The organism is Streptomyces phaeofaciens (assembly GCF_014648915.1).
In the GTDB taxonomy this organism is placed as follows: Bacteria; Actinomycetota; Actinomycetes; order Streptomycetales; family Streptomycetaceae; genus Streptomyces; species Streptomyces phaeofaciens.
The window spans coordinates 56444-100600 of sequence record NZ_BMSA01000033.1 but is presented as its reverse complement, the minus strand read 5'-3'; the positions used below and the strand labels follow the sequence as shown (position 1 = coordinate 100600).

The following is a 44157-nucleotide window of genomic DNA, read 5'->3' as shown; positions in this document are numbered from 1 at the left end:
GAACGGGGCCAACGCCCGCGCACACGCCTCCACCGACTCGGCGAACACGGTTGAGGTGTCCAGGAGTTCGGCCGCCATCCCCACCCACTGCGCCCCCTGCCCGGGGAACACGAACACCACACCCGTGTCGGACTCGCCCGCGACCGTTCCGCTCACCACAGAGCCGGCGGGCTCGCCCGAGGCGATCGCCTCCAGCCCGGCCAGGAACTCGTCCCGGTCCCCGGCCACCAACACCGCCCTGTGCTCCAGCGCGGCCCGTCGTGTGGCCAGCGACCAGCCGATCGCGGCCGACGGGGTCTCCCCCTCGGCCAGGGCACGCAGTCGTGCGGCCTGGGCCCGCAGCCCCGCAGCCGAGCGGGCCGACACCACCCACGGCACGACCCCGTCGGCCCGCACCACGGGGTCGCCCAGGGGACCGGCCTCGGCGGGAACACCGGCCGGCGGGGCCTCCTCGACGATCACGTGGGCGTTGGTCCCGCTGATCCCGAAGGACGACACCGCCGCCCGCCGCGCCCGGCCCGCCTCCGGCCAGGCCGTCGACTCGGTCACCAACTCCACCGCGCCCGCGGTCCAGTTCACGCGTGGCGACGGCTCGTCGACATGGAGGGTGGCGGGCACCACGCCGTGCCGCATGGCCATCACGGTCTTGATCACCCCGGCCACACCGGCGGCCGCCTGGGTGTGACCGATGTTGGACTTCACCGACCCCAGCAGCACGGGCCGCCCGTCCGGACGGTCCTGCCCGTACGTGGCCAGCAACGCCTGCGCCTCGATCGGATCACCCAGCGAGGTCCCCGTACCGTGCGCCTCCACCACGTCCACCTCGGACGCCGTCAGCCCAGCACCCGCCAGCGCCTGCCGGATCACCTGCCGCTGGGAGACGCCACTGGGTGCGGTGAGGCCGTTGGACGCGCCGTCCTGGTTGACGGCCGAACCCCGGACGACCGCCAGCACCTGATGACCGTTGCGCAGGGCGTCGGACAGCCGCTCCACCAGCAGCATGCCCACACCCTCGGCCATGCCCGTGCCGTCGGCGGCCGCGGCGAACGCCTTGCAACGGCCGTCGTGGGAGAGTCCGCCCTGGCGGCTGAACTCGGTGAAGATCCCTGGTGTGCTGAGGACGGTCACTCCGCCGGCCAGCGCGAGCGTGGACTCCCCGCTTCGCAGCGACTGCACCGCGAGATGCAGGGCGACGAGGGAGGACGAGCACGCCGTGTCCAGGGTGATGGCGGGGCCGGTCAGCCCCAGCGTGTAGGCGATACGGCCGGAGGCGACGCTCGTGGTCTTGCCGGTGAGCAGGTATCCGTCGAGAGCTTCGGGCGCCTCGTGCAGGCGGGGTCCGTACTCCTGGTCCATGGTGCCGATGAAGACGCCGGTCGGGGTGGAGCGCAGGGCGGCCGGTTCGATGCCGGCGCGTTCCAGCAGTTCCCAGGAGGTCTCCAGCAACAGCCGTTGCTGGGGGTCCATCGCCAGGGCCTCGCGCGGGGAGAGGCCGAAGAAGCGGGCGTCGAACTCGGCCGCGCGGTCGAGGAATCCACCGCCCCCGGCGACCGTACGGCCGGGGCCCTGCGTGGCCCGCAGGCGTGCCAGGTCCCAGCCGCGGTCCTCGGGGAACGCGCTGATCGCGTCCTGCCCGTCGGCGACCAGGCGCCACAGGTCCTCCGGGGACTCGACGCCGCCGGGCAGCCGGCAGCTCATCGCGATGATGGCGACGGCTTCGTCGTCCGCGTCCGGGGCCCGGCGGGCGGCCGGGGCCGTGGTGTCGTCAGGGCCGGCGGTCAGATGGCCGGCGAGCCTGGCGGGTGTGGGATGGTCGAAGAGCGTGGAGGTGGTCAGCCGGGTGCCGAGTGCGGTGGTGAGCCGGTTGCCCAGGTCGCCGAGCATGATCGAGTCGAACCCGAGGTCCTTGAACGTGCGCCACGGGTCGATGTCGTCGGCGGTCGCGTGGCCGAGTACGGCGGCGGCGTGGGCGCGGATCTGACGGGAGACGTCGACGTCCCGCGCGGCGGACGGGGCGTCCGCCCCGACCGGTGAGACCTCTGCCGGGGCCGGCGAGGCGGCCGGCGGGGCCGAGGCGGCGGGTGCGCCGGCGCCGTGCTCCGTGGCGGCGGACGTCGTGAACCAGTGTCGGCGGCGCTGGAACGCGTAGGTCGGCAGGTCGGTCCGGCGCGCGCCCGTGCCGGCGAACACCGCGGCCCAGTCGACAGTGGCGCCGTGGGTCCACAAGTGACCCAGGGAGAGCTGGAGTTGCCGGTCGCCGCCCTGGTCCCGGCGCAGGGTTCCGGTGGTGGTCACCGTGGTGCCGGCGGCGTGGCCGGTCTCCTGCACCGCGTTGGTCAGCACCGGGTGCGGGCTGACCTCCAGGAAGAGGGTGTGGCCCGCCTCGACGAGGGCCTCGACGGTGTCGTGGAAGCGGACCTGCTCCCGGAGGTTGCGGTACCAGTAGCCCGCGTCCAGTGACTCGCCCGCGACGGGTCCCGCGGTCACGGTCGAGTACATCGGCACGTCGGCGGCGCGCGGGGCGATGGACGCCACCTGGCGGAGGAAGTCGTCGCGGATCTGCTCGACGTGCGGGGTGTGCGAGGCGTAGGCGCTCTCGACGGTCCGGGTGCGGTGGCCGGCCGCCCGCGCGCGGGCGACGACCTCGGCGAGTCCTGCCGGGCTGCCCGCGACGACGGTGGCGGCGGGGCTGTTGACCGCGGCGACCCATACGTCGTCCCGGTCCCCGAGCAGAACGGCCGCCCGCTCCGCGGAGGCGTCCAGCACGGCCATGCCGCCCCGGTCCGTCAGGTGCCCGGTGATCCGGCTGCGCAGGGCCACCAGGCGGGCGCCGTCGTCGAGCGACAGCGCACCGGACGCGCAGGCGGCGGCGATCTCGCCCTGCGAGTGCCCGATGACCGCGGCGGGCGTCACGCCGAGGGAGCGCCACACCCGGGCCAGCGAGACCATCACGGCCCACAGGGCGGGCTGGAGGACGTCGACGCGGGTCAGCGCGGCGCCGTCCGTGGTGTCGCGGAGTACGGCGAGGAGATCCCAGTCGGTGTGCGGGGCCAGCGCCCGGGCGCACTCCTCGACGGAGGCGGCGAACACCTCTGAGGTGTCCAGGAGTTCGGCGGCCATCCCGACCCACTGCGCCCCTTGACCGGGGAACACGAACACCACGCCGGTGCCGGTGCCGGCCGCGCCGGGGACCGTGCCCTCGACGACGTGCCCGGCGGGTTCACCGGCGGCGATCGCCGTCAGTCCGGTCAGGAAGCCCTCGCGGTCCCCGGCGACCACGACCGCGCGGTGCTCCAGGGCGGCCCGGTGCGTGGCGAGGGACCAGCCGACGTCGGTGAGGGAGGCGGCGTCGTCGGCGGCGAGGTCGCGCAGCCGGGCGGCCTGTCCGCGCAGTCCGTCCGGGGAGCGGGCGGAGACGACCCAGGGCAGCGCCGCGGGAACCCGGGGCGAGGCCTCGGCGGGAGCCAGGGGCCCGGGGCCTTCGGTGTGCTCGGGCGTGGGTGCCTCGGCGACGATCACATGGGCGTTGGTCCCGCCGACGCCGAACGCCGAGACCCCGGCGATCAGCGGCGCGGCGGGGCTCGGCCAGTCCGAGAGCTCGGTCTGCACCCGTAGGTGCCAGTCGTCCAGCGGGATCGCGGGGTGGGGGGTGCGGAAGTTGAGGCTGGGCGGCAGCCGGCGGGCCCGCAGGGCGAGCAGGACCTTGATGAGTCCGGTGATGCCGGCCGCGCCCTCCAGGTGTCCGACGTTCGTCTTCACGGACCCCACGTGCAGCGGGAGGTCCCCGGTGTGCGCCGAGCCGACGGCCTCGGCGAGTGCGGCCGCCTCGACGGGATCGCCGACCGCCGTGCCGGTGCCGTGGAGTTCGACGTACTGCACCTCGGCGGGGGCGACGCCGGCCGCGGCGCAGGCGCGGCGCAGCACGTCCGTCTGGGCGCCCCGGGTCGGGGTGGTCAGGGTGTCGCCGCCGCCGTCGTTGTTGACGGCGCTGCCGCGCAGGACGCCGTGGATCCGGTCGCCGTCGGCGAGCGCGCGGGCGAGGGGCTTGAGGAGGACGAGTCCGCCGCCCTCGCCGCGGACGAACCCGTTGGCGCGGGCGTCGAAGGTGAAACAGCGGCCGTCCGGGGAGAGTCCGCCGAAGCGGGCCGCGCTCAGGGTGCCGTCGAAGGCGAGGTTGAGGTGGACGCCGCCGGCGACGGCGGTGTCGCACTCGCCGGTGCGCAGGCTCTGGCAGGCCGCGTGCACGGCGACGAGCGAGGAGGACTGGCCGGAGTCGATCACCATGCTGGGTCCCTGGGCGCCCAGCAGGTAGGAGAGCCGGTTGGCGATCATGCCGCGGTGGAGGCCGGTGAGCGTGTGGTGGGTCACGGCCTGGGTGCCGTGCCGTCGCAGCAGGGTGGCGTAGTCGTCGCCGATGGCGCCGACGAAGACCCCGGTGCGCTGTCCGGTCAGGTCGCCGGGGGTCAGCCCCGCGTCCTCGAGGACCTCCCAGCCGATTTCGAGGACCAGCCGCTGCTGGGGGTCCATGGCCGCGGCCTCGCGGGGGGAGACACCGAAGAATCCGGCGTCGAACAGGTCCGTTCCGTCGAGAAAGGCGCCGTGGTCAAAGCCGTGGTCGAGTGCGGTGTCCCGGCCGGTGTCGGAGGTGCGTTCCCAGCGGCCGGGCGGTACCGATGTGACGGAATTACCACCCTCGCTCAGCAGACGCCAGAATTCTCCTGGAGTGCGTGCTCCGGGTAACCGGCAGGCGATGCCGATCACCGCTATCGAGCCGTCGACGGCATGCTCCCGCGACGCGGCCGATCCACTGAACAATTGAGGCACCTTCCCCCGACGCCTTGAACTCACTCCCTCCGACTCTCACCGCGCAGAGAACCGGAGTCGCACGAGCAGAAAGTCGGCCGCACTCAGCGCCGACTCGATAAGCGCACACAAAGGTCCGAATGGTGTGCGCATAACCTGATCTCCACCTGTTCCGGACGGATGGCCGCAGCCCGGAAAAGTTGATCAACTCAGCCGAACGTACCTCAGCGGGCAGCGGGGTGCAACCATGTTTATGGCACCCCGCCCGCCGGTAAGCGGCCGGTAAGAGACGGGGTGCGGGACCGCTGTCGGACGCCCGCCGGTCGAGGGATCTCTTCCGATTCTCTGGATCATGTGCCTAGACTGGCGCCGCACCACAGAGGATTGGCCGGACTCGGACGGGGGAAAGTCGAGTGGCAGCTGGAAGACTCTTGCGGGCACACAACTGCGCTTACCGCGTTGTGCTGCGAAGAGGTATGACCTGACGATAGTCGGCGGCCGGCGCCTTTAGCGCGCCCTCCGGCAGAGAGTTCCCAGGAACTCTTCTCCCGAGATGCCCCGCCCGTCCCATTTCACAATATTGAGCCGGTCTTGGCGACACCGCGCCGAGCCGTGCACGGTCATGCCCATTCTTAGCTCCCGGTGGATACCGGAAGCGTCCTCCGCGATTCTGCGGAAATTCCTGAGAAGGCCCTTCCCGAAAAGCGACATCATGCCGAAGAAGGGGAATTCAGTCCTATGTCCACGCCCTTAGCCAGTCTGGACGTCCTGGAACCGGAGGCGATTCGCCGGTCGGTGGACGCGGCACTCGACGACTTTCTCACGGAGAAGGAGGAGGCCGCGGCCGCGCCGCAGCTCCCGTATCTCTCCGGGCTGGTCCGCGACTTCCTGTCGGGCGGCAAACGCATCCGCCCGCTGCTCTGCGTGACCGGCTGGCGGGCCGCCGGCGGCAGCGGCGACGACGCCGGGTCGGTGTTCCGTATCGCCGCCTGTCTGGAGATGTTCCACGCCTTCGCGCTGATCCACGACGACGTCATGGATCTCAGCGACACCCGCCGCGGCCGCCCCACCCTGCACCGCACACTGGCCGCGCACCACGCCGCCTGCCGGGGACCGGACGAGGTCGAGTGGTTCGGGATGAGCGCGGCGGTCCTGCTCGGTGACCTCGCGCTCACCTGGTCCGACGAACTCCTGCACTCCGCCGGGCTCGCGCCGGTCCAGCGCGACACCGTCCTGCCACTCGTCTCGCAGATGCGCACCGAGCTGATGCTGGGCCAGTACCTGGACCTGCACGCCACCGGCGGTCTGACCGACGACGTCGACGCCACGCTGAACGTCTACCGGTACAAGACGGCGAAGTACACCATCGAGCGCCCGCTGCACGTCGGCGCGGCCGTCGCGGGCGCCGGCCCCGAGGCCATGGCGGCCTGCACGGCGTACGCGCTGCCGCTCGGCGAGGCCTTCCAGCTCCGTGACGATCTGCTCGGGGTGTACGGCGATCCGGCGGTGACCGGCAAGTCCCGGCTCGACGACCTGCGGGCCGGGAAGAACACCACGCTCACCGCGCTCGCGCTGCGCGGGGCCGACGCCGGCCAGACGGCACTGCTGCGCCGGCTGCTCGGTGATCCGCTGCTCGACGAGGAGGGCGCGGCCGTCGTCCGCGGGCTGTTCGAGACCACCGGTGCCCGGGAGACCGTCGAGCGGATGATCGACGACCGGCAGCGGCAGGCCCTGCACGCGCTCGACCACGCACCGTTCGGCGCGGACGCCGTCGGCGCCCTGAAGCGAATCGCCCGTATGGCCACTGCGAGGAACTCATGACCACGGACATCTCCACGCCCGGCACCACCACGCTGCCCGGCGCCGCCGCGCTGCCCGGCATGATGCGTCACTGGAAGGCGGCCACCGCCCGGTTCGCCGAGGTGTTCGAGCGGCACATCGTGGACGCCCCGCGGATGGTCCCGATGACGGACGCCGAACTGCGGGAGGTCATCGACGCCTGCAACACGGCGGTGGCGCCCTTCGGGAAGTCGGTCTCCGACGAACGCTGGATCTCCTACATGGACGTCGTCCGGTGGTCGCAGAGCGCCCGCCACATCCAGGACATGGAGGCCTTCAAGGCCGTCTGCATCCTGAACTGCGTCACCTTCGTGTGGGACGACATGGATCCGGCGCTCCACGACTTCGACGTCTTCCTGCCCGAACTCCGCGCGATCTGCGCGAAGTACTACAGCGAGGAGGACGCCTGGTTCGCCTACGAGGGCGCCCGCGCGTTCGTCACCAGCGACCACATGTTCCGTGACTCCCCCATCAAGGAGGTGCTCTGCACCACCTCCCCGGAGCAGTACTTCCGGTTCCGGGTCACCGACGTGGGCGTGGACTTCTGGATGAAGATGTCCTACCCGATCTACCGGAACGCCCAGTTCACGGAGCACGCCAAGTCGGGCCTGGCCGCCCGGATGACCACCCGTGGCCTGGCCATCGTCAACGACTTCTACTCCTACGACCGTGAGGTGTCGCTGGGGCAGATCACCAACTGCTTCCGGCTGTGCGACGTGTCGGACCAGGCCGCCTTCGAGGAGTTCTTCCAGCGGCGGCTGGACGACATCGTCGAGGACGTGGAGTGCGTGAAGTCCTTCGACGCCGTCACCCGGGACGTCCTGATGGACCTGATCTACGGCAACTTCGTCTGGACCACCAGCAACAAGCGGTACCGGGCGGCCGTGAACGACGTCAACTCGCGTATTCAGTAAGGAAGCGGGACCGTGAATCCGGCGAAGGTATCCGACACACCGGCCCGTTCCTGGTCGCTGGGCTCCGCCCCGGGAGCGGTCCCCCTCCTGGGGCACGCGCTCGCGCTCTGGCGCCGCCCGCTGGAGTTCCTGGCCTCCCTGCCCGCCCACGGGGACGTGGTGGAGTTCCGGCTCGGCCCCAGCCGGGCCTATCTCGCCTGCCACCCGGAGCTGGTCCACCATGTCCTGGTCAATCCCCGGGTCTTCGACAAGGGGGGTGTCTTCGACAAGGCCCGGCAGCTGCTGGGGAACAGCCTGTCGGTGTCGCGCGGCGACGACCACCGGTTCCAGCGACGGCTGATCCAGCCGGCGTTCCACTCCACCCGGATCGCCGCCTACACGGCGGGCGTCGGCGACGACACCCGCAGGGCGATCCGCTCCTGGCGGGCGGGACGGACCCAGGACATCGGCGAGGCGATGCACGCCCTCCTCATGCAGGTCGCGGCCCGGACCCTGTTCTCCACCAGCGCCGACGAGGAGACCGTCGAGGAGGCCCGGCAGTGTCTGCGGACCGTCTCGCAGGGCATCTACCGGCGCACGGTCGCGCCGCTGGGCATCATGGAGAAGCTCCCCACCCCGGGCAACCGGCGCTACGACCACGCGAACGCCCGGCTGCGCGAGATCGTCGACACGATGATCGACGAGCGCCGCCGGTCCGAGGAGGACCACGGCGACCTGCTCTCCACCCTGCTGCGGGCCGAGCATCCCGAGACCGGGCAGCGGCTGACCGACGAGGAGGTCCTCGACCAGGTCGTCACCTTCCTGGTGGCGGGCAGCGAGACCACCGCGTCGACCCTCGCCTTCGTCTTCCATCTGCTCGGCGCGCACCCGGAGGCGGAGCGGCGGGTGCACGCCGAGATCGACGCCGCCGTCGGCGACCGTTCGCCGGTCTTCGACGACCTGCCGCGGCTGGAGTTCACCCGTGCCGTGATCACCGAGGCGCTGCGGCTGTACCCGCCGTCCTGGATGTCGATGCGGGTGGCGGCGGTCGACACCGAGCTGGGCGGGCACCCCGTCCCGGCGGGCACGATGGTCGTCTACAGCGCCCACGCGCTGCACCACAACCCCGAACTCTTCCCCGATCCCGAGGAGTTCGTCCCGGAGCGCTGGCTGGGCGAGCGGGCCAAGGAGGTGCCGCGCGGGGCGCTGCTGCCGTTCGGCGCGGGCAGCCACAAGTGCATCGGGGACGTCCTGGCGCTCACCGAGACCGCGCTGATCGTGGCCACGATCGCGAGCCGCTGGCGGCTGCGTCCGGTCCCCGGCAGCGTGCTGCGGCCGGAGCCGAAGGCGACCCTGGAGGCCGGCCCGCTGCCGATGATCTGCGAACCGCGCTGAGGGCGCGGGACATGGGGTGCGCGGCGGCCCGGCCGCCCGGAACACACGCTCGCGAGGGGATGGACGACACATGAGTACGAGGACCCCGCACCAGCGGGCCGCCACCCACGACTGGCGGTTCGCCACGGCGCCGGGCGGCCTGCCGCTGATCGGGCACGCCCTGCTGATGGGGCGCCGGCCGCTGGAGTTCCTGGCCTCGCTGCCGGCCCACGGCGATCTGGTGGAACTGCGGCTGGGGCCGAACCGCGCCTATCTGCCCTGCCATCCGGACCTGGTCCAGGAGGTGCTGCTCAACGCGCGGGTGTACGACACGGGCGGGCCGGTGAAGGAGAAGGCGCGGCCGATCCTGGGCAACGGGCTGATCACGTCCGACTGGTCGGATCACCGCAGACAGCGCCGGCTGGTGCAGCCCGCGTTCCATCCGGCCCGGTTGCCCACGTACGCCGAGGTGATGCGGGACGAGTGCGAGGCCGAGGCCCGGACGTGGCGGGCCGGTGAGGTCATCGACGTCAGCAACGCGATGCAGGCGCTGACCGCCCGGGTCACGGCGCGCGCGCTGTTCTCCACGGAGATCGCGGGCCGTGCCGTCGCCGAGATCCAGTACTGTCTGCCGGTCATCGTGCAGGGCGCGTACCGGCAGGCCATGGATCCCACGGGGCTGTTCGCGAAGCTCCCCCTGCCGGCGAACCGCCGCTTCGCCGAGGCGCTGACCCGGATGCACCGGCTGATCGACGGGATCGTCGAGGACTACCGCGGGGCGGACGGCGACCGCGGTGATCTGCTGTCGGCGCTGCTCACCGCCGAGGACACCGAGACCGGCGGGCGGCTGACCGACCAGGAGATCCACGACCAGGTCATGACCCTGCTGCTGGCCGGCATCGAGACCACGGCCAGTGCGCTGGCCTGGTCGTTCCATCTGCTCGGCGAGAACCCGCGGGCCGAGGCGGCCCTGCACGCCGAGCTGGACGAGGTGCTGGACGGCCGCCCCGCCGCCTACGCCGACATCCCGCGACTCGACCACACCCAGCGGGTGTTCACCGAGAGTCTGCGCCTGTATCCGCCCGCCTGGCTCTACACCCGCACCACCACCGAGCCCACGGAGCTGGCGGGACGGCGGCTGCCCGTCGGCGCCGACATCCTGATCAGCCCCTACGTCCTGCACCACAACGCCGAACTGTTCGCGGATCCCGAGTCCTTCGACCCCGACCGGTGGCTCCCGGAGCGGGCGAAGGACGTGGCGCGCGGCCACTACCTGCCGTTCGGGGCGGGCAGTCGCAAGTGCATCGGGGACGTCTTCGGGATGACGGAGGCGACGCTGGCGCTGGCGTCCCTCGGGTCCCGCTGGCGGCTGCGCCCGGTGCCGGGCACGAGGGTGAACCCGCGGCCGCACATGAGTCTCAGCACCGGCCCGCTGCCGATGGTGCCGCAGGCGCGGTGAACGGTACGGACCGGGTCCGGCCGTGGGGTCGCCCGCCGGCCGGACCCGTCTCGTGCGCCTACCCGCCGGAGACCGGGGTGAAGGTCACCGGCAGGTGGTGCACCCCGCGCAGCATGGGGCTGGGGCGCCAGGTGAGTGCGGCCGGTTCGGTGTCGAGCGCCAGGTCGGGGCAGCGTTCGAGCAGCGTACGGAAGGCGATGGCCGCCTCCATACGGGCCAGCGGGGCGCCCAGGCAGTGGTGCACCCCGTGCCCGAAGGCGAGATGGCCGCGCGTGTCCCGCCGGATGTCGAACCGGTCCGGTTCGGGAAAGTGCCGGGGGTCCCGTGAGGCGGCGGCCAGGACGACGGCGACGGGCTCCCCGGCGGGGATGAGGGTGCCGGCGATGTCCACCGGCTCCTTGGTGAACCGGAAGGCGGCGGTCTCCACGGATCCGTCGAAGCGGAGCATCTCCTCGACCGCGTTCTCCAGGAGCCCCCAGTCGGCCCGGAGCGCCGCGAGCTGCTCGGGGTTGCGCAGCAGGGCGAGGGTGCCGCTGGAGATGAGGTTCGCCGCCGTCTCGTATCCGGCGACGAGGAGGAGGAACGCCATGCCGAGCATCTCCTCGGAGGAGAGCTGGTCGCCGTCGTCGTCCATGGTGCGCACGAGAGCGCTCAGCAGGTCGTCGCCGGCCGTGGCGCGTTTCGTCTCGATCAGCTCGGCGAGATAGCCGGTCATCGCCTGGGCCGCGGCCATCGCGGCCTCGGGACGGCTGAAGTCGGTGCTTTCGAGATACCAGTGGTGGAAGGTCTTTCGGTCGGCCGCCGGAACTCCGAGGAGTTCACAGATGACGGCCAGAGGCAAGGGAAGCGCGAAAGCCTCGACGAGGTCGACCCGGCCGAGCGGAAGCATTTCGTCGAGCAGTTCATCGGTGGTCTTCTGAATTCCGGTCCGCATTGCTTCGATACGGCGCGGAGTAAATGCCTGCGCGACGAGTTTGCGCAGCCGGGTGTGCTGCGGCGGGTCCGTCTGCACCATGTTGAGGCCGACGGCGTTCCCCCCGTCGTCCTGCCAGGCCGCGGAGTGGCGGATGTCGTTGCTCAGCCGGGGGTCCGCCAGCGCGGCCCGGGCCTCCGCACGGCCGACGACCAGCCAGTACGCGCCGGACGCCTCGGTCCGCACATGATGGACCGGCCCCTTTTCGCGCAGTCGCGCGTACACGGGATAAGGGTCCTGGACAAAGGCCGCGCCGAGCTCCGAAAGATCCTCGGTGAAGGACGTGGACATAGCGATTCGTTTCCCCCTGGCTCGAATGGCTGTGCACGCGAAATGCGGGGCGTCGACGCACGGTCGGATCGGAAGAGCGCCCCCGGATCGCGTCCATGACCTTACCCATGAAACGAGTGATCGTCCATGGTCCCGGGATAGGCGATGAATTACCCCGCACCCGCCGCGCGTTCACCGCGATTCGGCTTCTCGGCGGCCGCTCCTTTCCGTCGCCCGCGCCCTGTGCGGCGCGTCGTCAGTCCGCCGTCACCGGATGCGTGAGGTTCGCTCCGGTTGCCGGGTCGAAGACGTGAGCCTTGGCCATGTCGACCCGCAGCTCCAGCGGCTCGCCCTCGCGGGCACGCGTGGCGGCGTCCAGGCGGGCCACGATGTGACGGGTGTCGGCGCCGGTGTCGCGCAGGCCCGAGTCCTTGGCGAGCTCCTCCAGTTCGGCGGTCGTGGCGGGCCCGCCCTCCGCCGTGAAGTAGACGTACACATCGGAGCCCAGCGACTCCAGCACCTCCACGGTGGTGGTGAAGACCGGGCCCGTCCGATCCCGCTCGTGCGACAGGGCCACGTCCTCGAAGGCCTCCGGCCGTAGCCCGACGATGACCTCGCGGGGGGCGTTCTGCCGTTCCAGCGCCTGCCGCGTCCGGTCGTCGAGGGTCAGGTCGCCCAGGGGCGAGCGCAGGGCCCGGTCCTCCAGGGTGGCGTTCAGGAAGTTCATGGCCGGGGAGCCGATGAAGCCCGCGACGAAGATGTTGCGCGGCAGGTCGTACAGTTCGGCGGGTGTGCCGATCTGCTGGACCAGGCCCTGGCGCATGACCACGACGCGGTCGCCGAGCGTCATCGCCTCGGTCTGGTCGTGGGTGACGTACACGGTGGTCGTGCCGAGGCGCCGCTGCAGGCGGGAGATCTGCGTGCGCATCTGCACCCGGAGTTTGGCGTCCAGGTTGGACAGCGGCTCGTCCATGAGGAACGCCTTCGGATCGCGGACGATCGCCCGTCCCATGGCCACCCGCTGGCGCTGACCGCCCGAGAGGTTGGCGGGCTTGCGGTCCAGGTGCTCGGTGAGGTCGAGGATCCGGGCGGCTTCCGTCACCTTCGCGTCGATGGTGTCCTTGTCCACCTTGGCCAGGCGCAGCGGGAAGCCCATGTTCTCCCGGACGCTCATGTGCGGGTACAGGGCGTAGCTCTGGAACACCATGGCGACGTCGCGGTCCTTGGGAGCCAGGTCGTTGACGACGCGGTCCCCGATGCGCAGGGTGCCCTCGGTGATGTCCTCCAGCCCGGCGATCATGTTCAGGGTGGTGGACTTGCCGCATCCCGACGGACCGACCAGGATCACGAACTCGCCGTCCGCGATCTCGAGGTCCACGTCCTTCACGGCGAGGGCCCCGTCGGGAAAACGCTTGGTGACTCCCTCGAGGATGATCTCGGCCATGGATGGTGCCTCCTTGCCTTCATGCCTTCCGGGTCCGGGCACTGCGGTCGGTGTCCGGGGCCGGTGGCCCGTCTGCCGCGGTCGGCCCGTTCACCCCTTGACTGCCCCTGAGGTCAGTCCGGCGACGATCCGCCGCTGGAAGAACAGGACGAAAACGATGATCGGGATGGTGATGACCACAGCGGCTGCGGCGATCGATCCGGTGGGCTGCTGGAACTGGGAGCTCCCGGTGAAGAACGCGATCGCGGCCGGCACGGTGCGCGCGGACTCGGTGGACGTCAGCGAGATCGCGAACAGGAAGTCGTTCCAGCAGAAGATGAACACGAGGATGGCCGTGGTGAACACACCCGGCGCGGCCAGCGGCACGATGACCATCCGGAAGGCCTGCGCGGGCGTCGCCCCGTCGACCTTGGCGGCCTTCTCCAGATCCCAGGGGATCTCCCGGAAGAAGGCCGACAGGGTGTAGATCGCGAGCGGCAGGGAGAAGGTCATGTACGGGATGATCAGCCCGATCCAGGTGTCGAAGATCCCGATGATCCGCTCGATGTTGAACAGGGGTGACACCAGGGAGATCGGGGGGAACATGGCGATCAGCAGTGACATGCCGATGAGCACGCGCTTGCCGGGGAAGCGCAGCCTGGCCACGGCGTAGGCGGCCATGGTGCCCAGCGCCACCGCGATCGCCGTGGCGATCAGGGCGATACCGATCGAGTTGATCAGCGCGCGGGTGAACTCGCTGGTCTCGAAGATGCCCCGGTAGTTCTCCCAGGTCCAGTCCGTGGGGATGTAGTTGCCGTCCGTCAGGGTGGCGGGGTCCTTGAAGGACAGCGCGGCGATCCACCACACGGGGAACAGGGCGTACAGCACCACCACCACGTTCAGGACACCCCAGCGGGCGGCGTGCGTCTTCCCCACCGCGGCCATCAGCGCTTCACCTCCGCTCCGGGTGCGGCGGCGCCGAACAGTTTGATGAAGGCGAAGGCGATGATCCCGACGCAGAGGAAGATCAGGACCGAGATCGCCGACCCGATGCCCAGGTTCAGCGAGGTGAACAGGTTGTCGTACCCGAGGATCGACACGGAGCCGGTCCCGTGGGCGCCCGAGGTCAGGATGTAGATGTTGTCGAAGATCCGGAACGCGTCGAGCGTGCGGAAGAGCAGGGCGACCAGGATCGCCGGTTTCATCAGCGGCAGCATGATCTTGGTGAAGCGCTGCCAGGCGCTGGCGCCGTCCACCATGGCCGCCTTCAGGGTCTCCTCGGGGACCAGGGCGAGACCCGCGAGCAGCAGCAGGGCCATGAACGGGGTCGTCTTCCACACCTCGGCGAGGATGATCAGCCAGAGGGCGGACCACTGCTCGGTCAGCGGGGCCTCCCCGCTGGGCAGCAGCGCGGCGAGGTAGCCGAGTTCCGGGGTCCAGGCGTACTGCCAGGAGAAGGCGGCGACCACGGTGACGATCCCGTACGGGATGAGGACCGATGTGCGGACGGCGCCGCGCCAGAAGATCGTGCGGTGCATCACCAGGGCGAGTGCCATGCCGAGGACCAGTTCGATCGCGACGGACACGGCGGTGATGAACAGCGTGACCCAGAAGGCGTCCCACCAGAACGGGGAGGACAGCACCGACCCGTAGTTGCTCAGGCCCACGAACTCCGCCCGTCCGGGAAATCGCAGGTCGTACCGCTGGAGGGACAGATAGACGGCGTACCCGACGGGGTAGGCGGTCACGGCGAGCATGACGACGACGGCGGGTGCGCAGAGCAGCCAGCCGAGCCGCCGCTCCTGCCGGGCACCCGCCGAGAGTGCCGCCCGGTCCGGCGCCGCCTCCTCCGGGTCCGTCCCGGGGGGTGCCGGGGCGCTCATCTCGGCCCGCCCGGGGACGAGGCCCGCGCACTGCGGCGCCGGCCGACGCGGGGTTGCGTGAGGCGGTGGTTCACGGGATCACACCCTCGGATCGCAGGGCATCGTCGATCTGGTCCCTGATGGTGTCCACCGAGCGGACGGGTTTGATCCCGGACGGCGGAGACAGGGTGTGGGAGACCGCGATCGACACGTTCTGGTAGACGGGAGTGATCGGGCGCACGCTCGCCGACTCCAGGGCGGCCAGCACGTCCTGGGAGAAGGGGTACTCCTTCTTGAACGCGGGCTCGTCGTACAGGGCGCGCAGGGTGGGCGGCAGACCGCCCTCGAGTGCGGCGGTGAGCTGGTTCTCCCGGTTGCGCAGGCACAGCGCCGCCTCGAAGGCCAGGGCGGGGTGGCGCGAGTAGGCGCTCACCGCGAGGTCGATGCCACCGATGGTGGGCCGTGCCGGCCGGTCCGCGTCGACCCGGGGGTACGGCGCCCAGCGGAAGCTCTTGAAGAGTGCGGGGTTGTTCGCCTTCATCGACGGATAGACGAACGGGTAGTTGAGCTCGAACGCGGCCGTCCCCGACTCCATGGCGAGCCGGTTCTGGTCCTCCATCTGGTTGGACAGGGAGGGGTCGGCGGCCGGGGAGTTCGCCAGCTCGCGCATGACCGAGGCGGCCCGCACGGCGGGAGGGCCGAGCGAAGGCGCGGTGGCGTCCGCGTTGAGGATGGAGCCGCCGGCACTGTTGATCAGCGTGTTGAACCAGACGGTCAGGCCCTCGTACTGGGCGCCCTGGATCTCCACGAAGTGCGGCTTGCCCTGCCGGGCGAGGGCCTCGGCCATGTCCAGCATCTCGGCCCAGGTCCGGGGCGGGGTGGGCACCAGGTCCTCGCGGTACCACAGCAGCTGGGTGTTGGTGTTGTACGGGACGGCGTAGAGCTTGTCCTTCCAGGTCGAGGTCTGCAGCGGTACGCGCAGGGTGCCCTCGACGGCCCGGCGCTTCGCCGTCCCCGTCCATTCCCGGATCCAGCGCGCCTCGGCGAACTCCGCCGCCCAGGTGACGTCCAGGCCCAGGATGTCGAGCGAGTCGTCCTCGGCGGCGAGTCTGCGGACGAGCTGCTGGCGCTGGCCGTCCGCGGCACGCGGGAGCTTGTTGTAGCTGATCCTGTAGCGGCCGCCCGACGCCTGGCTGCACCGGTCGGCGGCCTTCTGGAGCGCACCGGAGTCGTCGGGGAAGTTGTACCAGTTGAGGGTGGGCGCGCCGGAGCCCTCGTCACCGCCGCAAGCGGCGAGCGTCGACGCCAGCAGCGGCAGTACGGCGATCGTCCGCAGCCAGCGCGTCCCTCCGGGGCGTCTCTTCTTTCCCGGAACGGGCCGGCAGCCGCACCTCGCGTGCACGCGCTCCACACCTCGCTTCCGGACGGTGGCACGGGACTCGGAATCTCGCAGCGTGCCCTCCCGGCGAACACTAAGGAACGCATAAAGCAAGATCAAGCACATATCGCACCTAATCACCCATTCCGGCCGGGTGCCGGTCCAGGACGCGGCAGGCCCGGTCCGTGCCGTCCTCCGCTTCCAGGGCTCGGCCGAGCCGGCGCGCGGTCTCGGCGTAGGAAGCGTCCCGGGTGAGGGCACGCAGTCGCCGGGCGAGAGCGTCGACGGTGAGCTCACGGACCGGCAGGGGCGCGGGCCCCGCGCCGAGCTCGTGCACCCGTGCGGCCCAGTAGGGCTGGTCCCCGAAGAACGGGCAGACCAGGGAGGGTCTTCCGGCGCGCAGCGCCGAGGCCGTCGTGCCTGCCCCGCCGTGGTGGACGACCGCGGCCATCCTGGGAAACAGCCAGTCGTGGGGGGTGTCGCCGACCACGAGGATGTCGTCCTCGCCGGTGGCGGGGTCCCCCGGCAGCACTCCGCGCAGGTTCACCCGACGCAGGGCCGCCCGTACGACGGCGTCGGTCGCCGCGGGGTCGCCGGTCCTCATGCTGCCGAACCCGACGTAGACGGGCGGGGGGCCGTCGGCCAGGAAGGCGAGCAGGCGCCGTGAGGGTTTCCACAGCGGCCGGTCGTGGTGCCAGAAGCCGGTGACGTGGACGTTCGGTCCCCAGTCGGACGGCCGCGGTACGACCGTGGGGCTGAACGCGCACAGTACGGGGGCTCGGCGCACCTGCCGGAAGGGGGCCGACAGGGAGAGCTCCGGGAGGCCGAGGCTCTCCCGGCGCCATGTGTTGACGAACCGTCGGAACACCATCCAGGAACCGAGGTCGACCGCACCGAAACTGAGCCGGTTGCCCACGCCCCCCAGCATCCGGGCCGCCGGTGCGAACGGGTGCGGGAAGGCCTTCGTGGGCTGGCTCGGCTGGAAGTGGACGACGGCGTGCGGGACGTGGAGGTACTGGCTCAGGTGAACGCCGAGGAAGCACATGGTCGGTGCCAGCACCAGGTCGGCTCCCTTGGCACCGGCCTGCGTCTCCTCCAGCATCGGCATGATGAAGGGCCGCAGGACCCGGTCCATCCGGCGGATGAACGCCACCGGGTTCCGTCGTCCGGCGAGGAGTTCCTGTCCCTCGGCGGACTCGATGATCTCCGCGGGGTCGACCGGAAGGGGATGGAGGTCCAGGCCCGCCTCGGCGATCAGACGCCGGTAGCGGACGCTGGCCAGGATCCTCACCGTGTCGCCTTGACGGACCAGTGCTCGCCCCAGGGCCAGGCAGGGCTGGACGTCGCCGCGGGATCCGGCGGCGAAAATCACCACGGTGCGCATGACGCCGCTACCCGAGTGACTTCATGACGGCCGGCCAGATGCTGTGCAGCTCGTCCCGCCAGTACGGCCAGGAATGCGTCCCCGGCTTGTACAGATGCGTCGTGACGTCGACACCCGCCGAGCGGAGCGACTGCTCGAAGCTCTCGATCTGCTTCGACAGGTGGATCTCGCCCAGCATGCTCACCAGGAACGCGTCGGGTGAGCGTCCCTCGTCCAACGGTCCGGGCTCGCTGCTGCCCGCGGACAGATGGACGTGTGTTCCGCGGAACGCACGCGGCATGGCGGCGGGGTTGTGGGCCCGCCAGACCCTGGCGTTCTTCTCCGGGTCGCCCCACACGTCCTTGATGTCGATGCCCTCCCGCCAGGTACCGAGCGACAGTTCCAGGCGCACGGCGGCGTCGTCCAGATCGACGTAGGAGCTCATGGAGGCCACGTAACGGAACATCCCCCGGTGGTGCGCCGCGTAGTTGAGTGCGCCGAAGCCGCCCATGGACAGTCCCACGACGGCTCGCGAGGGGGCCGCGCGGTACTCCTTCTCCATGAGCCGCACGAGTTCATGGGTGTGAAAGGTCTCCCAGCGGGGAGTGCCGGCGAACCAGTCGCTGTAGTAGCCGGCCTTCCCGGCGTCCGGCATGACGACGAGCACGTCGGCGTTCTTCGCCAACGCCTCCACATCCGTCTCGCGTGTCCAGGACGTGTAGTCGTCGTCGCCGCCGTGGAACATGTAGAGAACCGGAAAGGTGGCTTTCGGCTCGCTGCTCCAGCTCGCGGGAAGGATGACGCGGACCGGGATCGACGTGCCCATCGCCGGTGAGCGGACCGTGAGATCGATCATCCGGTCGTCGATGGATTTCACGGCGGTGACACGGGCCTCCGGGTGGCGAGGCCCGGACGTGCCGTCCGGTCTCGCCCCAGCCGCATGCGCCTCGGTCGAGAGGAGGGCGCCGGCGAGCCAGAGGCACACCAGACCCGTTCTCGCGGACTTCAGAAAAGTGACCCACACAGCCGTGAGCATGACGAAATGGGTGGGTCGTCACCAGCGGACACTCCGCTCGGTGCGGGGCGGTAGCCCGTACAGCCGAGCAGCGCCGGCGGGGCGCCTGTTCCGCGGGTGAGCCCCGTGGAACAGGCGCCCCGCGCCGATCACAGGGTGGGCCACCCCAGCGCGCGGGTGACGTGCTGTGCGATGGCCTGGACGTGGGGGGAGTCGATGACGGAATGGTGGTCGCCCTCGACGGGGACGATCTCGAGGGACCGGCACAGGGGTGCCCATCCGAGGTCGGCGTCCTGTCGGAGGTAGCGCGGGTCCAGAGCGGTGGTGAGCGGCTGCGGTTGCTCGGCACGGTAGAGCACCACGTGGCCCTCCTGGGGACGGGGGGCGTACCGTTCGCCGACGCGGGCGTCGACGTACGAGGTCCTCTGGTGCTCCATGATCCCTGGGCTCATGTCGAGGCCCGCGTCGGCGACCAGACGCATGATCACGTCGATCTGCCGATCGTCCGGGGTTGCCGCCAGCTCGTCGTAGGGCAGGTCGAGACGGTGCCCGTACGTTCTCTCGATGTATTCGGCGAAACGACCGAAACGCTCGAGCAGGAACTCCTCCGATTCCGGTTGCGGCGAGGCGGGGGGCAGGATGGTGTCGATCAGTCCGAGGAACCCGATGCTCTGTCCTTCCTGCCGCAGTTGACGAGCCACTTCGTAGGCGAGACATCCTCCGAAGGACCAGCCGAGCAGGTGGTAGGGCCCTTCCGCCTGGACGTCACGGATGAGTGAGCGGTAGTGGGCCGCCTTCTCCTCCATGGTGCTCAGCTCGTCGACGCGTTCCAGGCCGTACACGGGCTGTTCGGCCGGCAACAGTCCCATCAGGGGCACGTAGACCGAGGTCGGGCCGCCGGCCGGGTGGAAGGTGAACAGCGGTGGCCGTTGCGACCCGGCGAGCGGGGGGCGCAGGGTGGTGAGTGCCGAGCGGCCGGTGCGGTTGACGACGGGCCGGATCAGTTCGGCGACGGCCGCGACGGTGGGCCGGGCGAGGATGGCGTCGGCCGTCAGGCTCGCCCCGGTGCCGTCGCCGAGGCGCCGGTGAACGGCGTCCGCCATGGCCGCGGCGGCGGCCCGGTCCCCGCCGGCGGCGGTGAAGTCCTCCCGGATGTCCTTGGGCCCCTGCCGCAGGACCTCGGCCCAGGCGCCGGCGACCAGCCGCTCCGCGGCGTCCCTGGGGCCGAGGAAGCTCGGCAGCGTGGGGGCGGACGGCTCGGCCCGTCGGGTGTCGTCGGGTGCCGTCGGCCGGGAGGCGGCCGTCGGCTCCGTGGCGTCGAGACCGAGTTGTTCGAGGACCGCGCGGCCGAGTTCCCGCAGGCTGGCGCCACGCAGCAGCCAGGGCGCGGGCAGGTCGATGCCGAAGTCCTGGCCGAACGCGTTGCGGATGCGTACCGCCACCAGGGAGTCCAGGCCCAGTTCGGTCAGCGGAATCGTTTCGCTGAGTTCGGCGGCCATGAACCCCATGATGGCTGCCGTTCTTCTGACCAGGCGTGCGTACACCAGGTCCGCGGCGGAACCGCCGAGAGCGGTGATGCCGTGGGGGCCGACCCAGTCGTCGGCGCCGGGTGGACCGTCCCCGAGGACGTCGGAGAAGAAGGGGACGGCGGACAGGCCGGGGAACGCCCCCAGCACGCGGTCCGTGTCGAGGTGGACGACGCCCACGTGCGCGCGATTGAGGGTGACGAGTGCCTGGAGCACGTCCATTCCCTCGCTCAGCTGGATGGGCTCCAGGGCCAGCACCGGGTTCCCGGCCGCCATGCCGACGTTCTCCCAGGGGCCCCAGGCGATGGAGGTCGCGGGCAGGCCGCGGGCCCGGCGGTGGTGGGCCACGGCGTCGAGCCAGGCATTGGCGGCCGCGTAGGCGGACTGCCCCGGTGAGCCGAGAAGTGCCGCGGCGGAGCTGTAGATCACCCACCAGTCCAGATCGTGGTCGGCGATGGCCGCCTCGAGGTTGCGGGCGCCGACGGTCTTGGGCCGCAGCACCCGGTCGATGTCCGCCGGTTCGAGGTCGGTGATCAAGCGGTCGTGCAGGACGCCGGCACAGTGCGCGATGCCGCGCAGGGTGTGCCCCTCGGCGAGGGCGGCACGCACCAGGTCCGTGGACACGTCCGGGTCCGCGATGTCCCCTTGGACCACGGCGACGGAGGTTCCCCGTTCCCGCAGCTCGGCCAGGACGGCCTGGGCCTCGGGTCCCGGGGCACGGCGTCCGTTGAGGACGACGCGCCCGGCGCCCTGCTCGGCGAGCCGGCGCGCTGTCGCCAGGCCCAGTCCGGTCAGGCCTCCGGTGATGAGGTACGCGCCGTCGGGACGGGTGAAGGCCACGGTGTCGTTGCGCTGTGCGCCGATGTCGGCCCGGGCGAGATGGGCGGTGAGCCGTGTTCCGGACCTCCAGGCGATCTCGTCCGCGTCGCCGCCCGCGAGGAGTTCGCGGGCGAGGTCGTCGACCGCGCCGGGCTGTTCGTCGATGTCCACCAACGAGGCCCGCAGATGCGGTTGTTCGAGCGTGAGGACCCGGACGAGCCCCCGCAGGCAGGCGAGATACGGCAGCCCCGGTTCCCCGGACCCTGTGGCCTGTGCCAGCACGGTGGCCATCCACAGGCGCGGCGCCTGCCGGTGCGTGGCGCCGGCCAGGCGGCGCGCCAGCCGTGCCGCGCTGTGCAGGGGGCGCATGTCGTCGTCGTGTTCGTGCTGCTGGAGGAAGAGGACCACGGCGCTCGGGCCGTCCTGCGGGGCCGCCAGCCAGGCGTCGAGGACGGCGTCGCAGGCGTCGTCGCGGGCATCGGTCGGCGTGACCTCGACACCGCCGGCTTCCAGGGCCGCCAGGAGCAGGGCCGTGGCGCCGTCCGCGGCGTGCGGTTCGTCGCTGACGAGCAGGGCACGCCGGAGTCGGCGCGACGGCAGCGGAACGGTGGACTTCTCCCACTGGATGTCGTAGGTGCACGTCTCGAGGGAACGGGGCACCGCGCGCCGCTCGACGGCCCGCAGCTGGACGAATCGGGCGACGATCGCGCTCGTGTCGCCCAGGGCGCAGAGATGCCACTGGTCGACGTCCGCGTCCGCCGGGCCGGCGCCGTCGACGGGCGTGCAGCTGATGTCGTACCCGGTGTCGAGGACGCCCGGCGCCTTGATGTGCAGGGACCGTACGCCGACCGGGACGGTCTGCGCGGCGCCGTGGAGGGCACGGTCGCCGCCCGGTGGTGCGGCCGCGGCGCTCTGTGCCTCCAGCATGGCGGTCAGGACATGTGCGTAGGACGACCGGCTGTGGGGCCGGTGGTCCTCGGGGACGACGTGCCGGACGAGGGCCGGCGCCGGTTCCGGCCCGGGGTCGCGCTCGCCCTGGGGTTCCGGGGCACGGGTGACGCGGGCCGAGGCGTAGCAGCGCCACGTGGTGCCGGAGCCGCGGGCGTGGAGGGTGACGGTTCCGTGCGTGCCGGAGGCCGGTTCCCACACCGTGGTCAGGGGGGTGCTGCCGGAGAGGGCGAGCCACTGATGGATCTGCAGGTCCTCGATGCCGAGGTGGGTCACGCCCTCCCGGGCCCACAGGTCCAGGCCGGCTTCGATCATCAGCTCCGCGGCCTCGACGACGGTCAGCACCGCTCTGCCGTGGACCGTGCTGCGGGTGCCGTGCCGGCGGGTGCCGACGTCTCCCTGCCACAGCACGGCGCCGGTCCTCGGGTCGTCGGTGCGCACCCCCAGCAGGGGATGGCCGCCGGCTTCGGTCGGCTGGGCGGGGCGGGGGAACCAGAACCGTTCGTGCCGCCAGGCGGGGGTGGGCAGTGCGGTGCGCGCACCGGCGGGCCACAGCCCGGCATGGAGCGTGACGCCGGCGAAGTGCAGCCTGGCCAGCGCGGCACGGACCTGGACGGTGTCGTCGGTGTTCCGGTACAGGGTCGGGACGACCAGGGCCTGGTCCCCCGCCGGTGTGGCGTCGAGGATCTCCGCGAGCGGGACGGCGACGATGGGGTGGGGCGAGATCTCCAGGAACAGGGTGTGGCCGTCCTCGGCCGCCGCCGTCACCGCCTGTTGCAGACGCACCGGGCGGCGGACGTTGGCGCACCAGTAGCCCGTGTCGGCCGCCGTGCCCGCTCGGGGATCGTCGAGGACCGTGCTGTACCAGCGTGTGGTGGGGGTGTGCGGGCGCAGGTCGCCGAGATCCTCGCGCAGCGGCGTCAGGATGGGTTCGACCAGGGCCGAGTGCACGGCTCCGCCGCTTTCGAGCAGTCGGGCGAGCCGGCCCTGCTCGGTCAGCTCGTCCACCAGGTCGCGCACCGCTCGGGCCGGACCGGCGACCGTGCAGCGTCGGGGCGAGGAGTGGACGGCGACCTCGACACCGGGAAAGCGGCTGAGGACGGCCGCCCGGGATTCCGCGGGAAGCTCCACGGCGGCCATCGCGCCGGTGTGTTCGGCTTCGAGGGTGGCGAGGTGGACCGAGCGCCGGACGATGACGCGCAGTCCGTCGCGGTCGTCGAGGGCGCCGGCGAACACCCCGGCGGTGACCTCGCCCATCGAGTGGCCGATGACGGCGGCGGGTTCCACGCCGTAGGCCCGCATGGTCCGCGCCAGGGCCAGCTGGAGTCCGAAGAGCAGCGGCTGGATCCGGTCCACCGTCGGGTCCGCGTCGGACATGAGCATGTCCGTCAGTGAGGAACCGGTCTCCGCGAGGTAGTCCGCGTCGAGCGCGGACACCTGGGCGGCGAAGAGGGCGTCGTCGGCCAGCAGGCGCCGCCCCATGCCCTCCCAGTGGGAGCCGTAACCGGAGAAGACGAAGACCGGTCGGCGCGCGGTGAACGACTGCGCCGCTCGTGCGTCGGTGCACGCGGCGACCACGCCGGGAACCTTCTCCCCCCGGGCCAGCGCGGCCAGCCCGGCAGCCGCCTCGGGGCGGGTCCGCGCGACGACGGCGGCGCAGGACGGGCCGCGGCGGTGCGAGAGCAGCGTGTGGGCGATGTCGGTGAGGGCGGGCGCGCCGTCGGTGGCCACCCATCGCGACAGACTCGCGGCCACGTCGGCGAGCCGGTCCGAGGAGCGGGCGGACACCACCAGGACGTGCGGCCGGCCGGCCACTTCGTCCTCGTCCCGTGTGGGCCGCACGGCGGCCGGCGGCGCCTGCTCCAGTACGGCGTGGGCGTTCGTACCGCCGAAGCCGAAGGCGGACACACCGGCGCGCCCCGGACGGTCCCCGGAGGTGGGCCACGCGGTCGGTTCGGAGACCACGCGCAGGCCCAGCTCGGTGAAGTCGATGTGGGGGTTGGGGCTGCGGAAGTGCAGGCTGACCGGGATACGGCCGTGATGCAGGGCCAGCGCGGTCTTGATCAGGCCGATGATGCCGGCCGCGCCTTCGAGGTGGCCCAGGTTGGTCTTGACCGATCCGATCAGCAGGGGCCGGTCGGGCTGCCTGACCCGTCCGACGACCGCTCCGAGGGCGGTCGCCTCGATGGGGTCCCCCAGCAGGGTGCCCGTCCCGTGCGCCTCGACGTAGTCGATGTCGGCCGCGTCGATGCGTGCGTCGCGCAGGGCGTCGCGCAGCAGCGCCTCCTGCGCCGCCGGGTTGGGGGCCATGAGGCCCGCCGACCGGCCGTCCTGGTTCACGGCGGTGCCCCTGATGACGGCGAGCACCCGGTCGCCGTCGCGCCGGGCGTCGGCGAGCCGCTTGAGCACGACGACACCGCAGCCCTCACCGCGGGTGATTCCGTCCGCCGCGGCGTCGAAGGCCTTGCACCTGCCGTCCGCGGCCAGCAGGCCGGCCTGTTCGAGCGAGGCCGTGACCGCCGCGGACAGGAGCAGGTTGACTCCGGCGGCGAGTGCCGTGTCGCACTCCCCGCTGCGCAGGCTGCGGCAGGCCAGGTGCACGGCCACGAGGGACGACGAACAGGCCGTGTCGACGGTGATGCTGGGGCCGCGGAGGTCGAGCAGGTAGGACACGCGGTTGGCGACGATGCTGCCGGCGGCTCCGGTGCCGGTCCACGGGGTCAGTCGCGTGGGATCCGAGGTGGTGAGATGCCCGTACTCGAGTGCGCTCAGGCCGACGAAGACGCCGGTGGGGGTGGACTGAAGGGCGTTGGTGGGTACGCCCGCATGGTCCAGCGCCTCGCAGATGACTTCGAGCAGCAGCCGCTGCTGGGGATCCATGACTTCGGCCTCGTGGGGCGTGATGCCGAAGAACTTGGCGTCGAATCCCTCGATGTCGTCGAGAAAGGCGCCCCACCGTGTGGTGGATTCCATCAGTGCGGTGACGTCGGGCGCCGAGCCGGCGAAGTTCGGCCAGCGTTCCTCGGGCACCGTGCCGACCGCGTCCGTGCCCGCCGCGAGGCGCTCCCAGAACGCGTCCGGCCCGTGAACGCTGCCGGGCAGACGGCAGCCGATCCCGACGACGGCGATGGCGTCGTCGTCGGTGCGGGCGGTGGCGTCCGCCTCGTCGGGCGTACGGGGCCGCCGGTCCGGCCGCGCGGCATCGGACCGGTCGGTCTTCGTCAGGGCGGCGACGAGTTGTCCGATGGTGGGGTGCTCCCACAGCAGCGTGGCGGACAGCGATCGGTCGAGCTTCTTCTCCAGTTCGCCGGTCAGACCGATGGCGTCACGGGAGGTGAGCCCGTACTCCGCCAGAGGCCGGCCGTCGTCGATGTGTTCCGGCGGGATGCCTCTGATGTCCGAGACCAACTGCACCAGTGCGTTCCGCAGTTCGGCAGCGCCCGATCCGGAGCGGCCGTCCGTGGTGGAGGAGGTGGCCCGGGCGTCGCCCTCGATCGGCTCCTGGTGTCCGCCTGGCTGGTTCATACGGTGTCCGTCTCCCTCTGAACGTGGGTGTCGGAGGTCCAGGCACCCCGGAGGTACTGCTCACGGCAGGCGCTGCGGGCGACCTTCCCGCTGGTGGTGCGGGGTACGGTGCCGGGCCGGGCGAGGACGAAGTCGTGCATCGCGGTGGCGTGACCGGCGGACACCGCCACGCGTACGGCGCGGGTCGCCTCGTCCCGGACCCGGCCGGGTTCCACGAGGTCACGGGTGTGCTCGGCGACGACGACCAGGCGTTCGCCGTCATCGGTGGGCACGGCGAACGCCGCGGTGTGATGGCGGCGGATCGCCGGGTGGGCGCTCTCGACGGTGTGCTCGATGTCCTGCGGATAGTGGTTGGTCCCGTCGATGATCACGAGATCCTTGATGCGGCCGGTGATGTAGAGGTGGTCGTCGTGCCACAGGCCGAGGTCTCCGGTGCGCAACCAGTGATGCGCCGCCTCGCCCGGGTCGTCGCCGTGGAGGGTGGCACGGAAGGTGGCCTCGCTCTGTTCCGGGCGTCCCCAGTAGCCGCGTCCGATGTTGGGTCCGCGCAGCCAGATCTCCCCCACCCGTCCGTCCTCCAGCCGGACCAGGCTCTCCGGGTCGACGATCGCGGCCTCCTGGTCGGTGGGCCGTCCGCAGCCGACCAGGCGGGTCACGGCCTGTCCCTCGGTGCCCTCGGCCGGCCGGGCGATGCCCGCCGCCAGCGCGTCACGGTCGAAGGAGGTGACGGTCGGTTCCTCACCGGTCGGTGAGGCGGAGACGAACACGGTCGCCTCGGCCAGCCCGTAGGACGGGCGCATCACCGCGGGGACCGCGCCGACCGGGGCGAAGGCCTCCTGGAACCGCTGGAGCGTCTGCTCGGCGATGGGTTCACTGCCGTTGACCATGACGGCGACCGATCCCAGCGACAGTGCCGCACGCTCCTCGCCGGTGACGCGGCGCACGCAGTAGTCGTACGCGAAGTTGGGGGCGGCGGTGAGCGCTCCCGGGTATGTGCTGAGCAGCCGCAGCCATCGGACGGGCTGCAGCACGAAGGCCAGTGGGTCCATGAGAACGGAGTGGATGTGGCCGACGACAGGAGCCACGATCCCCAGCACGAGGCCCATGTCGTGGAACAGCGGAAGCCAGCCGACGGTGCAGTTGCCCCCGGCTCGGGGCTGGTACGCCTTCAGCGCCTGGCGTGCGTTGGCGCAGACGTTGGCGTGGGTGATCTCCACGCCGGACGGCATACGGGTGGAGCCCGAGGTGTATTGCAGGTAGGCACAGTCCTCGGGGCGCGGATGAGGGGGCTCACCGGCCGTCGGTTCGGCCCTTGCCGCCCCGTCCGAGAGCAGATCCTCCTCGGTGACCACGCGCACCCGGAGGCCGTACTGGTCGGCGCAGAACTTCTCCGCGGCCTGGAGCGAGTCGGGGCTGGTGAGGGCGAGCACCGGGTCGGCGTCGGCGAGCACGGCGGCCAGTTTCTCCGCATGGCCCGGCAGACCCGGGGGGAACAGGGGAACGGCGATCGCACCGGCGCACGTGGCCGCGAGGAAGCCGACGACGTAGTCCAGGTTCTGCGGGCCCACGACGGCCACCCGTTCGTCGGCCGCGCCGCTGTGACGCAGGACCGCCGCGAGGGTACGTACCCGCCGCTCCAGTTGGCGCCATGTCAGACACCTGGAGACTCCGTCGCGATCGGTGCTGAAGTCCACGAAAGTGAACGCTTTTTCATCGGGTCTCTGCGCCGCGGCCCGGGCGAGATGATGACTGATCGTGTCGTTCACGATTTCCAGCACTAAGTCACCGAACCTTCGTTCTTGACAGGCCACGGGGCTCCTCAGCAGTAGGCCCGTCAGGCGAATTGATGACAGTCGTCGCCGCCCGTCACCGATTCCCCGTGGATAGTGGCAGTAGCACTATCAGCCAATCACAACGTCGTACCAAGATCGCAGCGCCACGCCGAGGTCCCCGCCCGGCCGACGCGGGGGCACCGAGCGGCACATTCCCACAGCACGCCGAATACCGTAATCAGGGCGTCCGGAAGTCGCGCCCGCCATGCACGCGAGGCAGAGTGAGAAGAAAGGGCGCGCAGAAACGTGGCGGCCTCCTCCCACCGTCCGCGCCGCTCAAGGCAGGTATCGTGAGCCGACTGCGTGTCCTCGCAATCCTCGTGGCCGTACTGGTGCCGTCCTTCATGACGGCCCTGGACAACACGGTCGTCAATGTGGCCCTGCCCCGGATCCAGGCCGAACTCGCCTTGAGCGAGGCCGATCTCAAATGGGTTGCGGCCATTTACCCTCTCACCCTCGCCAGCCTTCTGCTGCTGGGCGGGCATCTGGCGGACACCGTCGGGCGGCGTGCGACGCTCTCGCTCGGGGTCGCCCTGTTCACCCTCGCGTCGGTCGGGTGCAGTACGGCGCCCTCGGGGACGGCGCTGATCGCCTGCCGGGGGCTCCAGGGAGCGGGCGCTGCGCTGATCCTGCCGGCCGCGCTGGCGATCCTGTCGCACGATCTGCCGCCTCGCGCGCGCAACGCGGCGTTCAGCGCCACCACCGCGGTGCTGGCCACCGCGCTGGCCTGCGGCCCCGTGGTCTCCGGCGTCATGACCCAGCACCTGGGCTGGGAATCCGTGTTCGCCATGAACATGCCGCTGGGCTGCGCCAGTCTCCTCGTCGGCTTCCTCGTCCCCCGGCCCGGACCCTCGCCCCGCGCCGCGTCCACCCCCTCGGCCACGCTCTCGCTCCGCGTCGTCGCACTGGCCTGTTGCTCGCTGGCGGCCCTCGCCTACTGCCTGATCGAAGGTCCTGAGCAGGGTTTCGGCAGCATGCGCTTCGCCACGGCAGCGGGAATCATCGCCGTATCGGCCGCCGGCCTTTCCTACGAACTGACATCGCGCCGGAACACGGTACTGCGACTCCTCTTCCGGCAACGCCCTTTCGTCGGCGGAATCCTCACTCAGCTGCTGTGGGGTCTGAGCGTGAGCGGAGTCTTTTTCTTCACGTCCCAGTTTCTTCAGAACGGCCTCGGTCTCGCCCCGACGCCGGCCGGTCTGGCATTCATTCCCGTGGCCCTTTCCCTGATCGTCACCACCCCGTTCATCGCCCGTATGGCGCGCCGCTGGGGAGACGGCCGGATGACCGCCGCGGGTCTGCTCCTGGTCGGTCTGGGGTTGCTGATGGCCGCGCTGGGCAGTTCCGGAGGAAGCCTTGTCCCTATTCTGCCCGGCCTTTCGGCCATCGGCTTCGGCTCCGCCCTCGCCATTCCGATGACCACCCGAGCCCTGGAATCCGCACCCGATCACCTCTCCGGAATCGCGGCCGGATTGTTCAGCGCCGTCCGTGAGGCGTCCGGAGTCGTCGGGATCGGGCTGGTGGGCGCCATCGTGTCGTTCGTGGACCGGGCCGCGGCCGCGGCCGGGGCCGACGACGCGGACGCCTTTCTCTCCGGCTACCAGGCCGGTCTGTGTGTGGCGTCGGCGCTGGTCGGGGCCGGGGCCCCCGTCGCGTTGTGGGCGCTGCGACACCGCGGAGGCACACCGGCAGGCGGCAGGGAGGCGCCCGCGTTCACCTCGAAGCCGGGATCGTGACGGGTCGGGCCCGCCCGAGGTGAACATGGCGGAATCCAGGGGGCGTTGCGACCGAGTCCCCGACCTTTTGGCGCACTTCGGCCGGGTCGAGGTGCGCTTCAACGCGATCAGGTGGGCCGGCCCCCGGATGAACCCGGAGAATGATCGAGGGGCCGTTTCAGATCTCTCTGAAACGGCCCCTGACCTGCGACTTCGTAAAGTCGGGACGACAGGATTTGAACCTGCGACCCCTTGACCCCCAGTCAAGTGCGCTACCAAGCTGCGCCACGTCCCGTTGCCCGTCTGACCTGGGATTTCCCCTGGCCGAACGCGCATGGAAACAATACCGCACTCGGGTCGGTGGTCGCGCACCCGTTTGTCGGGGCCGGCCGGCCTCACTCCCCCGTCGGCAGGCCCAGCTCCGGGTACGCCTCCAGCAGCCGGGTCGAGGCCGCCTGCCGCCAGGAGTCGGCGAGGATGTCGCGCAGCTCGTCCTCGTCCTCGACGGCCGCCAGCCGCGCCCGCACCCAGGCGAACTGGGCCTCGTGGTCCGCGATCCAGAACTTCGCGGGCTCGGCGAGCACCAGTTCGTCGCGCTCCTCCTTGGGGCAGCGCACCGCGAGGGACGTCTCGTCCTCCGGGAGGGTGGCGAACATCTTCCCCGCGACCCGGAACGTGGGCATGCTCCAGGCGATCTTCTCCGTGGTGTCCGGCAGGGACAGGGCGATACGGCGTACGTCTTCGGCGTCGGGCATGCTTCGCACGGTAGCCGCTGCCACTGACAGTCATCCCAGGTCGATGCGGGCGATCTGCTTGTAGTAGAGGCTGGTCGGCCGGAGGACGCCCTGCGGGCTCGCCGCGTACGCGGGGATCACCCCGGCCCGGGTCCAGCCGGTGGCGCGGTAGAGGCGCTCGGCGGGGCTGTCGGTCTCGGTGTCCAGGTGGAGCAGGGTGACCCCGGCGGCGACGGCGGCCCGCTCGGCGGTGTCCAGGAGACGGCGGCCGAGGCCCTGGCCGCGCATGTCGTGGTGGACCATCAGTTTGACCAGCTCGGCCCGGTGGCGGCTGTTGGGTTTGCCGGGGAAGGCCAGGCTGACGGTCCCGACGACCCGGCCGCCGTCATGGGCCGCCCAGACGGCGAGGTGTCCCGCGGCCACCGCGTCGGCCCGCTCCCGCCACCAGGCGACGGCCTCGGCGCGGTCGAGGGGGGCGAGGAAGCCGATCGAGGCGCCGCCGGCCACCGTGTCCACCAGCAGATCGGCGAGCCCCTGCGCACGGTCGAGCAGCCGGGCGGCGTCGAGACGGACGGCCGTCATGGCAGCACCACCGCCAGCACGTACCGCGCCTCGATGTCGTCCGCACACCGGAACCGGGTCGGCCCCCACACCCGCAGCCGCAGGCAGTCGCCGGCGCCGAGACGGTGCCGGACGTCCTGGGCGGTGACCTCCAGGGCGCCCTCCAGGACCCAGATGTGCTGTTCGAGACCGGGCACGGGCGGCCGGTCGTAGGCGATGTCGGCGCCCGCGGCGAGCCGCCCCTCGACCAGCTCGCCGCGGAACGCGGGGTGCGGCGGGGACACCGAGCGCCGGACGAATCCGGAGGCCCTGTCCTCCCAGACGGGCTGCTCGTCGGCGCGCAGCAGCGGGGCGGGCTCGCCCTCGACCTCGCTGAGCAGCCGGGACATGGTGCGTCCGTAGACCTGGCACAGGCGGTTGAGCAGCGCGGCGGTGGGGCTGATCTCGGCGCGCTCGGCCCGGGAGAGTGTGGAGCGGCTGATGCCGCTGCGCTCCGCCAGCCCCCCGAGGGACCAGCCGTGTTCGGCCCGCAGGGCGGCCAGCCGGGCGGCCAGCCTGATGTCGACGGCGTCCGGCACCGCCTCTTCGACGTGTTTCATATCCGGGACGTTATCCCGTATATGAAACAGCGAGGTTACGCGCATCTCACGCACGGGCCACCTCGCCGAGCGCGTCCAGCACAGGACGGATCAGCGGATGCTCTTCCGCGCCCCGCCGGACGGCCGCGAAGACCCGGCGGGTGGGGGCCGCCCCGTCTATCGGGCGGACGACCACTCCGGTGAGGTCCATGCCGCGCAGCGCCGAGCGCGGCACGAGCGCCACGCCCGCGTCGGCGGAGGCGAGCGCGACGACCGCGCGGAAGTCGTCCGACGAGTGTTCGAGCCTGGGCTGGAATCCGGCGTTCTCGCAGGCCAGGACCACCACGTCATGGCAGGGGTTGCCGGGATAGGGGCCGATCCACGAGTCCTTGGCCAGCTCCGCCAGCGGCACCTCGGGGGCGTCGGCGAGGCGGTGGGTGACCGGGACGACGGCGTCGAACGGCTCGGCGTACAGCGGGATGTGCGCGAGCCGGGGGTCGTCGGCGGCCGGGGCCCCGCGGTACTCCACGGCCACGGCGACGTCGACCTGCCGGTCCAGGACCATCGGCAGGCTCGCATCGCCCTCGGCGTCCTGGACGCGGATCCTTATCCCCGGCGCGGTCCGGGCGAGCCGGGCCACCGCGGGGGCGACGACCAGGGCGATACCGGTCGCGAAGGCGGCGACGGTGACCGTGCCGGCCTCCCCCGAGCCGTAGGCGGCCAGTTCCGCCTCCGCCCGCTCCAGCTGGGCGAGGACCACATGGGTGTGGGCGAGCAGGATCTCGCCGGCCGGGGTGAGCCGTACGCCCTTGGCGCTGCGTTCCACCAGGCGGTGGCCGGTCTCCTGCTCCAGGGCGGAGAGCTGCTGGGAGACGGCGGAGGGGGTGAGATACAGCGCGGCGGCCGCCGCCGTCACGGTGCGGTGGTCGGCCACCGCACGGAGGATGTGGAGCCGCCGCGCTTCGATCATGGGATCGATTATCGCAATATGTCGGGGCCGTCCGGGCCACTCGGTTCCCGCGGGCCTCGCGGGCCTCGAAGGACCCGCGATTCCCGGGGCCCGCTCAGCCCTCCGGCTCCGCTCAGTCCTACCGCGCCGCTCAGCCCTCCAGCTCCGCGCGGGCCGCCACGAAGGCGTCCACCGCGCGGTCGACGTCCTCGGTGGAGTGGGCGGCGGACAGCTGGACGCGGATCCGGGCCTGGCCCTGCGGGACGACCGGGTAGGAGAAGCCGATCACGTACACCCCGCGCTCCAGCAGCAGCTCGGCCAGCCGGCCCGCCTTCGTCGCGTCACCGATCATGACGGGCGCGATGGCGTGGTCGCCGGGGAGGATCTCGAAGCCCTCCTCGGTCATCCGGCGGCGGAAGAGCGCGGTGTTCTCGGCGAGCCGCACCCGCAGGTCGTCCGCCGACTCCAGCAGGTCGATGACCTTCAGGGAGGCCGCCGCGATCACCGGGGCCAGCGTGTTGGAGAACAGGTACGGGCGCGAGCGCTGGCGCAGCAGGGCGACGATCTCGGCGCGGGCGGCGACATAGCCGCCGGAGGCGCCGCCGAGCGCCTTGCCCAGGGTGCCGGTGATGATGTCGACGCGGTCCATGACGCCGTGCAGCTCGGGGGTGCCGCGGCCGCCGGGGCCGACGAAGCCGACCGCGTGGGAGTCGTCGACCATGACCATCGCGTCGTAGCGGTCGGCGAGGTCGCAGATCTCACGCAGCGGGGCCACGTAGCCGTCCATGGAGAACACGCCGTCGGTGACGATCAGCCGGCGTCGCGCGTCCGACGCCTCCTTCAGCTGGGCTTCCAGGTCGGCGAGGTCACGGTTGGCGTAACGGAAGCGGCGGGCCTTGGACAGCCGGATGCCGTCGATGATCGAGGCGTGGTTCAGGGCGTCCGAGATCACCGCGTCCTCGGGGCCGAGCAGCGTCTCGAAGACACCGCCGTTGGCGTCGAAGCAGGAGGAGTACAGGATCGTGTCCTCCTGGCCGAGGAAGCCGGAGAGCCGCGCCTCCAGCTCCTTGTGCACCTCCTGCGTCCCGCAGATGAAGCGCACGGACGCCATGCCGTAGCCCCAGCGGTCCAGCGCCTCGTGGGCGGCCGCGATCACCTCGGGGTGGTCGGCGAGGCCGAGGTAGTTGTTCGCACAGAAGTTGAGGACCTCGCCGGGACGGCCGCCCGCGGTGACGGCGACGGTCGCGGACTGCGGGGTGCCGATGACGCGCTCGGGCTTGTGCAGACCGGCGGCGCGGATCTCGTCGAGGGTGGCGCGCAGGTCGTCGCGCACGGAGTCGAACATGGGAGAAGCTCCTAAAGTGCCTTCGCCGAAAGGGAGTTACGCGGTCCAGTCGAGGATGACCTTGCCGCCGCGGCCGCTCGCCGCGTCGGCGAACGCCGCCTCGAAGTCGCGGTGGTCGTACCGGCCGGTGATCACGGGGGCGAGGTCGAGGCCGCCCTCCAGGAGGACCGACATCGCGTACCAGGTCTCGAACATCTCGCGGCCGTAGATGCCCTTGATCGTGATCATCGAGGTGACGATCCGGGCCCAGTCGACCGGGAACTCCTCGGCGGGCAGGCCGAGCATGGCGATCCGGCCGCCGTGCGTCATGTTGGCGATCATGTCGCGCATGGCCTCGGGCCGGCCGGACATCTCCAGGCCGATGTCGAAGCCCTCGCGCAGGCCCAGCTCGCGCTGTCCGTCGGCGACGGACCCCCGCGAGACGTTCAGGGCGAGGCTCACCCCGATCTTGCGGGCCAGCTCCAGCCGCTCCTCGCTCACGTCGGTGATCATGACATGGCGGGCGCCCGCGTGCCGGGCGACGGCGGCGGCCATGAGGCCGATCGGCCCGGCACCGGTGATCAGGACGTCCTCGCCGACCAGCGGGAAGGACAGGGCGGTGTGCACGGCGTTGCCGAACGGGTCGAAGATCGCGGCGACGTCGAGATCCACCGGCACCCGGTGCACCCAGACGTTGGACGCGGGCAGCGCCACGTACTCGGCGAACGCCCCGTCCCGCCCGACACCGAGCCCGACCGTGGCCCGGCACAGGTGGCGGCGCCCGGCGAGACAGTTGCGGCACTTGCCGCAGACGAGGTGGCCCTCGCCGCTCACCCGGTCGCCGACCGCGATGTCGGCGACGTCCCGCCCGGTCCCGACGACCTCGCCGACGAATTCGTGCCCGAGCACCAGCGGGGTGCGGATCGCCTGCTGCGCCCAGCCGTCCCAGGCCCGGATGTGCAGGTCGGTGCCGCAGATGCCGGTCCGCAGGACCTTGATCAGTACGTCGCCGGGTCCGACCGTGGGCTCCGGGACGTCCGTGAGCCACAGCCCGGGCTCCGCCTTCTCCTTGACCAGCGCCTTCAAGCTGCGGCTCCTGTGGTGAGTTCCCGGGCGCGGGCAGGCCGAAGCGCCCCGCGTCAGGGGAAGGGGTGTGGATGCGAACAGCAATCTGCCGCATTCCGCCCACCCCGGTCCATCGAGCTTTTCTTAAGCGCCGCGTCAGCTTTCCTTAAGCACCCGCCCCGGCGGCCGGCGTCCGCCCCTGGAGTCGTACGGCGAGGTCGGCGGCCGTGGCCTTGATGGTCTCCAGCCCGGCCTTCCCCCAGGCCCGGGGCGCGAGGTCGGCGACGCACACCGTGCCGAGGACCAGGCCCGCCGAGTCGATCAGCGGGGCGCCGAGGTAGGAGCGGATGCCGTACTCGTCGACCAGCGGGTTGCAGGCGAACCGCGGGTAGTCGCCGACGTCCTCCAGGACCAGCGCCTTGCGCCGGACGACGACGTGCGGGCAGTAGCCGTACTCCCGGCTCAGCCGGCGGCCCACCGCGGGCTTGCCGCCGCGGGCGGCGCGGCCCCCTTCCGGGGTGTGCAGTCCGGCGAAGAACTGCCGTTCCTCGTCGAGGAAGTTGACCATGGCGTACGGCGCGCCGGTCAGCTCGGCGAGACGGTCCGCGAAGGCGTCGAGGGCGGGCTCCGGCTGTTCCCCGAGGCCGAGTCGGCGCAGCCTCCGGGTGCGGGCGGGAGCGTCTCTGTCCTCCGGCGTGAGCAGCAGCCGACCGGCCGGGCGCGGCGGGTCGTAGCTCATCGCCGGTCTCCGTCGCTGTGGGCGTGTGGCATGTGCGGCTCCGGTGGGTCGGGGACAGGGGGGGTCACATATGGGCGCCGCGGCTGGGCTGGGGCGCCGCGGGGGTGTGGGCGATGAGGTGGCGGACCAGGGTGAGCAGGGTCTGGACGCCGGAGGCGGAGATCCGGGCGTCGCAGCGCACCACGGGGACGCCGGGGTCCAGATCGATGGCGGCGCGCACCTCGTCGGGGCTGTACCGGTGGGCGCCGTCGAACTCGTTGATGGCGATGATGAAGCCGAGGCCTCGTTCCTCGAAGAAGTCGACCGCCGCGAAGCACTCCTCCAGACGGCGGGTGTCGGCGAGGATGACGGCGCCGAGGGCGCCCTCGGACAGCTCGTCCCACATGAACCAGAACCGTTCCTGTCCGGGCGTGCCGAACAGGTACAGGACGTGCCGCGGGTCCAGGGTGATCCGGCCGAAGTCCATGGCGACGGTCGTCTCGACCTTGTTCTCGATGCCGTCGAGGTTGTCGGTCGCGGCGCCGACCGTGGTGAGCAGCTCCTCGGTGCTGAGCGGTGCGATCTCGCTCACGGCGCCGACGAACGTCGTCTTGCCGACTCCGAAGCCGCCCGCGACGAGGATCTTCAGCGCGGTCGGAAAGGGGTCGGGGCCGTCGTACGCGTCGCTCTCAGAGCTGTCGTCGTAGTCCATCGAGCACTGCCTCCAGTAGGGCCCGGTCGGTGGGGTTGTGGTGGAACTCGGGGGGCTTGGTGGTCACGGCCCCGCAGTCCACGAGGTCCGACAGCAGCACCTTGGTGACCACCGCCGGCAGCTTCAGGTGAGCGGCCACCTCGGCGACCGGGACGGGAGCGCGGCACAGGTCGAGGGCCTGCGCGTGCTCGGGGCCGAGGTAGCCGAGGGGAGTCACTCCGGTGGCCATCACCTGGGACATCAGGTCCAGGGCGACGCTGGGTTCGGTCCGGCCGTTGCTGACCGTGAACGGGCGCACCAGGCGTCCGGCCGCGTCGTCGAGCCAGGGCCCGTCGCCGGCTGCCGCCACTCTCAAGGTCCCGTCACCGACGGTTCGACGGCGTGCTGCCGGGGCGCGGTCATCAGATACGGCCGGACGCTCTTGACCAGCATGGACATCTCGTAGCCGAGTACGGCGGCGTCGGCCTCGCGGCCGGCCAGCACGGCGAGACAGGTCCCGGAGCCGGCGGTGGTGACGAACAGCAGGGTCGAGTCGAGCTCGACGACGACCTGCCTGACGTCCCCGCCGTCCCCGAAGCGGACGCCCGCGCTGCGGCCGAGGGAGTAGAGGCCCGAGGCCAGGGCCGCCATGTGGTCGGCGCTGTCGGGATCGAGGCCGTGCACCGACTTCACGAGTCCGTCGCACGAGAGCAGCACGGCGCTCGTGGTGTGCGGTACGCGCTGCACGAGACCGCTCATCAGCCAGTCGAGATCGGATACCTGGCCGGTCGGCGCGTCGCTCGCCATGGTGGATCGACTCCTTGGGGTACGAAGGTCTGCGGAAGCGCGGGTGGGGGTGATCACGCTGGTCATCCGGCGGATGCGCTCCCGTCGTGCCGAGGGGTGGGGTGGTCGGTGCCGGCACCGTCTCCCGGTGCGGCCAGCCCGTCGCGCACGCCGTGGGCCCGGGGGGACACGGGCGCGTGCGAGGGCGTCGCCTCGGATATGGGGGACGTCGGGGTGGTGGGTACGTCCCTGGAGTACGTCGGGGTGGTGGACACGTCCCTGGAGTACGTCGGCGTGGTGGGTACGTCCCTGGAGTACGTCGGCGTGGTGGGTACGTCCCTGAACGGCGACGGGGTGAGGAAGGACGGGGCCGGGCGTCCGTCCGGCACGGGGGTGCGGGCGGGCGTCGAGGGACTGTCCGGCGCGGGGGTACGGGCCGGGTGCGCGGGGCCGTCCGAGGCGGGCCGGGGGGCCGGGGTGGAGAGGTCGTCCGCCGTGGAGCGGCGGGCGCGGGCGGAGAGGTCGTCCGTCATGGGTCGCCGGGCCGCCGGGGTGGAGGGGGCGTCCGGTGCCGGGTGCCCGGCCGGGGACGGGGGCGTCGGTGCCGGGTTCGACGCCGTCCGCAGGACCGCTTCCAGGGCGTCGGAGACCGGGTACGAACTGTGCTCCAGGGCCTCCCAGGCGGGGAACGACCCCGACTCCATGCCCTCCGCCTCCAGGCTCTGCTGGGCCTCGGCGAGACCGATGCCCCGCTGGAAGGCGGCCATCAGCCCGGGGTCGTGGCCGACGGGCTGTTCGTCGTCCTGCCGGGGTGCCGGTCCGCCGCGCAGCTGGGGCGCGATGTGCTCCTGGGCACGGCGGCGGGGCAGCTGGGGCTTGCCCATGGTGCCGCGCACCGCACCGCTCCGCGGGACGGGCACGATGCCGGCGTTGCCCTCGACGACGGGCCGGTCGGCGGGCCGGATGCCCGGCACCGCCTCCGCCGGATTGGCCCGCTCCGGGTACGCGCCCCGCACGGGCAGCGGGGTCGCCCCCCGCTCGTTCGAGGACGCCGGATCGTGCCGGGCCGACGGGGACGAGAGGGCGGACGGCTCCACGGGACCGTCGCCCCCGGGCCTCCCGGATCCGGGCCGGGCGTCCCGGTGCGGGACCCCCGCGGTGGCGGCCGGGTCGTCCGGTCCGCCGGTACGGGGAGCGGGCCCCCGGCCGGACGCGGTCGCCGCCGTCGCCGCGGTGCCCGGTGCGGGCGTCACCGGCCGGTCCCTGCGCGGCAACCGGGCGGCGGTGCCGGCCGGGTCGGGCCGCGAGGCGGGGAGCTGGGGCTGGTGGGGCGACCGGTGCCCGGCGGGGGCTGTGCGCCGCTCCGGCGGGCGCGGTGCCCCCGCCGCGACAACGGGTCGTGCTCCCGTGCCCGACCCGTTCACGCTCTCTTCGCGCCGGGGCGCGACGGCGTGCCGTGCACCGCCGGTGGTGTCGCCCGCCCCCGTGGCGGACGGCACCCGGTCGACGCCGGGTACGCCATGGGCCGGCGTCTCGGTCGACCGCGGGTGCGGCGCCCCGCCGCCGGTGTTCTCCCGCCCCTGCGGGACGGCGAGTCCGGGCGCCGGGCCGAGCAGGTCCTGCGGTACGACGAGCACCGCCTGGACCCCGCCGTAGATGTTGTTCTGCAACCGGACCCGGATGCCGTGCCGGCGGGCCAGCTGGGACACCACGAACAGGCCGATGCGGCCGTCGGCCAGGAGGCGGCCGACGTTGACCTGGTCGGGGTCGGCGAGCAGGGCGTTCATCCGGCTCTGCTCGTCGACGGGCATGCCGAGCCCGCGGTCCTCGACCTCGACGGCGAGCCCGGAGGTGACGAGGTTGGCGCGCAGCAGCACCTGGGTGTGCGGCGCGGAGAACACCGTGGCGTTCTCGACGAGCTCGGCGAGCAGGTGGATGACGTCGGCCACGGCGTGTCCGCGCAGTTCGCCGTCGATCGGCGGGACCAGCCTGACCCGTGAGTACTGCTCGACCTCGGCGATGGCCGAGCGCAGCACCTCGGTCATGGAGACGGGGTTGCTCCACTGCCTCCGGGACACCGCCCCGCCGAGCACCGCGAGGTTCTCGGCGTGCCGGCGGATGCGGGTGGCGAGGTGGTCGACGTGGAACAGCCCCTTGAGCAGGGCCGGGTCCTCGATCTCGTTCTCCAGCTCGTCGAGGATGGAGATCTCGCGGTGCACGAGCGACTGAAGCCGTCGGGCGAGGTTGACGAAGACCTCCAGCTTCTGTTCGCTCCCGGCGTGGCTGGACAGCTGGGAGGCCTGGACGACGGCGCCGACGGCCCCGTCGTGCGCGCGGGCGAGGTCGGCGGCGAGCAGCTCGAACTCGTCGGCGTCACCGGGCGGCCCGCCGCGTGTCTTGCGCGGGGGCGGCGTCTCTCCGCGGCGCAGCGCGTCGATGAGTGCGCGCAGGTCGGCCTCGCCGCGCGCGCTGTGCCGGCGCAGGGCGGCGACGCGGTCGCTGACGGAGCGGGCGGCGCGGTCGGCGGCCACGGCGGCGACCACGATCCCCACCCCGGTCACCGCGACCGCTCCGGCCAGGACCGCCCACAGGGTGGCGCTGGGGCGGGCGCCGGTGGAGCGCACGGTGAACAGCACGGCCGCGCAGGCGCTCAGGGCGACCGCGGTCGGCGGGAGCACGGCGAGTCGCAGCAGCTGGGGCCGTATGTGTGTCTCGGCCGTCGCGGGTACCGTGCGGGCGGCGGGCCGCCCGTGCCGCCCGCCCTCACGGCGGTCTGCGCGTACGGCCGGTGCGCGGAGGTGAGACATCGGTGTCCTCGTACTGGGGTCCGTCGGGCCTGGTGGCTCGCGCAGGGTGCGCGGCCCGGGCATGCGCCATCGCGGTGTCGGTCGCGAGGGCCGAAGAATTCGGCCCCTCGTTGCCCGACGGACACTCACAGTAGTCGCCAACGCATCAGGTGCGGTGGGCAGTTGACAAAGTCCCCCGTGCAGCGTCCCGCTCTGGTATGAGCCTTCGCACGACAGACCGATACCGCGACCACCCTCGGCGCCCAGCTTGGAAAGAAACCGATCAGAGCTGGTCAGAGATGTTCCGGAACGGACGGCGAGGGCCGGAGAGTCCTTGACTCCCCGGCCCTCGCCATTCCGTACCGCCGGTCCCGGTCAGCTCGCCGGAACCACCTCCGGCGCCTCGCCGTCCTCGGGGGCACCCTTCGCAATGTCACGCTCGGTATCGGCTTTGGCCTTGACCGAGGCCTCGGTCGGCGCCTGCCAGCCACCCGCCGGGGCGTGTGCCGCGTCCCGCCACCACGGCTGCGCCGGAACGTCCTCCCCGCCGGGCTCGAACGGCTGCCCCGGCCGAGGCAGGGCGACCGGCGCCCCCGCGGCCCGCGCGGCGGCCAGCGTGCCCTCGCCCGGCTCCACCCACGCGTGCGTGGCGAGGTTGAAGGTGCCCCAGTGGATCGGCAGCAGGACCCCGGTCGGCTCACCGCCCTGAAGGTCGAGATGGGCGCGCACGCCCTCCTCGGGCGTCATGTGGATGTCGGGCCAGAAGTCGGAGTACGCACCGATCTGGATCATCGTCGCGTCGAACGGGCCGTGGTCGGCGCCGATCTCCTTGAAGCCCTCGAAGTAGCCGGTGTCACCGCTGTGGTAGATCCGGTGCCGCTCACCCTCGACGACCCAGGAGGCCCAGAGGGTGTGCTGGGTGTTGCGCAGGCCGCGGCCGCAGAAGTGGCGGGCCGGGGTCGCGGTGAGGGTGAGCCCGCCGACCTTGGTCGCCTCGTGCCAGTCCAGCTCGCGCAGCCGGTCGGCGGACACACCCCAGTGCTCCAGGTGGGCGCCGACACCGAGCGGCACGGCGAACAGGGTGTCCGTACCGGCCAGCGCCTTGATCGTGGGCATGTCGAGGTGGTCGTAGTGGTCGTGGGAGATGACGACGACGTCGACCGGACCCAGCGCGGCCAGCGGCAGCGGAACCGGGTGCAGCCGCTTGGGTCCCGCGAAGGCGAACGGTGAGCAGCGGTCGCCCCAGACCGGGTCGAAGAGCACGCGCTGCCCGTCGATCTCGGCGAGCACACTGGAGTGGCCCATCCAGGTCAGCCGCAGGCCCGTGGCGGGCGGCCCGGCCAGATCGGCGAGGGTGGTGGGGTGCACCGGCACCGTGCCCGCGGGGGAACGGCGGGGCCGTTCGTCCTTGTCGAAGAAGACCTTGGCGAAGTCGAGCGCCGAACCCGAGGGGCGGGTCCGCGCGGGGCCGCCGGGGTTCTGGAAGACGCCGTCCTTGAAGTGGGGCGATCTGCGGATGCGCGCCATGCGCTCACCGCTCGGGTCCGCGCCGAAGGCCTCGGGCTGCAGCGCGCGGAGCCCGGAGCGCAGGGAACGGAAACCGGACACGGTACCTCCAGGTGGAGTCGCTGAGGCATTCCATTATGGTCGCCCCCTGCGACAACGCCGCGGCACCCCGGTCGCGGCGGCCGTCAGCTCCGCGTTGACAGGCCACCGCCGGGCTCCCGATACTGACTCGCTGTTCAGTAAAATGCCTCGGACGAGGAGTCCCCATGACCACCCCGGTCCGCCAGACCGCCGCCCCGTTCGTGTCCCTCACCTGGACCGACGACCTCACCGGCCGCCAGGGGTTCCTGGTCGTGGACCGGCTGGTGCGCGGGGTGTGCAGCGGCGGTCTGCGGATGCGCGAGGGCTGCACCCTGGAGGAGGTCACCGGGCTCGCCCGCGGCATGAGCCTCAAGGAGGCGCTGCACTACGACCCGCGGGCCCGCTACGTCCCGCTGGGCGGCGCCAAGGGCGGCATCGACTGCGATCCGCGGGACCCGCAGGCGTACGGGCTGCTCGTGCGGTACCTGCGCGCGGTGCGGCCGTACGTGGAGAGCTGCTGGACCACCGGTGAGGACCTGGGGCTGACCCAGGACCTGGTGGACCGGGCGGCCGCCGAGGCGGGGCTGGTGTCCTCCGTGCAGGCCGTGTACCCGCTGCTCGACGACGAGACGACGGCTCGCGCGCGGCTCGCGGACGCCTTCGCCGTCGAGGTGGACGGCATCGGGCTGGACGAGCTGGCCGGCGGCTGCGGGGTCGCCGAGGCCGTGCTGACCGCACTGGACCGGGCCGGGGTGCCGTACACCGGGACGCGGGTCTCGCTCCAGGGCCTGGGCACCATGGGCGGGGCCACCGCACGCTTCCTCACGCGCGCGGGCCTGTCGGTCGTGGCCGTCGCCGACGTCAAGGGCACGATCGCCAACCCGGCCGGCCTCGACGTGGAGGCACTGCTCGCCGCGCGGGACGGCCACGGAGCCGTGGACCGGTCGGTGCTGCGGCCCGGGGACCGTGAGCTGCCGGGCGACGCCTGGCTGTCGGCGGAGGCGGAGGTGCTGGTGCCGGCGGCCGTGTCGTACGCGATCGGGGTCGAGGAGCAGGAGCGGATCGGCGCCCGGTGGATCGCCGAGGCGGCCAACATGCCGGTCCTGCCCGAGGCGGAGGCGCTGCTGCACGCGCGCGGGGTGAGCGTCCTGCCGGACGTCGTGGTGAACTCCGGGACGAACGCCTGGTGGTGGTGGACGCTGTTCGGCGACATCGGCGCGGACGCCGACGAGGCCTTCGCGTACACCCGCCGCGCGATGCGGACCCTGGTGGAGCTGGTGCTGGCGCGCGCGGAGGCGGACGGCGGCACGCCCCGGGCCGCCGCGCACGCCGTCGCCGAGGAGCGGCTGACGATGATCAAGGAGCGGTTCGGCCGCCACCGCTGAGGCATCGGCGCAGGTCGCGGCCGCTGTGTAGGGTGACGGCGTGGCGAGGGTGCGGTTGAGTGTGGCCGAGCGGCGCGAGGAGCTGCTGCGGGCCGCCATCGGGCAGATCGAGGCGCGGGGCGTGGCGGCGGTCAGGATCGCCGACGTGGCCGCGGCCCTCGGTGTCAGCAACGCGCTGGTCCTCTACCACTTCTCGACCAAGGAGAAGCTGGTCGCGGCCGCGTTCGCGCATGCCGCCGAGGACGACCTGGCGCATCTGCGCAAGCTGCTCGGCCGCCGGACGAGCGCGCTGCGCCGGCTGCGCTCGGCGGTCCGCTGGTACGCGCCCACGGGCCAGGCCAAGGGCTGGCGGCTGTGGATCGAGGGCTGGGCGGTGTCGCTGCGCGAGCCCGCGCTGCGGGAGGTCGCCCGGGACCTCGACCGGGAGTGGAAGGCCGCGCTCACCGAGGTGATAGCGGAGGGCGTGGCGGCCGGCGAGTTCCGCTGCCCGGAGCCGACGGCCACGGCCCTGCGGCTGACCGCGCTGCTCGACGGCTTCGCCGTGCAGCTGACGTCCTACGCCGGAGCGGTGTCCCGGGCCCGTGCCCAGGAGTGGGTCGACGAGGCCCTGGCCCGCGAACTCGACCTGGCACCGGGCACGTTGAACACCAAGGAGCGCCGGGCGGCGGGTCCGGCCTCCCGGCCACTCTCCCGGACCGACGACCGGCCACGGCCTGGCGCGTAGGCCTCCGGCCGGGCGGTGCGGGCCTGACCGGCATGGCGGGCCCCCGATCGCCGGCGTGCGCCTGTCCGGCACGGCGGCCCCCGGACCAGCGGCGTCGGCCTGACCGACGGCGTAGGACCTGTCCAGCTCGGTGGGCCTCCGGCCCGGCTGCCTGGCCCTGACCGACACGGCGGGCCCCCGACCGGCGGCACGGGCCTGACCGAAACGGCGGGCCCCGACCGGCGGCACGGGCCTGACCGGCTTGGGTGTCTCCGGCCCGGCGGCGCAACCTGACCGGCGTAGTGGGCCCCCTGCCCGACGGCGTGGCCCCGACCGACGGCGTTGCCCTGCCCGACGGCGCAGCCCCGACCGACGGCGTGGCCCCGACCGGCAAGGCGGGCCCCTTGCCCGGCAGGTAGAGCCGGGCAGCGCGCCACGCCCCCGGTGCCGATCCCGGGGCCGTTCCCCGGCGGATCATGCCGGAGGCTCGGTGGGCGGGCCTGGGGCCCGGCACGTCCGCGTACGCCGGCCCGACGGTCAGATCAGTTCGTAGACGGCCGTCACCGTCACCGTCGCCCGGATCTCGCCCGGCGCGACCGGCACGCCGCCGGCGGCGGCGGAGATGTCCGAGGCCTGGGACATCGGGCGCGGGTAGCCCACGGAGTCCTCGCTGAGCGAGACCAGCCGGCCCAGCTCCTGCCCGCTGAGGCGGGCGAACTGCTCGGCCCTGGCGCGGGCGTCGTCGTGCGCGGCCTCCCGCGCGCGGGCCTGGAGCGGCACGGGGTCGGAGACCTCGAAGACCACGGAGGAGATCCGGCCCGCGGCGCCGGTGGCGTCGGTGACGGCCTGGAGCACCGCGCCGGTCCGCTCCACCTCACGGACCTTCACGGAGAAGGCCTGCGCGGCCTGGTAGCCCTTCAGCCGGGAGCTGCCGCCGGCCTCGTCGTAGACGGGGTGGAGGGAGAGGTGGTCCGTGCGGACGTCCCGTTCGGCGACGCCCTGGGCGCGGACGGCGGACAGCAGCGCGGCCGCCGCCTTGTTCTGCGCGTCGAGCGCCGCCTGCGAGGTCGGGCCGGACGCCTCCACGGCCGCGGCGACGACCGCGAGGTCCGGATGGGCGGTGGCGCTGCCCTCGCCGGTCACGGTGACGGTGGCCGGGGTGGGGGCGACGCGCGACGCGGCGGGATGGGCGGGCAGCGCGGTCGCGGCGGGCGCGGCGACGGCCGGCAGCCCGAGGGCGAGGAGGGAGACGAGGGCCGCGGCGACGGGCGTA

Annotated in this window: 30 protein-coding genes and 1 tRNA gene (1 of these 31 running past the window's edge); 7 read left to right on the top strand and 24 right to left on the bottom strand. The window is 72.3% G+C overall.

The features are described 5' to 3' along the window. The coding region (locus tag IE275_RS38490; RefSeq protein WP_189717330.1) for a type I polyketide synthase at positions 1-4815 on the bottom strand (4815 nt) is incomplete at its 3' end. A 726-nt stretch (positions 4816-5541) separates the two neighbouring features. Here IE275_RS38490 and IE275_RS38485 point away from each other — a divergent pair. The 4 genes from IE275_RS38485 to IE275_RS38470 all read left to right on the top strand — a co-directional run bounded on the left by IE275_RS38485 (position 5542) and on the right by IE275_RS38470 (position 10368). Beyond that, on the top strand, positions 5542-6624 hold the full coding sequence (locus IE275_RS38485; protein ID WP_189717329.1) for a polyprenyl synthetase family protein: 1083 nt from the start codon (positions 5542-5544) through the stop codon (positions 6622-6624). Then, the gene (locus tag IE275_RS38480) at positions 6621-7556 is read left to right on the top strand and encodes a hypothetical protein (RefSeq protein WP_189717328.1); all 936 of its coding nucleotides are present in this window, start codon (positions 6621-6623) and stop codon (positions 7554-7556) included. The genes IE275_RS38485 and IE275_RS38480 overlap by 4 nt, the downstream gene beginning before the upstream one ends. Before the next feature lie 12 nt (positions 7557-7568). Further along, positions 7569-8930, top strand: coding sequence for a cytochrome P450 (locus tag IE275_RS38475; RefSeq protein ID WP_189717327.1), 1362 nt, complete (start codon positions 7569-7571; stop codon positions 8928-8930). Between the two features lie 70 nt (positions 8931-9000). Continuing rightward, the gene (locus IE275_RS38470) at positions 9001-10368 is read left to right on the top strand and encodes a cytochrome P450 (RefSeq protein ID WP_189717326.1); all 1368 of its coding nucleotides are present in this window, start codon (positions 9001-9003) and stop codon (positions 10366-10368) included. Positions 10369-10426: 58 nt separating this feature from the next. Here the strand turns inward: IE275_RS38470 and IE275_RS38465 are convergent, their stop codons facing one another. The 9 genes from IE275_RS38465 to IE275_RS38425 form a co-directional block, all read right to left on the bottom strand. After that, positions 10427-11632: a cytochrome P450 family protein gene (locus IE275_RS38465; protein ID WP_189717325.1), complete on the bottom strand. Its 1206-nt coding sequence runs from the start codon at positions 11630-11632 to the stop codon at positions 10427-10429. A 235-nt stretch (positions 11633-11867) separates the two neighbouring features. Further along, complete coding sequence (locus IE275_RS38460; protein ID WP_189717324.1) at positions 11868-13055, bottom strand: ABC transporter ATP-binding protein; 1188 nt, start codon at positions 13053-13055, stop codon at positions 11868-11870. A 90-nt stretch (positions 13056-13145) separates the two neighbouring features. Beyond that, on the bottom strand, positions 13146-13979 hold the full coding sequence (locus tag IE275_RS38455; RefSeq protein ID WP_189717323.1) for a carbohydrate ABC transporter permease: 834 nt from the start codon (positions 13977-13979) through the stop codon (positions 13146-13148). After that, positions 13979-14917, bottom strand: coding sequence for a carbohydrate ABC transporter permease (locus tag IE275_RS38450; protein WP_189717322.1), 939 nt, complete (start codon positions 14915-14917; stop codon positions 13979-13981). Before IE275_RS38450 ends, IE275_RS38455 begins: the two co-directional genes overlap by 1 nt. A 70-nt stretch (positions 14918-14987) precedes the next feature. Further along, a complete protein-coding gene (locus tag IE275_RS38445) occupies positions 14988-16298 on the bottom strand; it encodes an ABC transporter substrate-binding protein (protein ID WP_229871038.1) in 1311 nt (436 codons plus the stop codon). Positions 16299-16407: 109 nt separating this feature from the next. Next, entirely contained in the window at positions 16408-17658 is a 1251-nt protein-coding gene (locus IE275_RS38440) for a glycosyltransferase (protein ID WP_189717321.1), read from the bottom strand. Between the two features lie 7 nt (positions 17659-17665). Next, positions 17666-18514 carry an alpha/beta hydrolase gene (locus tag IE275_RS38435; RefSeq protein WP_189717320.1) on the bottom strand — a complete coding sequence of 283 codons (849 nt, stop codon included), beginning with the start codon at positions 18512-18514 and terminating at the stop codon, positions 17666-17668. A 287-nt stretch (positions 18515-18801) separates the two neighbouring features. Next, complete coding sequence (locus tag IE275_RS38430) at positions 18802-25470, bottom strand: type I polyketide synthase (protein WP_189717319.1); 6669 nt, start codon at positions 25468-25470, stop codon at positions 18802-18804. Further along, positions 25467-27236: a fatty acyl-AMP ligase gene (locus IE275_RS38425; RefSeq protein ID WP_189717318.1), complete on the bottom strand. Its 1770-nt coding sequence runs from the start codon at positions 27234-27236 to the stop codon at positions 25467-25469. The genes IE275_RS38430 and IE275_RS38425 overlap by 4 nt, the downstream gene beginning before the upstream one ends. 386 nt (positions 27237-27622) lie before the next feature. Between IE275_RS38425 and IE275_RS38420 the strand changes: the two genes are divergently transcribed. Further along, the gene (locus IE275_RS38420; protein WP_189717317.1) at positions 27623-29038 is read left to right on the top strand and encodes an MFS transporter; all 1416 of its coding nucleotides are present in this window, start codon (positions 27623-27625) and stop codon (positions 29036-29038) included. Positions 29039-29238: 200 nt separating this feature from the next. Here IE275_RS38420 and IE275_RS38415 read toward each other — a convergent pair. The 13 genes from IE275_RS38415 to IE275_RS38355 form a co-directional block, all read right to left on the bottom strand. Beyond that, positions 29239-29312 (bottom strand) — tRNA-Pro (locus IE275_RS38415). A gap of 100 nt (positions 29313-29412) precedes the next feature. Then, positions 29413-29772 carry an MmcQ/YjbR family DNA-binding protein gene (locus tag IE275_RS38410; protein WP_189717316.1) on the bottom strand — a complete coding sequence of 120 codons (360 nt, stop codon included), beginning with the start codon at positions 29770-29772 and terminating at the stop codon, positions 29413-29415. A 30-nt stretch (positions 29773-29802) separates the two neighbouring features. Then, entirely contained in the window at positions 29803-30333 is a 531-nt protein-coding gene (locus IE275_RS38405) for a GNAT family N-acetyltransferase (protein ID WP_189717315.1), read from the bottom strand. Beyond that, a complete protein-coding gene (locus IE275_RS38400; RefSeq protein ID WP_189717314.1) occupies positions 30330-30911 on the bottom strand; it encodes a helix-turn-helix domain-containing protein in 582 nt (193 codons plus the stop codon). The genes IE275_RS38405 and IE275_RS38400 overlap by 4 nt, the downstream gene beginning before the upstream one ends. A gap of 46 nt (positions 30912-30957) precedes the next feature. Further along, positions 30958-31860, bottom strand: coding sequence for a LysR family transcriptional regulator (locus tag IE275_RS38395; RefSeq protein ID WP_189717313.1), 903 nt, complete (start codon positions 31858-31860; stop codon positions 30958-30960). 130 nt (positions 31861-31990) lie between these two features. Then, positions 31991-33184: a glycine C-acetyltransferase gene (locus IE275_RS38390; RefSeq protein ID WP_189717312.1), complete on the bottom strand. Its 1194-nt coding sequence runs from the start codon at positions 33182-33184 to the stop codon at positions 31991-31993. A 36-nt stretch (positions 33185-33220) separates the two neighbouring features. Beyond that, positions 33221-34249 (bottom strand): L-threonine 3-dehydrogenase, encoded by a 1029-nt coding sequence (gene tdh / locus IE275_RS38385; protein WP_189717311.1) that lies wholly within the window; start codon positions 34247-34249, stop codon positions 33221-33223. Between the two features lie 145 nt (positions 34250-34394). Further along, a complete protein-coding gene (locus IE275_RS38380) occupies positions 34395-34967 on the bottom strand; it encodes a GAF domain-containing protein (protein ID WP_189717310.1) in 573 nt (190 codons plus the stop codon). A gap of 64 nt (positions 34968-35031) precedes the next feature. Then, positions 35032-35658 (bottom strand): GTP-binding protein, encoded by a 627-nt coding sequence (locus tag IE275_RS38375; RefSeq protein WP_189717309.1) that lies wholly within the window; start codon positions 35656-35658, stop codon positions 35032-35034. Beyond that, positions 35636-36007 carry a DUF742 domain-containing protein gene (locus IE275_RS38370; RefSeq protein WP_189717308.1) on the bottom strand — a complete coding sequence of 124 codons (372 nt, stop codon included), beginning with the start codon at positions 36005-36007 and terminating at the stop codon, positions 35636-35638. Before IE275_RS38370 ends, IE275_RS38375 begins: the two co-directional genes overlap by 23 nt. 2 nt (positions 36008-36009) lie before the next feature. Beyond that, positions 36010-36444, bottom strand: coding sequence for a roadblock/LC7 domain-containing protein (locus IE275_RS38365; RefSeq protein WP_189717307.1), 435 nt, complete (start codon positions 36442-36444; stop codon positions 36010-36012). Between the two features lie 62 nt (positions 36445-36506). Further along, a complete protein-coding gene (locus IE275_RS38360) occupies positions 36507-39230 on the bottom strand; it encodes a sensor histidine kinase (protein WP_189717306.1) in 2724 nt (907 codons plus the stop codon). A 354-nt stretch (positions 39231-39584) separates the two neighbouring features. Then, positions 39585-40817 carry an MBL fold metallo-hydrolase gene (locus IE275_RS38355; RefSeq protein ID WP_189717305.1) on the bottom strand — a complete coding sequence of 411 codons (1233 nt, stop codon included), beginning with the start codon at positions 40815-40817 and terminating at the stop codon, positions 39585-39587. A gap of 164 nt (positions 40818-40981) precedes the next feature. Here IE275_RS38355 and IE275_RS38350 point away from each other — a divergent pair, with 164 nt between their 5' ends. Further along, entirely contained in the window at positions 40982-42181 is a 1200-nt protein-coding gene (locus tag IE275_RS38350; RefSeq protein WP_189717304.1) for a Glu/Leu/Phe/Val dehydrogenase dimerization domain-containing protein, read from the top strand. A gap of 40 nt (positions 42182-42221) precedes the next feature. Continuing rightward, on the top strand, positions 42222-42905 hold the full coding sequence (locus tag IE275_RS38345; RefSeq protein ID WP_229871034.1) for a TetR/AcrR family transcriptional regulator: 684 nt from the start codon (positions 42222-42224) through the stop codon (positions 42903-42905). Between the two features lie 516 nt (positions 42906-43421). On the opposite strand, the gene IE275_RS38340 is transcribed toward IE275_RS38345, so the two are convergent. Beyond that, on the bottom strand, positions 43422-44157 hold the 3' portion of the coding sequence (locus IE275_RS38340; RefSeq protein ID WP_189717303.1) for an SIMPL domain-containing protein. Its footprint extends 14 nt past the window's final position; the window shows 736 of its 750 coding nt (coding positions 15-750); its start codon lies beyond the right edge, outside the window — the gene reads right to left on this strand; it ends in the stop codon at positions 43422-43424.

Excerpts from the sequence above, each read along its gene's own strand:
- IE275_RS38485 (WP_189717329.1), top strand. The coding sequence starts at position 5,542 with ATGTCCACGCCCTTAGCCAGTCTGGACGTCCTGGAACCGGAGGCGATT.
- IE275_RS38480 (WP_189717328.1), top strand. The coding sequence starts at position 6,621 with ATGACCACGGACATCTCCACGCCCGGCACCACCACGCTGCCCGGCGCC.
- IE275_RS38470 (WP_189717326.1), top strand. The coding sequence starts at position 9,001 with ATGAGTACGAGGACCCCGCACCAGCGGGCCGCCACCCACGACTGGCGG.
- IE275_RS38465 (WP_189717325.1), bottom strand. The coding sequence starts at position 11,632 with ATGTCCACGTCCTTCACCGAGGATCTTTCGGAGCTCGGCGCGGCCTTT.
- IE275_RS38460 (WP_189717324.1), bottom strand. The coding sequence starts at position 13,055 with ATGGCCGAGATCATCCTCGAGGGAGTCACCAAGCGTTTTCCCGACGGG.
- IE275_RS38455 (WP_189717323.1), bottom strand. The coding sequence starts at position 13,979 with ATGGCCGCGGTGGGGAAGACGCACGCCGCCCGCTGGGGTGTCCTGAAC.
- IE275_RS38450 (WP_189717322.1), bottom strand. The coding sequence starts at position 14,917 with ATGAGCGCCCCGGCACCCCCCGGGACGGACCCGGAGGAGGCGGCGCCG.
- IE275_RS38440 (WP_189717321.1), bottom strand. The coding sequence starts at position 17,658 with ATGCGCACCGTGGTGATTTTCGCCGCCGGATCCCGCGGCGACGTCCAG.
- IE275_RS38430 (WP_189717319.1), bottom strand. The coding sequence starts at position 25,470 with ATGAACCAGCCAGGCGGACACCAGGAGCCGATCGAGGGCGACGCCCGG.
- IE275_RS38410 (WP_189717316.1), bottom strand. The coding sequence starts at position 29,772 with ATGCCCGACGCCGAAGACGTACGCCGTATCGCCCTGTCCCTGCCGGAC.
- IE275_RS38405 (WP_189717315.1), bottom strand. The coding sequence starts at position 30,333 with ATGACGGCCGTCCGTCTCGACGCCGCCCGGCTGCTCGACCGTGCGCAG.
- IE275_RS38400 (WP_189717314.1), bottom strand. The coding sequence starts at position 30,911 with ATGAAACACGTCGAAGAGGCGGTGCCGGACGCCGTCGACATCAGGCTG.
- IE275_RS38395 (WP_189717313.1), bottom strand. The coding sequence starts at position 31,860 with ATGATCGAAGCGCGGCGGCTCCACATCCTCCGTGCGGTGGCCGACCAC.
- IE275_RS38390 (WP_189717312.1), bottom strand. The coding sequence starts at position 33,184 with ATGTTCGACTCCGTGCGCGACGACCTGCGCGCCACCCTCGACGAGATC.
- IE275_RS38380 (WP_189717310.1), bottom strand. The coding sequence starts at position 34,967 with ATGAGCTACGACCCGCCGCGCCCGGCCGGTCGGCTGCTGCTCACGCCG.
- IE275_RS38375 (WP_189717309.1), bottom strand. The coding sequence starts at position 35,658 with ATGGACTACGACGACAGCTCTGAGAGCGACGCGTACGACGGCCCCGAC.
- IE275_RS38365 (WP_189717307.1), bottom strand. The coding sequence starts at position 36,444 with ATGGCGAGCGACGCGCCGACCGGCCAGGTATCCGATCTCGACTGGCTG.
- IE275_RS38360 (WP_189717306.1), bottom strand. The coding sequence starts at position 39,230 with ATGTCTCACCTCCGCGCACCGGCCGTACGCGCAGACCGCCGTGAGGGC.
- IE275_RS38350 (WP_189717304.1), top strand. The coding sequence starts at position 40,982 with ATGACCACCCCGGTCCGCCAGACCGCCGCCCCGTTCGTGTCCCTCACC.